This window comes from Tychonema sp. LEGE 07196, assembly GCF_963890365.1.
Lineage (GTDB): Bacteria > Cyanobacteriota > Cyanobacteriia > Cyanobacteriales > Microcoleaceae > Microcoleus.
Window position 1 is genome coordinate 115,343 of record NZ_CAWPRX010000213.1, and the last position, 47,951, is coordinate 163,293.

At 42.7% G+C, this 47,951-nt stretch carries 24 protein-coding genes and 1 pseudogene (1 of these 25 cut by a window edge); 12 read left to right on the plus strand and 13 right to left on the minus strand.

The window, feature by feature from the left end; translation table 11 throughout:
• The 3 genes in view from pglZ to AACV78_RS27235 are tightly spaced (at most 17 nt apart) and all read left to right on the plus strand, a layout consistent with a single transcriptional unit that may run on beyond the window.
• Positions 1-2,398: the 3' portion of a BREX-6 system phosphatase PglZ gene (gene pglZ, locus AACV78_RS27225; protein ID WP_194008284.1), read on the plus strand. It extends 467 nt beyond the left edge of the window; only the last 2,398 of its 2,865 coding nucleotides appear in the window; the start codon falls outside the window, past its left edge; its stop codon occupies positions 2,396-2,398.
• A gap of 17 nt (positions 2,399-2,415) precedes the next feature.
• On the plus strand, positions 2,416-3,735 hold the full coding sequence (brxD, locus tag AACV78_RS27230; protein ID WP_194008283.1) for a BREX system ATP-binding protein BrxD: 1,320 nt from the start codon (positions 2,416-2,418) through the stop codon (positions 3,733-3,735).
• A 2-nt stretch (positions 3,736-3,737) separates the two neighbouring features.
• Positions 3,738-5,861 (plus strand): DEAD/DEAH box helicase, encoded by a 2,124-nt coding sequence (locus tag AACV78_RS27235; protein WP_194008282.1) that lies wholly within the window; start codon positions 3,738-3,740, stop codon positions 5,859-5,861.
• 55 nt (positions 5,862-5,916) lie between these two features.
• On the opposite strand, the gene AACV78_RS27240 is transcribed toward AACV78_RS27235, so the two are convergent.
• Positions 5,917-12,300 (minus strand): HTH domain-containing protein, encoded by a 6,384-nt coding sequence (locus tag AACV78_RS27240; protein WP_194008281.1) that lies wholly within the window; start codon positions 12,298-12,300, stop codon positions 5,917-5,919.
• Positions 12,301-12,882: 582 nt separating this feature from the next.
• Positions 12,883-13,251, minus strand: a complete 369-nt coding sequence (locus AACV78_RS27245) for a hypothetical protein (protein ID WP_228042025.1) — start codon at positions 13,249-13,251, stop codon at positions 12,883-12,885.
• Between the two features lie 443 nt (positions 13,252-13,694).
• Between AACV78_RS27245 and AACV78_RS27250 the strand changes: the two genes are divergently transcribed.
• A complete protein-coding gene (locus tag AACV78_RS27250; RefSeq protein ID WP_194008280.1) occupies positions 13,695-13,859 on the plus strand; it encodes a hypothetical protein in 165 nt (54 codons plus the stop codon).
• Between the two features lie 25 nt (positions 13,860-13,884).
• On the opposite strand, the pseudogene AACV78_RS27255 reads toward AACV78_RS27250, so the two are convergent.
• Positions 13,885-14,610, minus strand: a pseudogene (locus tag AACV78_RS27255) (IS1 family transposase).
• A gap of 336 nt (positions 14,611-14,946) precedes the next feature.
• Between AACV78_RS27255 and AACV78_RS27260 the strand changes: the two are divergent.
• From AACV78_RS27260 to AACV78_RS27275, 4 genes are all read left to right on the plus strand, one after another.
• Positions 14,947-15,573 (plus strand): helix-turn-helix domain-containing protein, encoded by a 627-nt coding sequence (locus tag AACV78_RS27260; protein WP_194008279.1) that lies wholly within the window; start codon positions 14,947-14,949, stop codon positions 15,571-15,573.
• 10 nt (positions 15,574-15,583) lie between these two features.
• A complete protein-coding gene (locus AACV78_RS27265; protein ID WP_194008278.1) occupies positions 15,584-18,319 on the plus strand; it encodes an ABC transporter transmembrane domain-containing protein in 2,736 nt (911 codons plus the stop codon).
• 73 nt (positions 18,320-18,392) lie between these two features.
• Positions 18,393-20,099 carry a beta-barrel domain-containing protein gene (locus tag AACV78_RS27270; protein ID WP_194008277.1) on the plus strand — a complete coding sequence of 569 codons (1,707 nt, stop codon included), beginning with the start codon at positions 18,393-18,395 and terminating at the stop codon, positions 20,097-20,099.
• A gap of 54 nt (positions 20,100-20,153) precedes the next feature.
• Complete coding sequence (locus AACV78_RS27275) at positions 20,154-20,900, plus strand: peptidylprolyl isomerase (RefSeq protein ID WP_194008276.1); 747 nt, start codon at positions 20,154-20,156, stop codon at positions 20,898-20,900.
• A 229-nt stretch (positions 20,901-21,129) separates the two neighbouring features.
• Here AACV78_RS27275 and AACV78_RS27280 read toward each other — a convergent pair whose 3' ends face one another.
• The 6 genes from AACV78_RS27280 to AACV78_RS27305 all read right to left on the minus strand — a co-directional run bounded on the left by AACV78_RS27280 (position 21,130) and on the right by AACV78_RS27305 (position 26,714).
• Entirely contained in the window at positions 21,130-21,390 is a 261-nt protein-coding gene (locus tag AACV78_RS27280) for a hypothetical protein (RefSeq protein WP_194008302.1), read from the minus strand.
• A gap of 387 nt (positions 21,391-21,777) precedes the next feature.
• The gene (locus AACV78_RS27285) at positions 21,778-21,960 is read right to left on the minus strand and encodes a hypothetical protein (protein ID WP_194008275.1); all 183 of its coding nucleotides are present in this window, start codon (positions 21,958-21,960) and stop codon (positions 21,778-21,780) included.
• A 491-nt stretch (positions 21,961-22,451) separates the two neighbouring features.
• Positions 22,452-23,210 (minus strand): peptidylprolyl isomerase, encoded by a 759-nt coding sequence (locus AACV78_RS27290; protein ID WP_194008274.1) that lies wholly within the window; start codon positions 23,208-23,210, stop codon positions 22,452-22,454.
• Between the two features lie 173 nt (positions 23,211-23,383).
• Entirely contained in the window at positions 23,384-24,418 is a 1,035-nt protein-coding gene (locus AACV78_RS27295; protein WP_194008273.1) for an aldo/keto reductase, read from the minus strand.
• Positions 24,415-25,530 (minus strand): T3SS effector HopA1 family protein, encoded by a 1,116-nt coding sequence (locus tag AACV78_RS27300; protein ID WP_194008272.1) that lies wholly within the window; start codon positions 25,528-25,530, stop codon positions 24,415-24,417. The genes AACV78_RS27295 and AACV78_RS27300 overlap by 4 nt, the downstream gene beginning before the upstream one ends.
• A 26-nt stretch (positions 25,531-25,556) precedes the next feature.
• The gene (locus AACV78_RS27305; RefSeq protein ID WP_194008271.1) at positions 25,557-26,714 is read right to left on the minus strand and encodes a phosphotransferase; all 1,158 of its coding nucleotides are present in this window, start codon (positions 26,712-26,714) and stop codon (positions 25,557-25,559) included.
• 713 nt (positions 26,715-27,427) lie between these two features.
• Here AACV78_RS27305 and AACV78_RS27310 point away from each other — a divergent pair.
• The 4 genes from AACV78_RS27310 to AACV78_RS27325 all read left to right on the plus strand — a co-directional run bounded on the left by AACV78_RS27310 (position 27,428) and on the right by AACV78_RS27325 (position 33,726).
• Complete coding sequence (locus AACV78_RS27310; RefSeq protein WP_194008270.1) at positions 27,428-29,089, plus strand: sigma-70 family RNA polymerase sigma factor; 1,662 nt, start codon at positions 27,428-27,430, stop codon at positions 29,087-29,089.
• Between the two features lie 3 nt (positions 29,090-29,092).
• Positions 29,093-30,550, plus strand: coding sequence for a DUF1822 family protein (locus tag AACV78_RS27315; RefSeq protein WP_194008269.1), 1,458 nt, complete (start codon positions 29,093-29,095; stop codon positions 30,548-30,550).
• 31 nt (positions 30,551-30,581) lie between these two features.
• The gene (locus tag AACV78_RS27320; RefSeq protein ID WP_194008268.1) at positions 30,582-32,945 is read left to right on the plus strand and encodes a CHASE2 domain-containing protein; all 2,364 of its coding nucleotides are present in this window, start codon (positions 30,582-30,584) and stop codon (positions 32,943-32,945) included.
• 91 nt (positions 32,946-33,036) lie between these two features.
• The gene (locus AACV78_RS27325; RefSeq protein ID WP_194008267.1) at positions 33,037-33,726 is read left to right on the plus strand and encodes a DUF928 domain-containing protein; all 690 of its coding nucleotides are present in this window, start codon (positions 33,037-33,039) and stop codon (positions 33,724-33,726) included.
• 81 nt (positions 33,727-33,807) lie between these two features.
• Here the strand turns inward: AACV78_RS27325 and AACV78_RS27330 are convergent, their stop codons facing one another.
• From AACV78_RS27330 to AACV78_RS27345, 4 genes are all read right to left on the minus strand, one after another.
• Positions 33,808-36,777, minus strand: a complete 2,970-nt coding sequence (locus AACV78_RS27330; protein WP_194008266.1) for a CHAT domain-containing protein — start codon at positions 36,775-36,777, stop codon at positions 33,808-33,810.
• Positions 36,774-38,678 (minus strand): ShlB/FhaC/HecB family hemolysin secretion/activation protein, encoded by a 1,905-nt coding sequence (locus tag AACV78_RS27335; protein WP_194008265.1) that lies wholly within the window; start codon positions 38,676-38,678, stop codon positions 36,774-36,776. The genes AACV78_RS27330 and AACV78_RS27335 overlap by 4 nt, the downstream gene beginning before the upstream one ends.
• Positions 38,668-41,400, minus strand: coding sequence for a two-partner secretion domain-containing protein (locus tag AACV78_RS27340; protein WP_228042026.1), 2,733 nt, complete (start codon positions 41,398-41,400; stop codon positions 38,668-38,670). Before AACV78_RS27340 ends, AACV78_RS27335 begins: the two co-directional genes overlap by 11 nt.
• Before the next feature lie 269 nt (positions 41,401-41,669).
• The gene (locus AACV78_RS27345) at positions 41,670-47,942 is read right to left on the minus strand and encodes a S8 family serine peptidase (protein WP_339383805.1); all 6,273 of its coding nucleotides are present in this window, start codon (positions 47,940-47,942) and stop codon (positions 41,670-41,672) included.
• Between the last annotated feature and the right edge of the window lie 9 nt (positions 47,943-47,951).

Genomic DNA, 47,951 nt, shown 5'->3' on the forward strand with positions numbered 1-47,951 from the left:
AATTGCCGCCTACCTAAACAGCCTTAGCCTAGAATGGATTTTAGACGGTCTTTTAGGCGAAGAAAAAGTTTTACAATCAAAAATTTCTGATTCAAGCGCCCTTGATACCCTCGCCCAACATCTCTATCGTCACACAGGATTAGATCAAGCATTTTTGCAATTTTTTCAGGGCAATAAACTTTTATCTTTTATAGATTTAGGAGATGCTTTTGCAGCTTGGTTAATGTGTGTTGAATATGTCAACGACCTTAAGCGTTCTCCTTATTTAGATACACTCAAGCCTCTGACTCGATTATCTAACCCCCTACGAAAAGCTTGCGAACAATTAATTAATTACCTAAGACAACGCCACCCGGAAATTTATGCGATAAAAGCTACCATTGTCGAATCCCATTTAGAACCTGAACTTAATGCTATCCGCCCGGAAGATTTAGGAAAAATTGATACATTCCACCGCGAAGAAAGTATCATTTTAGAAAGTGCCGTGCGATCACTTCTGACCGGAGAATGGCAAAAAGCGATGCAGTGGTCAGACTCTCGCACGGAAACCCCCTCATTTTGGCTAGAACGCGATCGCACCCGCCGTTTAGAATGGTCGTTAATCCGAGATGCTGCAACCTTGGGGTGTGAGATTGACAAAAATGGGCGATCGCTCAAAGACATTTATACTCTTAGAGAAGCCCTAGAAATTTACACCCAATCTGCCTATGCAGTAGACAAAGCTCATCGCCATTTAGAACAACAACGATTAAAACTTTTAGAACCTACTTTACCACATTTCGCTCAACTTCTAGAAGCGGCTGATAAACTACGTTCTGAATATCGAAATTGGGCAGATACTTTAGCTCAAGACTTTGCTAATATTTGCACTAGAGAAAGCTTTTTACCCGACGATGACTTACAACAGCGTACCTTGTACGATCAAGTTGTTCACCCCCTAACCAAAACTAACAAAAAAGTCGCTTATTTCTTAATTGATGCTTTCCGCTATGAAATGGCAACCGAACTAATAGCAGAATTTGAAGACAGTGGCATTACTGTTAATCTAAAAGGACGTTATGCCGAACTGCCAACTATCACCGCCGTTGGTATGAACCTTCTCGCTCCTGTTCATCAATTCGGCAAATTATCCCTAGCAAATGGAGAAGGGTTTAAAGGATTTAAAACAGGCGAATACACCGTGCGGAAACCCGACGAAAGAGTCCGGGCAATGAGCGATAAAAGCATTGATAATGTTAGTGCAGGTCGGCGGAAAGTGCGGGGCGTAAGTTTAGCAGAAATTTGCGATCGTTCCACCACCAGCTTAAAAAAAAGTTACTCCGATGCCAATCTGATTGTTGTTCACAGTAAAGAAATTGACGATGCAGGCGAAGCAAATGTCGGTTTAGCCACCTTTGAAACTTGGCTGCAACAAATTAAATCAGCTTGGAATCTACTCAAAAGTATTGGCATAAATGAATTTGTTTTTACTGCCGATCACGGATTCCTTTTACAAGACCAAACCACCCAAGAAAAGCCCTACGGTAGTAAAAAAGATCCCAATCGCCGCTACATTTTAGCCGCAGATGCCCGCCTAGAAGAAGGGATGGTCGTCGTTCCTCTAAATGCTCTTCAATACGAAGGTCAAAACAATTACTTATTATTTCGTAAAGACACAGCAATATTTGCCACTGGCAACCCCGGTGCGACTTTTGTACATGGTGGAAATAGCCTGCAAGAGCGAGTTATTCCTGTCTTAACAGTATCCCATCGCTATCAATCTAATCTAGCGATGGTTAAGTACCTAATTGAAGCCAAACCCGAACGAGAAATCATGGGTCATAGTCGCATTCAAGTGCGGATAAAACCAGCGCCCGTAGCCCAAGGCGTTCTCAGTTTTGTGACTGCTAAAACCATTAACCTTGCCTTGCGCGTACCCGAACGACCGGATATTCAAATAATAATTAAAGATGCACCCGGAGCCGAGGTAAAAAATCAACAAATTGAAATTCCGGTTGGTGGAGATTGGATTGAGGTATTATTTGACTTGAAAGGACAGCGAGATGAGCGCGATCTGATTGAAGTTTTCCATCCAGATAATATTGAAGATGTAGACCCGCTCATCCCTCAAACTTATTTCAATGTATCCGGTTCTCTCCAAAACGCTTCTCCTCGTGTTACTGGGTCAAGTCGGGACACAAACTGGCAGGATAGTTTTGAAGATGAGGCAATTCGGAACGTATTTCTTCACCTCCAGCAACACAGCTCAATTACAGAAATAGAGCTAACTCAAATGCTTGGTTCAGCCAGACAGGTACGGCGCTTCTCCGTAGAATTTGAAGAACACCTTAAAAAAGTTCCTTTCTCCGTCATAATTGAAACAACCAGTAACGGCAAACGCTATGTCAAACAAAGTTAAAATAGAAGGCAATAACTATGGCAATCAGTGAACGAGATATTGAGCATATTTTCGAGCGTTTACGTTCTGGCGTTGTTCCCGAACGAGGCTTAGAAATTTTTGCAGTTGGCATTGACAAACAACGCACAGAAATTCATCGCCAACTCCAGTTAGCAGCAGATAGGGAAGGAGTTTTTAAGTTCCTACGTGGCGGCTACGGCTGCGGGAAAACCTTTATGTCCCGTCTCGCCATTCTCGATGCCCAAGTACAAGGATTTGCAACTAGCTTTGTAGTTGTGTCTGATAACGACTTGCAGTTTTACAAATTCGATGATGTTTACCGCAAAGTCGTGCAAGAGTTAGGCACTAGCTCCTGCGCCAGAAGTGCTTTAAGTGATATCATCGATCGCTGGATAGCCCGTGTAGAAGATGCCCTCATTGCCGGCGGTGCTAACGAAAACAGTGATGAATTTGATGACCAGGTACAGCAACGTATGGAAGAAGAACTCGCCTCTCTAACAGGTGGAAAAGCACCTGAAGACATGGCACGAGTTCTCCGCACCATTTTTAGCCTTAAACAAAAAGGTGAAATTGCCGAAGCCAGCGCCCTACTTTCGTGGCTTTCTGGTAGCGAAAATGTAGCAGCTAGCGCTAAGAAAGTTGCCGGCATTAAAGGTGATATTGGTAGCCGAGATGCCCTAGACTACCTACATGGTGTATTAGAAATCGTCAAAGCTTCAGGCTACAAAGGATTAGTTATTGTCATTGATGAAGTCGAAACAGTCTTGCGAATGCGCCATGATAGTAGAGGCAAATCTTTGAATGGAATTCGCCAAATTTGTGATGCAGCCGATCGCTATAAAGGGTTACTTTGGATATTCACTGGGACACCAGAGTTTTTCGATACTAAACGGGGAGTCGCTGGGCTAGAACCTTTGAGCGAGCGCATCCAATTTCTTATCTCTGGTGGCTTTGCCAACCCTCGTCAGCCCCAACTAGAGCTAAAACCATTTGATGCTAATCGTCTCAAAGAAGTCGCACTCAAGTTGCGAGAAATCTATCCCACTGCTAATCGAAACAGCCTGATTAATAAAATTACTTCAGACTTTATCGAACGATTAGTTGCCAAAGTCACTGCTGGTTTCAAAGGAGATGTCGGTGTTGTTCCCCGTCAATTCTTACGTCAGTTCGTCAACGTCCTGGATTTAGTGGCTGAAAATGAAGATTTCAACCCCATGACTGCTGAGGGTTTTGAAATCAAAGATTTGAATGAAGATGAGCAGAGAATTAACCAAGGTCATGCCTACTTTGATGAAGACCCCGCCGATGCTAAGGGCTACGCAGCCATAGAATTTTAATTATGACCTCTACCTTCGCTCGTTTCCCTCCCCGTCTGCAAGAAGCAATTGTCGCTCGTTTAGGCTGGTCTTCTTTGCGCCCTGTTCAGGAATTAGCAGGACACGCACTGTTAGATGGTAAAAATGCTATTATTTTGGCTCCCACTGCTGGCGGTAAAACGGAAGCTTGTATCTTTCCCTTACTAGCTAAGTTAATGGAACAGGAACCAGAGGGAGTTGGTTTAATTTATATTGCGCCCATCAAAGCATTACTAAATAATCAGGCAGAACGGTTAGGGCGTTATACCGAAATGGTTGGGTTGCGACGCTTCCTTTGGCATGGAGATATCAAAGATTCTGATAAACGCGCTTTTATCAAAGAACCAGCCGCAGTTTTGATGACTACTCCTGAATCTTTGGAAGTAATGCTTTTATCTGCCAAAGTTCCTGAAGCGAAACTTTTTAAGGACTTACGAGCTATAGTGATTGATGAAGTTCATGCCTTAGCCGGGACAGACCGAGGTGCTCACCTAATGTCTGTAATCGAGCGAATAGTACGTTACACCACCAATGATGTGCAACGCATTGGATTAAGTGCTACTGTAGGCAACCCTGCTGATATTCTGTACTGGCTTCAAGGAACCTCAAAACGCCCCAGCAGTGTCGTAGACCCTCCCAAAATTCCTTCTAAAAAGGATCTGCACGTTTATTTACGAGATACATTGGGAGCGATCGCCCAAAATGCCAGCCAAATCGCAGCCGGCAAAAAAAGCTTGTTTTTTTGTGAGAGTCGAGCATTAGCTGAGGATATTGCTGAACGGATGCTAAATCGGGGTACAGAGGTATTTGTTCACCACAGTTCTGTTTCCCTAGAAGAACGAACCGAAGCGGAAGAACGCTTCAACAGAGACACCAATGCCAGCATTATCTGTACTTCTACCCTAGAGTTGGGCATTGATATAGGCGACCTCGACCTTGTATTTCAAGCTAATGCCCCTTCTACTGTCTCATCATTTCTACAGCGTTTAGGGCGCACCGGACGGCGGGAAGGTCAGCGAGCTAATACAACCTTTTTCTGTGAAAATGTGGAGACGGTGCTGCACGCGATCGCTATTATCGAACTAGCAAGAAAAGGTTGGATAGAACCTATCCCCACTCAAACGCGAGCATGGCCCGTATTGGTGCATCAGTTACTTGCCTTAACCCTTCAGTTTGGTGCCATTAGCCCCGAACGTTGCTGGGAGCAGTTATCAGTTGTAACTGATTTTTCAGGCATTAGTCATTCAGAATTTGAAATTCTCATAAAACACATGATCCAGGAGGATTTTCTGTTTCATGCTGGAGGGCTACTATCAATGGGAGATAAAGCCGAGCGCGTATTTGGCCGTAGGAATTTCCTGGAACTTTATGCCGTCTTCAGCAGCCCGCTTCTCTACAAAGTACAAACGTCAGCAGGCTACACAATTGGTACTATAGAACAAGCATTCGTGGATAAGCTAGTAGCAGAAATTAGTTCTTTCCTTCTCAGCGGGAGGGCTTGGACGGTTATGCACATTAACCATCAAGAACGGACAATACGAGTCGTTCCCGCTCCTCGTGGAAAAAAACCAAGCTGGGGCGGTTTTGTTCCTCAACTTTTAGGCTTTGAACTTTGTCAGGAAATTGGTAGAATTCTTCGCGCAGAAAACAATATATCCTATATTGATGCCACAACACAAGCAGCACTGGACGAATACCGAACTGAGCTTAAACCTTTTCTAGCCAATTCTCAAATTAGCATCCAAACAGAAGGTGGCCGGATTCTTTGGTGGACTTTTGCTGGGGGACAAATTAACTACACCCTCAAGTATGGTCTTCAATTCCACCATGACTGGAAGATTGTCTCGGACAACTTTAAGATCAAGATAGAAGGTGATAGCCTTAGCTCTGGTACTTTAAGTTTAGCAATTGCTCAGATAAGTGATCCAACTTTTTGGACAACTCCCTCCACTCAACGCTTTATTCTGTCTCAATTACCAGAATATCGTTTGAGTAAATTCCAGCAAGCTTTACCAGATATCTATTCTATAGAAATGATTAGTAATTACTTACTAGATTTAGTAGGAGTCCTCCAATTTTTACAATTATTTTCTTTCTTCTGTGAGTGAACAAAAATTAACTTTTATCTTGCTTCCTCATAATTTATTTAGCCAATTCTATTTATTATTCATTGTTACGCAAAGCTCGAAGTAACAAAACTATTTTCCAGCCTCCGTGTAGCTGATTAGCAGGTAATTCTTGAACTACTCTAGAGAGGCGATTAGCACATACACTTGTAAAACGTGGCCAAGCAGAAACAATCCTTTCAAGTAAAATGTTTAAAGAATGGCTTGTTGTACGTGGATCGTTTGCCCTGGCAGCAAGGCTCAGCGCACTTTCAAGAATATGGTTCGCAATCTCATGACTTACTAGTTCTTGTTGTTCTTGAGTATTGATTAGTCCAGCGATTTCAACTAATTGCTGCTCTAACTTAGATCTAAGGTTTTCATCTCCACTATTTACTGCATGAGCCGAGGCAACCCTCAAGGCATAAAATAAAGTAGATGGTTCTGCTCGGTAAAGATCAACCATCTTAAGGTTGTTCAATAGGTTGCTAAGTTTTTCTGCTAAATCCTTGTAAATTGGCAAGTCTCCAATCAGAAAAAGAATCAACTGCCATTTCTCTCTAGAAACTGAGGGATTTAAAAAAGCATCATCTATTGCATTTTCTACTATTGCTTTCAAGTCCTCACAAATAATTTCTTTTCCTAATTTTTGACCAAAAATATAAACCAAATATTCACTACGGTTACCTCCTAAAAAAGATCCCAAGTTATCTTGAGCAAGGGTTGAGTAATCATTAATTAACTCTGGGGTAAGGTACTGCTGATCTTCAATAGTTATAACGGCAAATGCAATCATTTTTTCAGCTACTCTTACTGCTTTGAGAACCTCAGCATTATGCTCTGCTAAGATTGCTGCAAGTCCGTGAACAGCCAGCGCCATTCTGCTCAGCCGCCTCGGGTGGAGAACGTCATTCCAGAATTCAGGATTACGATCGAGAAAATCGGCATTAATTGGTCTATGCTTGGAATAGTTCTCTAGTCGTTGAGCAAATTCCTCTAATGGAATTGTGGGGTGATATAGTAAATTATATAGCTTGCTTGCCTGTGCCCAAATCATTGCTAGCCGCATTGAAGGCAACCACTTTTTAGCCTCGTGCCAATAACTAAATTCACCACTGAGGAGATTGAGAATTGCCTGAAATAACCGGAATTGAAGTTCACCGACCTCGCCATAAAGTTCGTCAAGGATATCTTGAACTAAGGCAGTTGAGTCCGGAGAAAGCAGGGCTAAATCGATCAGATGTAGCTTGCATACTGGAGAAATTAATCGGGAGGAAAGTCTCTTTAGCACAGCCCATCTCTCGCTTGATGGCAACTTTCTAAGTTCCTCTCTTACCTGTACAGGAAGTTTAACTGGAAGGCAAGAAAGGCGTTCTATGCAAATTTCAAGTCCTTCAGCAGCTAACAAGGATTCTGCTGCCCGACTTAGTTTTTCACGAAAACTCAAGCTTTCTGTTGCATACTGTTTGAGGTGAAAATGTCTGAGTAATCCCGCGCCTGATGGAGGAATTAAGTCATCAATTGTAATATTGTGATTCTGATGAAGCTTCTCCTCAAAAGATGAGTAGAAAACTGCTGCCGAGTGCTCACGCCATTCATTTGCTTGGTCAACGCGCTTGCGGGAATCTGTAGTAGATACGATTTCACTGACGACCCTTTCAAAGGTTGCATTATCACAGTCAAACCAGAAACGATGAGATCGCAAGACTTGCTCACGTACATTGGGATCGTTTGATGTCAGTAGCATCACATCATCATGCCATGAGTAGATAGGTAAGTCGGCTTGATTGATAAAACAAAATTGAATAGAAGAACCATCCTGAACAGCCCGAATTTTAAAAGTAACTTGCGGCTGTAAGGCTGCAAGATTTGCTTCTTCACCATTAACAGATGTGGCGATTGCGGCAAAAAAGTCTGATGCAGGAAATACAAGGGGAGCAGATAAATCTGGCAGCGTTAAATTGATAGATTCAACTATTTGAATTTGCAAATAAGCCATCAACTCAGGATGGGTTTTCATTTCCTCTTTTAAAATACTCGGAAGAACCCGATAAAACTCTTCCCATATTAACCTTATGACTTGCAAGGATTCGTCCCATTCTTGCTTCCACCCTTGGTGAAGAATAATATCTTTAATTAATCGTGCTACAGAAGTAACTATTTCTGGATTTCCTCTAAAACGATTTTCTGTAATCCGCTGTTCAAGCCAGTTAAAATACTGCTGACACCGACTGAGAGTCTCACGGTTATCATTATTTTCTATTTCTATTCTCCGCAACTGAATACCTCGAAGGTACAGTTGGCAAATGTCAGTGCTAATTAGATCGAGTCCATCACTGTTTGAATCAACGTTGGGCCATAGATGGCGGACACCAAAAGTACCAGTATATAAATTGGCTAAAATCCAATCAGAATAGGCAGCAGCAATCTCTTGGGAAAAATTGATATCTGCCCAAACATTGCTTATTGCACCTTCTGTTGCGGAAAAACACTCAAAAACGAACCTTATTTCACCTTCAGGACTAATCGATCCTTCAGACATTGGAGGACGTTGAAGTCTGTGTGAATCCAGCAAACACGAAGCGACATAACGGCGGATAGTAGCGAGATCTTCAGTTTCCAGAACTCTGCCATCTCTTACACTAGCTTGCTTCAGATGATAAAGGATTTCTTTAGTCGTGATGGGAATATACCGAATATTACCTGCACGTAGCTGCAAAATTTTTTCGTAGTATTTCGTTTCACTTAGATCGTCGCTAACCTGTAGCGCCTCTAAAATTTCCAGTACGCCGATAATTGGTGTTCTGCTATCTCGGTGTGGATATTGGCTGAAGAAGCGATCGTCAATCCAGAGCGCGTCACCTAGTTGAGGTGTATGGGTGAATAGGTGGTAGGCTGTTAATTCATTTGCACTCGAAGACTGCTGCAACTCAAGTTCTCTGTCATAGCCAGCATCCGGCAGTACGATCGCCTCGTATATTCCTCGCTCTAGTCCCGTTGAGACTCGCTCTCTAAGCTCTCCAAGCCATCTCAAAGACTTAGCCGAAGATTCGCTGTCATTGAGTGCCACCCGTGCATCACAAACACACTGATGCGTCACAAATACTCGAAAATAGCAACACACTCGTGTTAGCAAATCTGAGCCAGCTAAGAGAAGAGCCAGTTCAGAGTTCAAGCATATCAAGTCATTCCGAGTCGGTAACTTTGGTGGTAAATCTGCCGAACTCTCATCTCCCAGATTTTTCACCGCCGTTTCATAGGCACTCTTAGATAAAACTCCCTGTTCTTTCAGCGCCTCGACTAGCGCACGACAATTGATAAACCTTTGTCGATATGTCTCGTCTAACACAACGGGTTGTATCACACCATCAGCATCAAGCCGTTCTAATGGCAAGAACTCAACCACGAATCCATTATCAACACAAGCTTTCTCTAGGAGAATGGCTGATTGCTTACCTAATTTTTCGATTAGTTCATCAGATTTTATGTTCAAAGACTGAGGAATTTCGTGCAATTTTCCAGATTGGTTCAGTTGCAAGATTTGGCGATAACTATCTAGTTGAGAGGGCTGATGCGGTACAAAGTGCTCGCCTTCTTGCAAAAGGGCAGCCGGTAGCATCACTGAAACCCGAATTGGACTAAATCGCTGTTCCACTGCATCCAAAATCCCAAGGTGAGCAGCTAGCAATAAAGCTGATATGTCTAGATGCAAGCGCCACTGAGTGTTTGAGTCTGCGAACCCTTCTGGGAAGGGACGGGCACCATAACGCGCCAGCACTGCTGCCTGATAATGGGGATTAGGATTGTTCGCGTTCTCTCTAGGAAGGATGTGGAAAAAGTGAGTAAGCGCCAATTTTTGTATCTGGGCAATGAAGTGAATAGGAAGTTCTGCGTTATGGTATTTTTGATTGATTAAAGCTGCATTTTCTGCCCACTTCTGCTGTAGCTCCAGAAGTTCCTTAATTCTCACTGCCTGAAACGGACCTTCTCCTTTCATGGCAAGGATCTGCGCCTGACGCACAAAAGGTTCAATCTCCCGATCTAGTCCCAGTTTATATCCCAGGCTAATGACTTCTCCTAAAACCTCCGCTTCAATCGGTGCGGTCACTGCCTTCTGCCATAGCTGACGTGCTAACCCAGGGTCTTCTGAGAGCAGACATCTACCTGCCCAGAGCCAGGAAATTGGATGGACATCTTCTTGCCTTAATAGACGACAAGCAGTCATTGCTAGTCCTCGCAAGTCTCCCTGATTTAGGTAAAGGTTCATCAAGTTTACGAGATTTTCGACTGTTTCGTGCGATCGCACTAACTCTTGTGCATCAGCAACTGCCTCTGAGATCAACCCCAACTTTGCCTGACAATTGGCTCTCAAACGGCGCAGATAGGGAGGCAAATTACTACCTGGAAAAAACTTTTGATGATCATTCAATAGCTGAAAGCATTGCTCGAAGCGACCCGCTTGCCCAGCACATTGTGCTGCTAGACTGAGGGCATCAGGTGTTCCCACCGAATTCACCAAATCATCTGCTCTATCCGCAACATAAGCCCAGTCTTGTAAACTAGCTTGGAGCTGGCAAGCTTTGGCTAAATATTGACCGTTACGGCTTTCCTGCCAGCACGTCTCTAGATACTCAGCAAATGCCTGCCAGTTACCGTTCACCCGAGCCTGTTCTCGCAGAATTGCCGCCCGAATGCTGCGACGAACAGCAGGGTTGCTAAAAGTTTCGCTTTCTTGAAGCGCGGTTTCCACATCTCCATCTATCGCTAGGGTTTGTATATGCCAGATGAGCCAGACATCTTGATGCCCAGTCTGCTCAAACGTTTCCCTTGTACGATGTAGAAGTTCTAGGGCAGGCTGGGGAGTGTCCAAGTAAAGGTATATTCCGAGCAAAGCAACAATGCGAGCAAGATCCTTACTTCCTTCCTGCACCAATGCTTTTAAAGCTTTTTGACTCGTAGATAAATCAATGTCGTAGTTGCGAGCCGTTCTCCAAATGATTGCTTGTGGGTTAGTTGGATCTTCGGTAATTAGCGCGGAACATAAATCGTGAGCCTCTGACTGACGCTCTGGATCGTTCGCTAAGCAAGCCAGATGCCATATTTGCCAATATTTCCGTTGTTCCTCCCCTCGCTCAGTTTGAGAGACAAGTTGCTTATATTCCTTTGCTGCTTTGCGTAGGCGCTGCAAACTTTCGTCATCACGTTTGATGAGTGACCAATCAACAGGTTGAGGAAAGTCAATTAACTGTTTGGGAATGGCAGGTGAGAGTATACTAAAGTAATGAATAGTAGCCTCAGATGCTCTAATATTCTCCCAATTGGGTTTTTCATAACGAGCTTGTTGAATCTTTATCAAAGCACTAGCAATGTCCCCTTTGTCCAAAAGTGCTAATGCGTGTATGCGGTTAGTTTCAGCGTCTGGTTCTAAACCTTGAGGCAAGGTTTGCAGCTTGGTAATAACCTCCTCTGTACGTCCTAGTTCTAATAACAAGCTTAGTTCGAGATTGAAAATATCAATACTGGACGGGCTGCTAATCATTCTCAGGGCAGCTTCTGCACCTTGAGTGTGATAGCTAATCAAAGCTTGCAGGAAAGTATCATCTCCCTCTGGAAGAATGGCACGGGCTTGTTCTGCTAATTTTTTAGCTTTCTCAATATCATGTTCGACACTAAGGATATAGCTTGATAGGGATTGCAAAATCTTTGCTTGTAGGGGCTTCTCAAATACCTCCCAGTTTGGGTCATCCCGTAGGACTTTGAGACAGGCAAATGCACGCTGCAAATATCCTTGCCGATATAATTCCCGGAATGCGTCTAGCTGTTTAGCTTTTTCCTTCGACAACTCAGAGGATAAATGTCCAATCTTGGAACTAAGAACACCAAACGCCAATTGTGTTCCTTGAGAAATTTCTGGGGATTGTGGGTATTGCTGTAGTACAGTACCACAAATTTTTTCCGCCCACTCCTGCGACTTTAGGTAGCGATAAACAATTGCACGATGAGGACTTAATTTGTTGCGTAATATACTTGCTGACCAAACTTCATATTGAATGCCAGAGGTCACAAAACGTTGCTTTTGTGCCAGAATTTCTTGTTGTTGTTTCGTTTCAGTTAACTCACAGCCAACCAATAAGATGAAGCGCTTAACCTTATGAGATCGCCAGTAGTCAATATGTTTCAGAAAGTCATCAGACGCTTCCTTGATTTTGGGAGGTGGAAACTTTTTATAACACTTGCACTGAACTACTTCAATGTGAATACCATCATCACAATGAGCCAAAAGGTCAATCCCATGCTGTTCTTGTCCTCGTGTACCATAGACGTTGCAAGTAGCTATTCCCGGTTCTACGTCGAACACATCACAGCACATATCTTGGAAGTCGTACTCTCCCAATTCATAAAATGGGGGGGGGAAGTTGGGGTTAACTCTAGAAGATACCATCAATATTAAGAGATTCTGTGTATTTAACTGTAGAGTTCCTACTGGCTGAGGACTCTGCAACCGCCATGAGTCTTAGTGGACTCAGCATTGCCGTAGATTGGGTAGAGGGATAGCCAAATCAACACCGAAGGATTCAATTTTTCCTTGCTTTCTTCGACTTGTTACTCGTATTTTCACCGAAATCAATCGGTTGATCCGGATTGGAACTAGCAAGCTCGGACAAGATAAGCTTAACGAATTTACGTCGTTTTAGCCATGCATATTGACCTGTCTTGTAAATGATGTCATTTTACTAACTTATATCTCGTTGACCAGATGTTCATCGACGCAAGGTATAATTTCTTGCCCTTCTTTGTGGGTGGTGTGTAATTTCTTGACAAAAGAGCCCCTTCAATAATAACAGGCTACTCAACTGCGATCATCACTTAATGATACCAAATAACGCAGTTAATCGTTTTTAGGCGATCGCATGAACAAGCTATGGTCAATAAACCTGTCAATAAGCTTTAATCTTTGCCCTTGCTCTTATGGCACAATCATCTTTATACACAAGCGTTTCAGGGTGGTTGTCACCCTATCAGGTTAATTCCACCAGGAAATAACGATTACATCCTGAGCTTGTTGAGGACTGTCACCCCAAAGTGTAACCTCCAGTCTAGCTATAAACCGATTTTTGAGTTGCCAGCCGTACTCCTCATTTTTTTCATCACATACTTCAACCGAGTCAGCCCGCCACTTTTTGCCAAAGTCTAAAAACTGAGACACCGTTGTATCTCGGTTTTCTGTTAGCAAGTAAAGTGTGTCGGCGGGGTAGAAAATAAAATGAATGATGCTAGTTTCGGGCATGGGGCGATAATTTCCCATTGCTAACAGCGTATCGAGTATCTTATTAAAACTTAAACCGTTTTTATTGGGTGTAAAGATGGGCTCTGAGAAATGAAGCTTACCCATAACCCATTTTCCGCACCCTCAGTGGTTTGCGTTTCTTGGTGTTCATGTCAACGCTTCCATGCGTCAGCGGTGAGAGCCAAATCATACCTCAGTTCACCAACGCCGAAAAATTTAAGCAGAATTAGATTTTTGAAAATGTTTTATTGTACGATAGCTAAAATACCATAATAATTTAGATTATTGACAATGCAACTTATGTATCCTGAATGTATCATCCTATTCTCGTGAGTTTAACCCGAGCGAATTATCGTGGCCATAACTGAAAGCTTTTTTACGTCATTTCTCGCCAACAATTAGCTATCTGGGGTGATATTTTCCTTGGCATATGCACGTTATTGGGTCAAATATAAGCACTAAAAAACAGGTTAGCAACCTGCAGCTTCTGTACTTTATAAACCTGGAATAAGCTGTAAACCTTCTCTCTTGGCACTTATCTGAGTTTAATGCCTACTCAAGTTGCTCTGCTGGTTTATGGCGATCGCACCATGTCTCCCCAGTGCGGACAGGTTCGCCGCAAGCGGGGCAATGGTTCGGGAGTTCGGCGGAGTTTGGAAGCTCTCCAGTGCCGCCACAAACGGGGCATTCCACATCATATTGTTGGTGGGTAGTGAGAAATATGTAGTGATTAGATATTTATTGGCTCAAAACATAGTTGTAATGATGGAGAAAATACCAAATAGCACCAATATGGTTTTCTAACTTTTTAGAAAATGAAAGAGTCTTTCTTACGATCCGAGAAACACGTTGGCGCAAAGTATTATTAAATCTTTCAATGTGATTAGTTTTTCCACTGTCTTTACCAACTGGTTGATGGCGTAGCGAAGGAAAAATACAAGCATAAGCCTGCCAAAAATCTGTATAGCAAACAGCACATTGTCGATATACAGGAGGTAGAGAATTCCATAATTGTTTTGCTCCTTCTTGGCTACGATCGCCAATATAAACACCAATAATTTCTCTGGTTTCTCTATCCATTGCGGCGCCACACCCATTGCTTATTTTCTTTGCAATCTACAAATGACCACAGTTCATCACATTCAACATTCAATCTGACTTTTTTTTTAGGTTTAACCTTTACTGTGCGTGCGATTGAGGCATATTTATTATTTACGTAATCCTGTAACCATTTTTTAGAAACACCCGTGGTTCTAGCTATACCAGCCAAAGAAATTTTATCCAAAAGAAGTCGCTCGATTAAATCTTTTGTTTCCGAAGCTCATTACTTTGTTTGTCGGATTTTCGACTTTCTTGGCGACCGCAACTTTGACATTTGTATTTGGGTTTTTTATTATGAATTCTACCATTTTTAACTATGTGATTTGAACCACAATCAGGGCAGTCTGGTCGTAAAAATAGCAGATTACATGACTAAACTAATGTTGGCAGATATCAAGAATTCTAGCAATAGTTTAGTCATGATAGCATAAGTGTAACTAAATCTACATTCGAGCGCGTAAAGAAATATTAAAATCACAAAATTTGATTGTGTCATTTATAAAATTATCATATATATTCAATTACTGTAATTAAACTTCACTACATATTTATTACTACCCATGGAACTACCCTCTCCGGGGGCAAGTTCCGTTCTAACAGCCTGATGGTGGGGGTGGAACAGACAAAATAGGTGCATAACTGCATATTGAGATCCTTGTGTCTCCAAATAAGGTTTTAGAGTCCCATCAGTTTTCCAATATGTCACGCGATCCCTTTCAGTGCGACAGTGGCCCAGACGAGCTACCTGATAGTGAGTGCTATAAACCCTCGCGCCTTAACCAGCACCAGCTATTGACACCTTTTCAACGCAAACTCTTGCAAAAAAGTCTGGAAGGCAATTTACCCGAACTGTACCGCCAGCGCATCCAAATTATGTTGCTGGCTGCGGAGGGTAAAAGTCAAACCAAAATCTGTGAAATCTTGGGATGTTCTCAAGGGACGGCTCGCCATTGGATATTGATGGCACAGGCTGGCCAAGCGCACAACTGGAGTGACAGCCCAATTGGCCGGCCTAAAACCGTAAATGACCAGTACCTAGAACGGTTGAAAGAACTTACTAGCAATAGCCCCCGCGATTACGGTTACTCGTTCCGGCGCTGGACAGGACAATGGTTAAGCAAGCATCTCGCTAAAGAATTCGGCATTGAACTGAGCGATCGCCATATCAATCGCTTGCTCAAAGATATGGGACTGTCTACGCGACCCAAACCCGCTCCTGTGGAAGATACCACAACTCAAGGAGGCAACCGCCTTTCGATCCGCGATCTCACAGAAACCTCTGTTTCAGTTTCCCCCGATTTTTGGCCTTTCAATTCCATACATTGAGATTGCAACTATGCTTCAGAATCAACCAGATTTTTTGATTTCTAATGATTTACTGCAAAAAACATTAGGACAATCTTTTCTAGAAAAAGAACTGGCAGAAGTGCGTCGAAATATTCAAGTTATAGAGCCTCAGCCAGTAAGACAATTTTGGAATTCACAAAATGCTGAAGGTGGCATCTACATCATTATTGTAGGGAAAGTAAGATTAACTCATAGTCTGGATGATAGACCCCTTTCATTGAAAGCAGGCGAATCATTTGGCGAGCTAACCTTGTTTGCTGAAGAGTCCTTGGAACCTTACTCAGCAAAAGCTACCAAAGACTCATCAACACTGTGTTTTCTTCCCTGTGAGTACATTTCTCACCTGATTCGCAAATATCCCAAAATCCGAGATCATCTTCATTACCAGGCTGTTTTCCGAGATTCGCTGCTCAGAGGAACTGACAGTTCTATAGCGAACGAAAAAAAGACTGAAAGCGGGAATAGTTTTTCCAATCGCCAATTGCCTGTCGAGCCAAAAAAACAGAAAAAAATTAGTAAAGCTTACTTTCCCAGTCCCACATTGCAAGCGGGTCACTTGTGGCAGCGAATTATCCGCCGCTATCCATTTTTTGCACAGCAAAGTGCATCCGACTGTGGTGCTGCTTCCTTAGTAATGATAGCTCGCTATTGGGGTAAGCGCTTTAGCGTTAATCACCTGCGGGATATGGCTAATGTCGATCGCAATGGATCTTCTTTACGAGGTTTATCAGCAGCAGCAGAAAGTATCGGATTCTCTACTAGACCCGTGAATGCCAGTTTAGACCAATTGGCGAAACAAAATCTACCTGCGATCGCGCATTGGGAAGGCAAGCACTACGTTGTAGTCTACGAAATCACCCGCAAGCACGTCATCATAGCCGATCCAGCCATCGGTCAACGTACCCTTACCTATGCCCAATTTAAAGTTAGTTGGACTGGCAATGCTTTGTTATTGCAACCCACAGCTTTAATTAGAGATGCCAAAGAATACAGTACCCCATTTTGGCAGTTTTTTGAGTTAGCTAAACCGCACGCTCTTGTACTGTTTGAAGTTTTCATAGCTTCCGTATTTATCCAAATTTTTGGATTGATTACGCCACTATTCACTCAAATGATTTTGGACAACGTAGTGAAACGCCAAAGTCAGTTAACTTTAACCACATTTGGAGTAGGGTTACTAATTTTTAGTTTGTTCCGAGTAGCTATGACTGGACTGCGACAATATTTACTAGACCAAACAGCAAATAGAGTCGATTTAGCGCTGATTGTTGGGTTTATCCGACATACCTTTAGTTTGCCTCTCAACTTCTTTGAGTCGCGCTATGTAGGTGACATCATTTCCCGCGTTCAAGAAAATCATAAAATTCAACGTTTTTTGACTGGCGAAGCGTTGTCTATCTTGCTGGATTTACTGACGGTTTTTATCTACGTAGGACTAATGTCATGGTATAGTTGGAAAATGGCTTTGCTGGCCTTAGCAATTGTTCCACCATTTATCTTATTAGCATTAATTGCTACTCCTTTTTTGCAAAGAACTTCCAGGGATATCTTTAATGCTCTGGCAGGGGAAAGCAGTTATCTGATCGAAGCACTCACTGGTGTTCGTACTGTCAAATCTTTAGCGGTCGAACAAACTGTTCGTTGGCATTGGGAAGAATTACTGAATAAGTCAGTTAAAAGCAATTTTGCCGGGCAAGTGATTGGGAATAGACTTCAGGTATTCAGCGGTACTATCGAGGCTTTAGTGACAACAGGTTTGTTATGGTTTGGTGCGTCTTTAGTAATTCAAGGTGAACTTACACCAGGCCAATTAGTTGCTTTTAATATGCTGCTAGGTAATGTTATTCATCCCTTTCAGCGGTTGACTGTGCTGTGGAATGAATTGCAGGAAGTGGTAATAGCGATCGAACGCATCCATGATGTAATCGAAGCAGATCCAGAAGAAGATTTACAGCAAAAATCGCGGCAATCTTTACCCCCTATTAACGGTCACATTCGTTTTGATAAGGTTACTTTCCGCTATCATCCAGAAAGCGATATCAATGTTTTGGAAAACCTCACTTTTGAGGTTAAACCAGGACAAACTGTAGCCTTAGTGGGTCGTAGTGGTTCTGGGAAAACAACGATTTCTAAGCTGATTTTGGGGCTTTATCCTACTACGGATGGAAAGGTGTTAATTGATGGTCAAGATATAAACAGTATCTTGTTGCGATCGCTCCGTTCTCAAATAGGTGTAGTTGACCAAGATACCTTCTTATTTGGCAGTACAATTCGCGAAAATATTGCCATCGGACAACCATCAGCTACCCTAGAAGAAATTATTGAAGCAGCGCGACAAGCTGGGGCCGATTTGTTTATCAAAAAACTGCCGATGGGGTACGAAACCCAAATTGGGGAAGGTGGAGGAATGTTATCGGGAGGACAGAGACAAAGAATTGCGATCGCTCGTGCTTTATTAGGTAATCCCCAACTGTTAGTTTTTGATGAAGCCACCAGTCACCTCGATGCTGAATCCGAGCGAATTATTCAGAATAATCTCACCAATATTCGCAAAAATCGCACCACCATAATTATCGCTCATCGCCTCTCAACAGTGCGTAAGGCTGACTTAATTTTGGTATTGGATAAAGGCGTTTTGGTGGAAAAAGGAACTCACGAAGAGTTGATGGCTAAACGCGGGCAGTATTTCTATCTCAATCAGCAACAACTGGATGTTGCAGGGTGAAAGATAGCCCAACACAAAAGTTACCCAACTTTTCCTTACATGGTCTGAAAACCACTATTAACTCTTGTCAAATATGCCTAACTCATCAAACTCATTTTCTCCCTCCGAGCTTAACTCCCACGAATTAGAAACTTTATCGACTGAAAAAGAGTTTCCTAACTCTACAAATGACAAAGTTATTCATACTGATGATTGGTCTTATGCTACCAAGGAATTACTAGATACTTTGCCAAAAACTTGGACGCGAGGCTTACTGTATTTTTTGGTAATTTTTGTAGGTATCGTTTTACCTTGGTCAATGCTTTACAAGGTGGATGAAACAGGTTCTGCTAGAGGAAGGCTTGAACTTAAGGGAAATACCGTTAAGCGAGAAGCAGATATTCAAGGTAGCGTTGCAGTGGTTAAAGTGCGCGTCAAAGAAGGGGATGAGGTAAAAGCTAACCAGATTTTAGTAGAACTAGACTCTAAATCAATTCGTGATGAAATTCAACAAAATCAAATTAAATTAGAAGGACAAATAAATCGGCTTAGCCAGTTAGAAATCCAGAAAAATCAGTTTGGGATTGCTATTGCTGCTCAACAGCAACAAAGTAAAGTTCAAGAATTGGAAAAACAAACACAAGTCGCTCAAGCAGAGCAGAATTTTGATACCCTCAAAACTGCTTACAACTTTCAAAAAGAAGAGAAAATCGCACAATTGGCACAAGCACAGCAGAGTTTTGATGCTTTGAAGGCTACTTACAACTTCCAAAAAGAAGAAAAACTCGCCCAAGTTGCTCAAGTAAGGAAAAGCATTGAATCTAGCAAAGCTGCTTATAATTTAGCAGCAGTTCGTTTGGGAAAGGCTGAGGAAAAATTCCAACGCTATAAAACAGTTTTTGATGCCGGTGCGATTTCAAAAGACCGACTTGCAGAAATAGTACAATCGGTAGAAGAAAACTATCAACAACGCCGACAAGCGCAATCAGATATTTCCCAAACAGAATCTCGTTTAACAGAACAACAAGGTAGTTATGAGAAGATTATTCACCAAGCTGAGTCTGATATTAAACAAGCTGAACTGCGTCTAAAAGAGCAGCAGGGTAACTACCAGAGAATTATTCGCCAAGCTCAATCGGATATTGAGCAAGGTAAGCTGCGTTTGGAAGAACAAAAACGCAGTTATCAAAGCTTGGTTCAATCGGGAACAATAGCTGTCTCGAAAATAGAACAGCAGCTTACTGATTTGAATACGCAAATTGCGGGTGTTCAATCAGAAATCGAACAAACAAAAAATCAGATTAGTTCTCTTAAAGAGCAGCTCAAGAAATATTTGATTCGTTCAGATTTTGATGGTACTATTTTTTCACTTCCTATTACCCGAGAAGGTGCAGTAGTACAACCTAAACAATTGATTGCTGAGATCGCAAGAAAGGGTACTGGCCTGGTGTTCAAGGGACAGATTCTTACTTCCGAAAGCGAGTCTTTACGCTCAGGTAATCAAGCGAAAGATGCCAATCTGAAATTTGATGAATATCCTTTCCAGGATTACGAAGTTGTGAAAGGCAAATTGAGTTGGGTATCCCCCAATTCTAAGATTACGCAAACAGCGCAAGGAAATGTAACTACTTATGATGTGGAAATTGAGTTATCTCAGAGTTGTCTTCAACCAAAGAGTAAGTGTATTCCTTTCAAATCTGGTCAACCAGCTACGGCTGAAATAATTATCCGTCAGCGTCGCCTGATTGACTTTATTCTTGACCCGTTTAAGAAGTTACAAAAAGGCGATTTAAAGCTGTAATTTAGCGGGTAATCTACCCATTATTGAATCAATTTTACCTTTTAGGAGAGTGTCATGTCACAAGCTATTACTATTTCGGCTCAAGATATCCTTCAGCAAGTCAAGTTATCCTGCCAAATTCCTTCTATTGTGGAGCAAATTGTTACTCGGAAGGTAGTAATGGATGCAGCAGCGGAGGCGGGGATTAAAGTGGAGGCTGAAGAATTACAGCAAGCAGCAGATAATATTCGGTTAATCAGCCAACTGAAGACTGCTGATGAAACCTGGGAATGGTTGAAGAAAAATTGCCTATCTTTAGATGATTTTGAGGAAATGGTTTATACAAATGTGATGTCTGGAAAATTGGCGCAACATTTGTTTGCAGATAAGGTAGAGCCTTGGTTTGTGGAACATCAATTGGATTATGCTGGCGCGGTGATTTATGAAGTGGTTTTGGATGATGAAGATTTGGCGATGGAACTGTTTTATGCTTTGCAAGAGGGGGAGATGATTTTTCCTGAAGTTGCTCATCAATATATTCAGGATACTGAGTTGCGCCGTCGTGGGGGATATCGGGGAGTTGTGCGGCGCGGGGAGATGAAGGCGGAGATTTCTGCTGCTGTTTTTGCTGCTAAACCGCCACAGGTTTTGAAGCCAATTGTGGGTGCTAAGGGGGTATATTTGATTTTGGTTGAGGAAGTGATTAAACCGCAGTTGGATGAGAAACTGGGGTATCAAATTCTTTCTGATTTGTTTAGCGGTTGGGTGAAGCAGCAAGTTGAGGAAGTAGAAGTTGTGATCGACTTAGATTTAAGTATATAAACTGCCAAATTTATAATCCCACGTTTCATAAATGTAATAGCCCTCCGAGAGTGTCGGAGGGCTATCTATTCTTTCTACCTAGATAACAGCTTCTCATATGTTAGCTGATTCAGGTAGTTTTCAGAATCGTGGACTTCAAAACCAGTAGTGTGTTAGCGATTTTAATGATTTGCCTGAGAAATTGTCTGGGATTTCAACTTTATTACGCCAACCGTAATGGGTTTAAATTTTATGCCCAAAATACAGGAAAACCGGAAGGTGGTAACTTACGAAAGAACCAAGTGTAATAAATTCCACCAGTTAAATTCAGTTCTTCATCCTTTAGTTCTGTTAGGAAACTTTCAGGATCGTGAAATAGTTCAGTCCCCTTGGGAGAAATATTGGTGATTTTGATGATTGCCATTGGATAATTTATTTCTGAGAAATTGCCAAGTTTACTATCAAATGGATGTATAGATAATCTACCTCCATTTGATAGTAAAAGAAACATTTGAAATCCCGTTTTAGTAAACTTTTATGGGTTTAAAAAGTAGGGAAAAAACTTGTGAAACTACATACCCGCTAACAGCCCTAGTAACAAAAGAAACTGCTGGACTAAATCCCCCATGAGTTAAATCTAGCTCGTCATCCGTTAGCTCATTGAGATAGTTTTCAGAATCCTGAAAAAGATCTGATCCAGTAGGATGCAAGTCAGAAATTTTGATAGTCGCCATTGTGAAATGTCCTCCAAAGTAATGAAATGATATTTACAGCAGATTGCATGGTTATAAAGTACACTCTAAACTCCGGTTACTAGAAATTACCGGGAAGTCTCTGTACCTCAATTACCAGCAAAAGTGCTGTAATTGCTGGAAATCAAAAGTTTACACTCTTTAATTTACCGCCATGCCCAACTAAACTGAACCCAAACTCCATTCTGATTGATAGAGCCTTTGAGATACCAACCGCCACCTAGCAGCTCCTCCATTTCGCTCTCAGTTAGGTTATTAAGGTAACTTTCTGAATCTTGAAACAGTTCGGAACCGGCGGGACGCAGATCGGAGATTGTAATTGTAGCCATTGATGAATGTCCTCCAAAATTTATGGCTTTCTGACATCTAGACTTTTGATTGCCTAAATCCTATTTACTATTAAAATTCAATCAAATAGGATTTGCAATATAAACGAAACACTTGGGAAGACATAAAATTATCAATAAGAAGTTATCCTTTTATTTACACGATCCTAGATATTTATGGTAAAAGGTGCCGTAAGTAGGGTTCCAAACAAATTATAGGGGCATTAATAAAGTTAAAAGTAAAACAATTTTGTCTAAAAACACTGGATGCTGAGACGTTTTTGTATTCTATCGTCCCAACAAATAAAAGTCCTACCCCTGAATTTAATCAGAGGTAGGCATCGCGCTTAAAAAGCTATTCTTTATTAATCTGTCGCGCATCTAATTTTTTGACCTGTTTTTGGCTTATCGTGGGGTGCAGGCTCCAAATTACACAAGTTAAACGCGCGACTGCTTAGCTACCCAGTTGAGAATTTCAAACCTCGATCGTCTCATTAACGCATTTCATCACCAATATCAGAATTGCTTCTCGCGTTTAACCAAGTCTGAAACAGCGATTCTAAAACCTGTTCCCTGACTTCACCCAATTCAGCAGAAAACCGCTTTTCAATTCTCAGAATGTGATAACCTAACTTCGTCTGAATTGGCCCAACCACTTCACCTTCCTTCGCCTCAGCAACAGCCTTGGCAATCTCCGGTAGCAATTCCGCCAAAAATCGAATCCCCACAAAGCCAGCATTTTGTTGCGATCGCTTCCCCTTCGAGTGTTCCAAAGCTAACGCACAGAAAGAAGCATTTTCTACCCTTAACGATTGGGCAATTTTCAAAGCTTCTGTCAAGTCGCGAACTAAAATCTGAGACAAAGCCACCCGCCGATAATCATCCCGGTTGGTCATATAATGATTATCTACCACTTCTCCAAAAAGATGCTCTTTCAACTTCTGAGTCAGTAACGATACTCGAATTCCTTGCGACCAATCTTCAGGGCTAATTCGCTGTTTTCCCAACCAAGCCAAGGTTTCAGATGCGCCCAGCAACTTGTGTTCCAAGCGAAAAGCATCCCCCGCCGCTTGCAATTCCTCATCAGAAATACTGATGCCAAGCTGTTGGCAAACTGCCAAAATTAGGGTATCTCGTTCAGCCAGTGCTGCCATTTCAGCAAATTTGTAAGAATGGCGCAGGTAGGCAACAACAGCTTCATCACTTGCAGGTAAAATTTCTGGCAACACCAATTTTTCTAAAGTTTCTTGCATGGTTTTATCCTGTGTATTTGATTGACAAAATTGACAAAATGGTAATTAGGAAGGAGAAACCAGATTTATTTTGTTTAGAGAGCTTCGATATTTTGTTGCTCCAACCCAAATAAAACAGGCGTCTGGGATTAGTGAATTGGTGTTATGAGGTAGCCGATCGCCACTAAGCGCAACTAAGCGCAGTACAGCAATCGTTCCGGTAGCACTTCCTGTACCTTCAAACGGTTGCGGTGCAAATCGCCATAAACATTGAGATAATCCAATTCAGCAGGGGTTAATTGACCTTTTTGGATACCTGCGATCGCAGCATCTATCTCTTCCCGGCTTTGCCAACCTGCCAAACAGACATCCACGCAGTTTTGGCTCAAAGAATAGCGATACAAATCCGGCACAGAAGGTTGCCAACATCCCGCAGGCAAACCAGCCGGAATATCCCAAAGCGCACCGGAATGAGAACCTGTAGACTTAAAAGTAACTATCCCCGGTCGTTCTGCATCTTGCGTATCCAACTGATTGAAAATCTGACTTTGAGCGGAACGGTGGGCGACATTATGCCTCACCATCACCACATCTAACAGCGGACTATCCAACCACTGCCGAGCCAAAGTGATATCGTGGAACGACGCACCAATATAACGCACAGCACCCATTTTTTTGAGGCGTTCGGAAGTCCCAAACATTCTTTCGATCGTGCGCTGATAAACCGAATTTTTGCCTCTCAAATCAGGAGAAAGCTGCAAACAATCTTGTAAAGCTTGTCCGTCATTAGTGCCGAACCAACCCCAAAACAAAACATCAATATAGTCAATTCCCAGTTCCACAAACTGATCCAACAATGCTGCCATCGCTGCTTCTGGACTTTTGATATAAGTCACCGTCGCCAGCACCACTTTCTCCCGCACTGACGAACGGCGATCGCATAATTTTCGCAGCGCATCAGCCATCGAACTGTAGATATAGTGGTGCAAGTCGCTGGAATAGAAAAAGTAGTTAATTCCTCGATCGAAAGCGTAAAGAGTATCATCGCTAGAAATACCGCCCCCGCCTCCTAATCCCAGACAACTAACAGTTAAATCGGTGCGTCCCAGCTTGCGGTAAAACGGCAAATCAGACGGTGGGAAATTATCAACTACAGAAGCGATCGTATTTGAAGGAGCGATCGCATTTGAAGAAGCGATCGATGGTAAAGCGAGATCGGTTATTTTCATAGTTCTAAAGCTGTATAAATATCTTCAGAATTCGCATTGAGATAGGCACGCTGCCAGTCAATCCCCACTAGCGAGAAGTGCTTAAAAATAGCATTGATTCGCGCTTCTGGTAACTCATCTCCTTTGTGCCAAGCTTCTAATAAGCCATTGGCCACAATTTGGCAGCGGTTCATCCCGAAGCTTTCTTGGGCTGCAAATTTGTAGTCTGGTTCTTCTGCTAGCCCTAAACCAGGCGCTAGCGGTTTGGTAAATAAGGGAATTTCTTTTTTGAAATGTGCTTTATCCTCTGCATATACTGTTTGTAAAACTAGCCTGACTGCTTCATAACTACTTTTTTCAAAGTAGAGAACTCCTGAGTCATAACGCCCGTAATCACCGGGGTTGTATAACACTTTAAAAGTAAAGGGAAGTAAGATAGCATTGAGCCGGTGCGTCAGCTTGCCCATAACTGCAACTGCACCTTCAGGAGTTAAGTTAAAGTAAACGCGCACTGTTTCCAAAGGTTTGTCTGTATCGTAACTTTGCGGCCCGGCGTTCCCAACTGCCATGTAAAATCCGTTTTGAACGAAATTTTTGGGCATCCGAATAGTGACACAATCGCCAATGCCAGCATTTTTTTGATGTGATTGAAGGTGGTATTCTCGATCGATATGTAAAGTTAACCCGCCTTTATTAACAGCTAAACTACCGTCAGTTTCTTGCCTGACTGCAACCCAATCAGGCTCGAAGTAGCCTTCTCCATCATTATTTTCGTGCAATCGATCGTAAAAGGCTAAATCTACTCCGAGAATGGTGTTATTTTCTAAATTTTGATACAGGGATTTGGCATCTGAATTTGCATCTGGTGCAAGGGCATTTTTCAGGGAACCATTATAATGGATACCGTACAGGAAACTGCGAAGTTGCAAGTTGATATATAGATTTTGAACTTCTGCTGGCATTCCTTTAAAGCGGTTGACTACCTCCGCAGGAAGTTCTAACGGTTTGTAATCGGGGTGAAGAATACAGAAATCAGGCTGAATTTGTACTTTGATGATGTCTTGCAGGGTATCTAACAACCTGCTTTCAATAGAATTTGAGTGTTGAATTGGAGGAGAATCAATTAGTTGCATATCGAGTTGCATCGCGAGGGAATATTTTAAGCGGCTTGGTTGAGTTGAGTGTGGCTAGTAGCAGCACTGCCGAAAACAGTTGGCATTGATTGTTCGGGACGGCACAGCAAACTTTTGGCAACTTGGAGCATACAAATTCCGGTATTGCCAAAAGATTTTTGATATTGGATTGTGGCTTGAATTTGTTGAATTAATGCCAACCCAGCAAATTGCACGACTCGCTTTAAGAAATCGGGGCGGTGTTCTACTATTTCTGGGAAGGTATCACAATAAGCTACCGTCATAGCATTAATTGAAGGCTGAATCTGTTCGAGAGGAGTTGCGGCTAATCGCAACGATTCTTCGATCGTGAGTGTCTGACTGATGACTAAACTACTCAACCAAACCAGCAGGTAGCTGGCGATTAAAGTTCCTAAATCAAAGGCGGGATCTCCCCAAGCAGAACGTTCCCAATCAATTAGTCGGACAATGTTTCGATCGGATTGTTGCCAATCTTGGTGAATGAGGATGTTATTGAGTTTTAGATCGTTGTGAGTCAAGCAACAAGGGTTATAAGCTGTAGAAAGCTCTGTTATTGCTTGCGCGAGGCTTTCGTAACGTTGGTAGAGAACGAAGAACTTTAAACCGTCTGCGGGAACTAAACCGAAGATTTCGGGGGTGATTCGTTCTAAACTGCGAATTAAGTTAGGCACCAAACATTTTACTTCATTGTCAGTATCTCGATCGAAGAATTCTTGATAATTTTTACGGTTGAAGGTTGAGCGATGGATGGTAGCGATAATAGTGCCGATCGAGGATGCGATCGCGATCGGGAAAACATTCTCTTTTGCATAGAAATCAGCTAAATCGCGGCAGTCATCTAGGTAGTTGAAAACCAGGATGGAATTTTCCGCATCAAAATGCGACACTACTGGCAATAACGAACGCAAGCTGTCCCGTTCGGGGAATAGCTGTAAAAACTCTTGAATTCGCCATTCGTTGAGAAATTCGCCAGCAGCTTTGCCATCAGAGGCATAGCGTTCCTGCTTGACAAGGTATTTATAACCGTTGGAAAGAGTTACTAACAGGTTAAAGTTTTTAGCGGCAACGGAATCTACATGAAAGAGGTCTGGCTCTGTATCGGTACAGAGCTCTACATCTCTTAAATACTTGGCAACGTTATGGGAACTTAAAAGAAGTGCCATTGTTCAAAAATATGCAAATCAATTTGTGCGATCGGGAAATTTCGTAATTGTCAATATCTTAGACAATCGGAGTAAGTTTATCTCTTAAGTTGAGGCGAGTTTTTAGCTAAAACATTCAAAATTATGTCTGCTAATTTATGCAAATTGTTCAAAAGCTGCTCAATTGAATAAGTAAGGGCGATCGAGCTAGCTAACAGCCAGAGGCGATCGCATTTGAGGACTGAATTTTAGAACTGGAGGGCGATCGCAGTCGATTGTGGGACAATGCAATGACAGAGGCAACCAGCCAGATATTCTGGGACTGCCTGTGAGGTCTAGCGCCCCACTTTTGGAGGAATGCGCCCAGAAGCTGGACTGTTGTAACTCCAACTCAAGCAGTTATGTCTCAAGAGTTAGACACCAGCCCCACTTTCAGCCTCAGCACGGGGGCAAGCAACAGATGCACTGCTACTGCCTTGCTCAGAGACAATGCTGCATCCCCAACTCAGAGCTACCCGCATAAATGTCGGCTGACGACACCAATAAGTTAGTAGCACACTTTAGAGGACGCTCTTCCAGCCACTATGCTTCAGTCGCCCAATTTCCCCCATGACTCCGAGTCAAAAACCTCTGAGCCTCTGTACTGGCCAACAGCTTCCTCTCCAGCGAGGCTGCTGTAAACTCAAAACTTCTGGCTCAATTCCTCCTTTATTGTTCTTCGATAACAAACTAAGATGACCAACCCTTCTCACCAGGGAAATATTCCCCGACTGCCGGAACGTCAAAATTACACCGACGAATTTTGCACCTATCTCATGCTGAATACCAGCAAAAATGCCCAGATTATTGAGTGGCACAACCAGAATCATCTCAGAACCAATTTTAAGTTGTATCAACAACGACACCCAGAATTCGCACAGTTATGTTCCCAGCCAAATCACCGCCAAAATCTAGCACTATTTTGGAGAAAAATAGCAATTAATACGGCATCAATTTCTCAAGAATGGGAACCCAGAAATCGCAAGAGACTAGCCTTAGAACACTTGGCCAGTTACTTTGAAAAAAACTGCTATTATGCAGCTAAAGAAGTCTCGAAAAACTCCCAGGAGCAGCTTTGGGACGAGTATCTCTGCTCTGCTCGCATTTTTATCTACAATCCTGACAATCTGTGCCGCGTGTTACAATCCTATGATTGCGATCGTCAGGCTTCTTTAGATACCTACATTCAAGCTGCCTTGAGCCAAGATATCCGAGATAAAATGTCTGTAGGTAAGTTTTCGCCGTGGCGAATGCTAGTTAAAAAATCCGATAAACTGCTTCGGGAAGCCCTAGAAACTTCTGCGATTCCAGAACCAACAATTACCCAATGTATCTTTGCACGCAAATGTTTTAAACAAGTTTATAGCTTAAACAAAGTTTATAATCCTGCGGTCAGGAAAAGAGGGGATAAATGGCACGAGGCTGATACTGAAGACTTTCGGCAGACCGCTGAATCTTACAATGCAGAAAAGGTCCTCTTGAATGCACCTCACGAAGTCTCCGCTGGCTCAAATATCAATCAAGAGCAAGTGCAAGCTTGGATGAAATTATGTATTCAAGCATTACAAAATTACCAAAATCCCATTAACCATAACATCAACATCCCCTGGGAATCACTTGAGGAAAAAGGCGGTGAAAACTTATCTCAGTCAAATACCGAAGAATCTTTCGATATAGAAGCAGATGAAAATACTGAGAAAAATGGCAGAAAAAGCCAGCAAGTTCACTCTGCTTTTCGCAAACAGATAGAAGAATTTAAACCAGATCAACACAAAACTCTCCTGCTTTATTATGGTTGCGGCATCAAGCAAACACAACTAGAAATTAAAATAGGAATCAGTCAATCTGCCATTTCTCGTCGCCTGAATACTATTAAAACAAAACTCATCAAAACTATGGCTGAAATGTCACAGCCGGAAGTATGGTCCGAAAAATATGTATTGCAATGGCTGCATAAAAACTTCCGCGCTCCCCTGCATTCAGATTTAATTCACGCAGCTTTAGTTGAAGCTGTCAAAAAACTTGAATCTCAAGAGGAAACTGTTTTCCATCTCTACTATGGTCAGCAGTTAAACGTAGAAAGGATTGCGATTATGCTGGGCATAAATAACTTAGAGTTGAATGCCATACTTTCTCGATCTCAGCAGAACTTACAATCCAATTTAATTGCGGAACTTGAAATTTGGCAGCGGGATTGTGTGGACAACTGGTTATTGCGCTTTTATCAATCTCAAGTTCGAGCTGTCTGTCGCAGTCGGAATCTCTCTCTTCAGGCTGAAGATGCCTCCCAAACAGTGGATGTTATCGTTGACGAATGCTTGCAAATTCTAATGGCTAACAACAAAAAAGGAGAATAAAAAATGTTTGAATTCACAAAAATCCAACCCTTTGAGTCTCAAATTTCTGATAGGCTGCGCTTGACTATTGACGAAGTAGACCTAGAGACTGCTTGGCAACAAAATCAACATCACTCTAATCCTATTTCTCGCTACAATGGTTATCTCAATGGCGCTTGTTTAAATGCTTTATTTAACTGGCTTTCTGAATGGCTGGAACCAGAGAACCCTCAACCTTTAGTCTGGCACGGTCAGGATCTTGCTAGTATTTGGGAAGTAGTCAACGGCACAGCTATTCAGATTGGTGATAGCAGACTGGTGTTTATTCCCAGTGACGAGTCAGATGTAGAAGAAATTTGTGTGCCGCAGGAATGGGTTGATATTCCTAGTTGGGCTGGTGATTATTATGTGGCTGTGCAGGTGAATTTGGATGGGGATGATGACGATCGCTGTTGGCTGGAAGTCTGCGGGTTTGCGACTCATCAGCAACTGAAGCATCAAGGCAGATACAGTGCGGGCGATCGCACTTATTCTTTAGCCATAGATGAGTTGACCGCATCTCTGACTGTCATGCAAATTACTCTAGGATTAAACTTGCAAGCAGAAGTTGCTCCCGTGCTTAATTTATCAGAGATGGAGGCGGCGAAATTATTACAGCTTTTGAGCGATTCCTCGCTATATTCTCCCCGACTGAAAGTATCCTTTGAACAGTGGGCCGCTTTCTTGGCAAATGACAAATATCGGCAATTATTGTATCACAATCGTGTAGCAAATTTTGTGCCAGTTGTCGCGAGTCCAACTCCAGCACTTTTACTTCAGCGCATGAAGAATTATCTCCAAGATGGCTGGAAGACAGGTGAGCAAATGTTTACAGAGATGTTGGGAAATGTAGACCAGAGTTTAGTTAATGGGAGGGTAGGAGCTTTGTCCTATAGGGACGGTAACTTTAAGAGTCACAATACCATTCCCACATTGATTGAAATTTCACAGAATAAGCGCAATCCCCAGAATCAATTGCAGGCGATTAAATTATTAGGTGGCCTCGAACCAGGAAATAAAGAAGCGATCGCCACCCTGACTCACCTGCTGGAAACGACTGAAAATGACGCCTTGCGCCGCGAAGCATCCGTGAGTTTGGGGAAAATTGATCCGAGTAATGAGAGTGCGGGTGTCGGCATTGGTAAGACTATTAATTTAGGGATGCGCCTTGATAGCGATCAACTTCGGCTTGTGCTGACTCTCACCCCCGAAGAAACTGATAAAATCAAGGTTCATCTGCTATTACGTCCTGAGCGATCGCCAATTCTGCCACCAAATCTGCAACTTACTATCCTAGATGAAGATGACGAAGTTTTCTTTGAAGAACAAACGGATGCTGCTGACAATCTAATTGAATATGAATTTACGGCGGCGATCGACGATTATTTCCAGGTTAAAATAGCAGTGAACGGAGTGAGCCTCAAAGAACCTTTTACTATTTAAATCAACCATCATTACCAGCCGACCAAAACCTATGATCAAGTCAATCGTCTTAGATATCAAAACAGAGAGCAAACAGCCTTATTCTGTCAGTCTTCAAGTTGATAGTATATCCTATTCTATTTCTGGGTCGTTGCCACCAGCTACAGATGTGCTGAAAGCATCTGAAAATTTACGCTTAGCTCGCGAAAAAGCAGGTTGTGGTTCTTACCGCAAATTAGAACAGAGCAAAAAGGGGCAAATTACCAAAATTTCCGTTAAAGATTCAGCTAAGTCTGTGGAAACAAGTATGAATACTTGGTTGAATTCAGGAGATAAAAGATTTCAGCCTGTCCGGGATAAGCTCTTACAAGTCTTGAGCGCTGAGGGAGAAAATGTCAGATTAATCATTCAAACAGATGATATCGCTCTTTGGGAATTCCCTTGGCATTTGTGGGATGTTTTACATGATGCTGAAATCGAGCCAATTCTGAGCAAAGTCAACCATAAAGAACCCCATAAATACCAAGGCAAGAAAAATCAAAACAAGGTCAGAATTCTGGTTATCATGGGAGAAGATACAGGGATCAATATTAAGGCAGATTTGAAGCTTTTGACCGAAAAGCTTCACCAAATATCTGCCTACATTAAACCTCTGATAGCTACTTCCAACAGCGAGCTCAATGATGAGTTATGGCGACAGCATTGGGATATTTTATTCTTTGCTGGTCATAGTTCGAGCAATGCTGATTACACCGAGGGTAAACTTGCCCTCAGTGAAGCCGAAAGCATAACAATTAAAAACTTAAAGTATGGTTTAGAAAATGCTATTCAGCATGGTTTAAAATTAGCGATTTTCAATTCTTGTGACGGCATGGGATTAGTGCAGGAACTCGCTTCTCTACAAATTCCAGCAGTTATCGCCATGCGAGAGCGAGTCCCTGATGAAGTAGCTCAAAAGTTTTTGGAGTATTTGTTGGAGGCATTTGCTGTAGAAAATAAGCCTTTGGATAAATCAGTTGGGAAAGCGCGGAAAAAACTGGATCGATTTGAGGTTAACTATCCTGGTGCTAGCTGGTTGCCGATGATTTATGAGTCTCCGGGTGTTGAGGCTCTAACTTGGATTGAGTTGTTGAGGGGAAATGAGGAAGAGCGCAAACGCTTTTCTATTTGGCGCAATCTTCAGACTGCGTTGATGGCAAGTGCGATCGCCACCGGTGCGATCATGGGAGTGCGATCGCTACAATTCCTCGAACCTCTGGAATTACCTGCTTACGATTATTTAATGCGACAGCGCCAAGCTGAGGCGATCGATCCCCGTATCACAGTAGTTGAAATCAATCAACAAGAAGTTGATAAGTATGGTGGCTATCCGATCAAAGAATCCGCTTTAGCAGAAATCGTCAAAAAAGTAGAAAAATATAAACCAGCAGCCTTTGGGCTCGATATATCTCGCAATCAACCTAGAATCAAGGATGATATGGATATCACAGCCCGTAAAGATTGGATCGAAATTTTTAAAAGAAATAAAAACTTTTATACCGTTTGTTCCTACCAATCGTCCGCGGCAGATTATGCTCCGCTTCCTGAGTTTTCCCCGAAACAATTAACCGGTCAAGTAGGATTTGTAGATATTTTTGATAATAACATTCAAGACAATAAACATCAGACAGTCCGTCGCCAAGTCTTATCCTATGAACCCAATTATTTGCCTAAATCTTCTAAATGTATTACACCCTACAGCTTCAGTTTTTTATTAGCATTTTCATTATTATCATCCCAGAAAATTGAACCATTACAAGTTAATCAAACTACAAAAAATTGGGAATTGGGCGGAGTAACTTTTAATCGTTTAGCCTCACACACAGGAGGTTATCAAAGCCTCGATGGCAAGAGTAGCCAAATTCTCCTCAACTACCGCGCCAATCCTAGACCAGCAAAAATAGTTTCACTGACAGATATTTTAGAGGGAAAAGTCAGCGAAAATGCAATCAAAGATCGGGTAGTCATCGTCGGCTATACTGCGGAAGTAGCTAGAGATGATTTTGATACTCCCTATGGCCAAATGCCAGGAGTATGGATTCATACCCACATGACAAGTCAAATTCTTAGCGCCGTGATGGATAACCCAAAACGACCTTTGTTAGGGGTGCTACCACAGTGGGGTAATCTGCAATGGGGCGATGCAGTATTTGTTTGGCTATGGGCGTTTACTGGCGGAGTGTTGGTGATATATGTTCGCCCCCGGCTGCACTTGACAATAGTCACTTGTGTTGCTAGCGTGCTGTTATATTACATTTGTCTTGAGATGCTTAACCAGGGCAGATGGATGCCTTTAGTTCCCTCAGCCTTAGCTTTAGTAGCGACTGGCAGTGGATTAGTCATCCATAAAATATCTCAAAATCGACAGCCGGAATAAGCATTTTAGACAAAAACACAACAACTAAATCCAAATGCCTCGGCTATATTTCCAACTAGCTTTTGCTATCATTATTGCGCTGGCAATTATCATGATTTCTCCTATCTCTTTACAAACCTACAGTGCAATTTTTTTGAGCCAATCCCCCCCACCACCTCCTCAAACACCGCCACCGCCACCGCCACGAGATAATCAACCAAGAACCGGAACCGGACTTGACCCCACTAATCCCAACTGTAAAAAGACAAGTAAGTCAATTACCGCTCTTGTACCTATTAAGAATCCGGTCTTCACGACTTCTGAATATCCAACTTTTTTGTTCTATATTCCCTACAATCCTGAAGATATAAACTCAGTCGAGTTTTCTCTGCAAACAGCAGATGGGAAAAAGAGAATTTATAAAGCTGCGGTCACTTTGCCAAAAACACCAGGAATTATTAGTGTTAGCCTGCAAAAATCTCCAAACTATGCTCTTGAACTGAATAAGTATTACCTTTGGTACTTCAAATTAAATTGTGAACCTTATACGCGATCTACGACTGACTTGTCGGTGAATGGGTTTGTCGCGCGAGTACCACTCACATCTGAACGCCAACAGCAAATCAATACAGCAACACCTGATATTTGGTATGATTCCGTCGCCAGTTTAGCTCAGCGTTTGCTGGCAAATCCTCAAGATGAAAAATTAAAAATTCAATGGATTAAGTTATTAGAATCTGCTGGATATAGAGCTCTGGCTGAAGAACCTTTAGTTGGTGCTGTGCAACTATTGGAAAAATAACTCACTAGGCTTGAGTTAATGGGGTTGTCTTACTTTTTTATAGGTTTTGTCTTCTGGATTGTCTTCTTTAATCCTATGGAGTTACAGCCAATTGCCAACGATAATATAAGGTGCCCAAAAATAGGGTTCTTTTCCTGTTTCAAAGTACGCTTTTTGAGCAATATGAAGTGCTTTCGCCCTTGTCATTCCCGGTTTACGCAACTCTTCATAGAATCGCACTATAATTTTTGTGTTGGCGGCATCTTCTGCTACCCACAAACTTGAAACGGTACTGCGGGCACCTGCCCGTATAGCTACCCCCGATAGTCCTAAGACTGCTCTATCATCCCCTTTTGCTGTTTTGCAAGCACTGAGTACCAGTAACTCGATCGCTCGAACATCCTTTTTATTACCCCTCTTAATCAATTTATCCAAATCTTGACTTTTGAGCAAGCTTCCAAAAGCAACAATAAAAGTTTTTTCGGGATCGGAGCTAAACTGACCATGTGTTTTGATATGCAGAATAGGGATATTAGCCAAGGCCAACTCTTGTTGAAGGTTGGTTAGAGTAAACTCTTCATTCAAAAATCTTTTGCTGGTTGCTACAATTTTTCCGATTCCATCCAATTCTTCTAGTAATTTTTCGATTTTTGCAAAATCTTGACCTTCTAGTGTCTGGGGTTGATCTACACCTCCTAGCAAAACTTTTAACTTGCTTGATTTTACTTGATTCCAAGGTTTAGGTTCGAGAAGCTGTAAACCCGGAACTAGAGCAAGAGCATAATTTTTTTCCATTAGATACTTATCTGAGCGCTTATCGTAAAGAGCTCCCATTGGGATCACCTGCAGGGGCCTGTCTAAGATAAATACTAATGTTTCTACATTTTTAGCATTTTCAACCAATGATTCTACTGGTTCTATCAACCATTTGTACAGTTTTTCTGATTCTGCTACGACTTCGGGAGTGCTACTTTTGTCAACTAAATATTTTTGTAGATTTTGGATTGTTTTTTTTACGAGTGTCTCCGGCTGGTAGGTTTGCCGATATTCTAAGGATGTTTTGCCTGGTAATTTCAGGATAATTGCTAAACGATCTTTTAAAATAATTGCATGGATAACTGCCGCCGTTGGATCGTATTTGTCAGCAATTCGATCTATCTCTTCTGACTTATTCACCACGACGCAAGCATCGCGAAAAAAGTTATCCAATTCAGCAACCTGAAGTGCTTCAATTACACTGCGAGCTTGTTTCAAATTCTCTTGACTAGGCTGATTATCCTGCAACAACAAGTCAACTAATTCGCGATAAACAGGTTCTACCCGATCGCGAAAATCGAATTGTCCATCCCGACTAATTGGCACTAGATCGTTGCGTAGCGACTGTAACGTATTAAATGCAGCCGTATAAGCTGCGATCGCACCGTCCACATCCTTCGCCCCATTCCAACGAATCCGCCCCAATTGCGACTGCCACTCATAGGCAAGATCCGGCGCATTTAACTGAACATTCTGCGACAACAACAAAGCTTGTTCCGTGCACTGTTGAGCCTCTAGCCACTGCTGATTTTTTTCATACACGGTACCCAAATTGCCCAAAGCATAGGCTGTTGCCCTAAAATCGCCCAAATCCCTAGCCAATGCGATCGCCTTTGCACCCAATTTGCCAACTTCTCCCCATCCCCAAGACACAGACTCAATATTTCCCAGTACACTTGCAGCCACAATTGCAGAATTTGGCAAACAGTAATTCAATATTTTATCTGAATTTACGTTAGACGAATTTGAAACATTATTAGGAGTTTTTAGTTGATTCTTGAACTTAACTAAACTATTCATCAAGCTAACTTCCGCATAAACTAGCTTGTGACTTGGCGGCAACTTATTTAATTCAGACAAAATTTCTAACCGCAATTGTTGGATTTCCTTTGGATTTGCCGCCAATCCAATTTTAAAATCAACTAAAAGACTTAATAAATTCAGTTGTGCCTGGACTTTTACAAAAGAATTCTTTGCAGCCACTTTCGCCGATTTTTTATAGGAATCTATAGCAGTTTGGTAGTATTTTTCAGACTGATCCAACTCGGACAAGAATTTGTTTCTATTTCCTATAGACTTGTAAGTATCACCTAAACTTAGTAAGATTAAAGCCTGTTCTTGAGGATATGCTTGTTGAGTAACAACTCGATCTACTTCTTCCAGCAACTCTTTTGACTCTTTCAAATAGCCAAGCTGTCTCAACACATCACCAAGGAGACGCGCCCCCGTAATTTGGATATTTTTAAAAGTCGAATTTGATGGCTTTTTGACACTTTCTTTGATTGTTACTAATTTTTCAGTAATTAACTGCTGACAATCCTGACTTGGAATGGTGAAGTTTTCTAGATTGTTTGATTCTACAACTGGGATAATTGCTTGGCAAGCTTGCTGATATAAACCTAATGCTTGCAGGGTTTTAATTTGAGCAATTAGGCTGCGTTTCCATCCTAAATTATCCTTTAATTTCACATAAATATTCGTTGCTTGCTTCCCTGTTTGCAAAGCAAGAGTGATTTGTCCCTGTTCCCATTGCCCATTAGATTGAATATCGAGGATTTGAGCGATCACCTTTAATTCCCCTGGCGACTTTACCCCAGTTTCCTCCGGTAACAAACTCCGACTCAGGCCGATCGCACTATTAGCCTCTTTCCAATCCCCCAACTGTTGATATGTCAACGAAAGATTACTCAGGGCGATCGCCTGATTCAACCAATCCCCCCCCACCTCAAAACCCGCAACAGCTTGCCGCCAATGCTTCGCAGCCTCTGGGAAATCCCCTGCGGCATAACTGGTTCTAGCCAAATCTTCCCAGGCTTGGGGTGATCGCGACTGATTGCCAATCCCTAATTTTCCAGAAATTACTGAAAATTCATCCCCTTTTTCCCAACTAATTAGAGAATGTGATACCCCACTTTTTTCCAAATTCAATCCCGATTGAGCCTTGACATTGGCAGCAAACAATGATAACAATACTGCCACAAATAAGATAGTAAATAGCCTCAGACTTCGCCCCCACGTCAGACTTGCTGGTTTCAAAAAGAGAACCTGGATAGAACGGAAAAATGTAAACCTTTTTCTTGCCATGTTGTCCCCCTCGAATTCACATCAACTAAAGGAATACCCCAATAAAAATTGGCCGACATACTATCACCCAATTCCCACCGCAAACCCGTACCAACCGAGAGCAATAATTGACGCTCTAAGCTATCTCTACCTGAACTATTCCAAACAGTACCAGCATCAACAAAAGGAGTAATTTGTAAAACCCCTAACCCTCGATCGGACCTACCAAAAATCGGAAACCTAAGCTCCGCCGATGCTGAAATTCCATTATCAGCCAACAGAATATCCTGCCGATAACCTCTGACACTATTCCCACCTCCAATCCCAAATTGTTCTAGAGGTAAAAGTGTCCTATTCGCCAATTGTATATCAGTTTTTGCCAATACAAAAGTGTCTCTTTTCAAGCGGCGAATCCATTGTCCCTGACCCCGCCAGGCCAAAAATCGGCTATCAGGAGCCTCGCTATTAACAGTAGCATTAAACGCTCCTAATCCCAAACTAAATTGAGAGCGCAAAGCCAATAATTCATCATTGTTCCGCACAGTCCAATCTTGAAAAAACCTGATTGCTGATATTCCCGTGCGCCCTTTGGCATCCGCACCCGCAGACAGGGGAAAATCTTCCCCTAAAATGGAAGTGCCACTTTCTCGCCTAGTTGCTGTCACTCCTACGGCTAATTCTTGTCGGGGATTTCTCAATATAGGTTGGCGCAAAGTTAGATCAAAGTATTGGGCTGCTGCTCTTATATCAACTTTTTCAAAAGGTTCTTCAATGACACGATTGGCAGTAACACCGGCTGACAAATTAATTGTGCCATTGTTAGGATTTAAGGGCAGTGTATAGCTGAGGTCAAAAGCATTGCTGCCGTCCGTATTGGTGTAAGCTAGACTTAAACCATCTCCTTTTCCTAATAAGTTGGCTTCGGTTAGTTGTAATTGACGGCGGAAACTGCCGATGCTGGGAGCCCGTCGATTATCTAGTAGCAATGCAGCACTAAAGGTTTTTCCCTCCTCGAATTTAACTTCTAGGGCACTTCTGTATAACTGGGAACCGGGTATTAATTCAGCAGAAATACTTTTAATTAAGGGATCGAGTTGGAGCAACCGCAGGGCATCTAAGAGACGAGATGTTTGTAGGGGCTGGGAGGCGATCGCCAAACGGCTGCATATATAATTGAAATTGAGTCGCTGTTTTCCCGTCCGCCTCCTGACTCGAATTGATTCTAAGCCACCTTCGACTATTTTAATGATAACTTCCCCAGCAGCGCCTCGGTTTTGTAACCTTTGATTTGGTTCTTCGCTAGTGGTGGGAAGGTAGGCAAAAGAATTTATATATCCTTTCTCATTATAGAATTTTGTTACTTCTGAAATAATTTGCTGCAATTGGGCAAATGTGATTCGGTTAGTATTGCTATCTAATTTGAGGATTTTCTTGATAATTTCTTGTTCTAGGGTTTTTTGACTGAAAACTGTATTGCCAATGAAGCGGAAGTTAGTAACGGAGATTGCTTCGATTACTTCATTGGTTTTGTTATCTTCTGGTGTTTGGGTTGTGGGAGATTGGGGTTCGACCGATCGCGCGATCGGACATTCATAAACCTCACTGGTATCGGAATTAGGTTCAGTTTCCCCTTGTTGTAAGCTAGGAGATGGTTCAGGCTGGGGTAGGTTTGGCTCGGAAGGGGCTGTTTGCGGTGCTAAAGGTTCTGAGAGGCTAGGAGTTTGAGTTTCGATCGGTGTTTGTGCTGTGAAGTCTACTGGAAATAAGGGAACGGTTTGTGCTTTCAGTGGCAAAAGCGTCCAATTACTAGCTAATACTCCCACAGCTATTTGTAGGAGGAAATCGCCCTTTTTTTTATTTCCTTTATTGGCCATAGCAACCACCGATAGGTTGAACGGGGCTTTGGGGGGTAACAGTAGCAGGATTAGCAGTAAAAATCACTTCTCCTTTGCTGTTAATTGCCCAACCTTGAGCCGATAGGACGGGTCGGTTAGGGGCTCCGACTTGTTGGGGTGGAGCAGTTCTGGTTCGTTGTTGTACAGGGGCTACAGCATCGGCTAAACCGACAGCGGTGGAGCCATTACCGGGAGTTTCTGCTGGATTTGCTGGCAAGCCGCGGCCAATTCTGGTGAAGGTTTTGTCGGTTCCTGACTGTCGTTGATTTGGGCAAATTTGGGCGATCGCATCTGGATTCGCGATCGTCCTTGGTAATTGAATCACGCCTTGGGTGGGGTCAATATCCGGTGTGTTGAGGAGAACTTGGCCGTCCAGTTCAGGGCCTCGCAAGGACGTGGCGGTGATGTCGCTGGTGAGGTTGGATGCGGGATCTGTTGCGCGGCGCGATCGGGCACCGAAGATTCCTTCTGGGGCAGTAATTTCAACACGGCCAGCTTCGCGGTTGACTGCATTGGCGGTGATGTCACTATTAGTGCCAGCAATTAAGGCTCTGGTATCAATCCTGATATTGCCACCTATGGCATCGCCAGTGGCTGTAACCGTAATATTGCTGTTGTTACGCATTTGTAAGAAGTTGGGAACTTGGAGGTTGATATTGCCGGAGTCACCGGATCTAGTTTCTGCGGTAATGGTTCCTCTGTCTAGTCGGATGTCACTGGCTGTTACCTCCAGGTTGCCGGCAGAGCCCATACCTCTACTCCCATCCACAGCAACACTTGCCCCATCCCTTACCCTCAGCAGTCCCGTATTTATCATTACACTCCCTGCTTCTCCGCTGCCCGTTGTTACTGCGGTCAAACGGCTGGGCAAGCGCCCGTCCGCGCTGACTAAGGGAGAAACCTCTGCTGGCACAATGCCGGAAGTTCCAGTCACTTCAATAGACTCTGAGGCATTGACTGCAAGAGAACCTCCCTTTCCACCTGCAAAAGTATCTGCTGATATCGCGGCTCCATCCCGAACCATTAACTGCTTCGTTGTTACTGTTAGGTTATCTGCATTACCAGCATCAGAGTCCGTTGCTCTCCCTGTGGACTGGGTGAACAAACCGCTGGGAGTTCCATCTATACCTGTGCCAGCGAGTTCGACAGATTCTCGGGCGTTTACAGTTAAAGTCCCTGCTTGCCCACTGCCTTGAGTTGTCGCTAGTACCTGACCGCCATTTTGAGCTATTAAGCGTTCTGTTGCGATACTGATATTGCCACCGCGTCCATTACTTGAAGTGAGAGCCGATACTCCAGCCTGATCTTGAATAATCAACTGCTCGGACGCTTGAATGAGTATATTGCCTGCATTCCCCGTGCCATTGGTGCTAGATGAAATTTCACCTCCATCTCGCAAAATTAACTCTCTGGTGGAAATGGTTAAGTCTTGTGAATTGCCAGAAGAACCAGGTTCAGCCTGAGTTAACAAGGCACTAGGACTTTCACCGTTTGCCGATCGGCCAATTACTTCTACAGACTGGGAAGCCGTGACAGTTAATATTCCTCCTGAACCCTCAGAGAAAGTATTTGAGCCTATCTGTGCCCCCTCTCGCAGAATTAATCGACCAGTGGCGATCGTCAAATCTCCTGCATTTCCCGTTGCTGGCAAAGTTTGCCCTTCTTGTATATCAACTTGAGCAAAAAAACCGCTGGGCACGCCATCAGGATTAGTTCCACTCAGTTCTATGGAATCTGTCGCTGTGACGGATAAATTGCCCCCTCGACCAGAACCGTAGGTTGTTGTATCTACATAACCGCCACCTTCAGCGATGAACTGTGCTGCTTGGATAGAGACTGTACCTCCGTCTTGGCTTCCGAAAGTCTGAGAGATAATTCCTGAGTCCTCCGTCAGCACCACCCGCCGTCCCTGTACTTGAATAGTGCCGCCACCTTCACCGCTAGCATCTATATCACTAGCGTTTACAGCCGCGCCCTGTGATAGTTGAATATCTTGGAAGTTCTGGACACCTGCATATCCCAAAGCGAAACCTGAGTCATTGAAAGTCAAGCTAACTAAACTGTTAGCACCGACACTGCCAAGTTCAATTCTGCCTCCCGGTGCTGTCAAAAAGCCACCGGGAAGCACTACGTCGCCGCCCACTAGCGCTAAAATTTGACCAGGTGAAACTTCTAAACCTACGGGCTGCTCATTTCCTTGGCCGCTGTCTTCAAAAGCAGAAACCGCCACAGATTGATTGACAATTTTACCGGGATTCGAGCCAAATTGCAAGCTAGTGGGAATGCTGATAGTTAGCAGAGGATTTGCTTGGGGATTGGTGGCACTGAATGAGGTGCCGTCAGCGAAATTGATGCTATTGGCTGTAGTGCCTAGAAACGAGCCACCGATATTCAGGCTGGCATTCGGGCCAAAAATAATGCCGTTGGGGTTGAGGAGAAATAGGTTAGCGTTGCCGTTGGCTTGAATTAAACCATCAATGTTAGAAATTGACCCGCCTGTGACGCGAGTGAAGATACTTTGAATCGTATCAGCGTTGTTGAAAAACGCTCTGCCACCGGTGGGGACGGAAAATTCTCGAAAACTATGGAACAGGTTGCGATCGGCTTCTGTGCCGCCTTCAATGGTTAAGGTGTTGCCGTCAGGGGTGACTGTGGAATTGTTGGGTAGAGTGGCATCGGGGACAATTTGGGCCGTTACCAAAGTTGGAAAGCCACAAAGGTAAAATAGAATACAGAATATTTTTGCTTTTGTTTTATGGCTCACGAGGAAGGAAGATATAAAAGGGTTATGAGTCAAAATGTTGAGCTAATCTTACAAGATAATGAGCTGAGGATGTAACCATCACCCGATTAATTGTAGGAAAATGGCACGGCGCCGTACCCTGACTGTCGGTAACGGGTAAAATCAACCGGATTGGATGATGAAATTGCCCGATCGTGCGATCGGATATAACCGTGGTTGCATATTATTTAACCAATCTTATATTTAATTAGAACAGCATCAGTAGAACCTGCATAGGGTTGACCTTCCAAAGAACCACTAACACTACCAGTTATATAGATGTTATCAGCATTATCAATGACTAGCTTGTATGTATCATCGTTACCAGCGGTACCTAGCTGTTGGCTCCACGAAACAACTCCGCTGCTATCCAACTTGGTTACAAAAATATCATAATTTCCTGCATTGGTACTACCTTCTAAAGAACCTTTAGTCATGCCAGCAACATATATATTCCCATTTTTATCTAAGCTGATTCCGAGGGTATTTTCATCGCCAACCGTTCCAAACTGATTAGCCCAAAGCTGAGTGCCGTTGGTATCATACTTAACTAAAAAGTTATCTGATCCACCGCTATTGTTATTACCATTTAAGTTGCCTCTAGTATTCCCAGTGACATAAAGATTGCCATCATTGCCAATAGTTACTCCATAGGCTGAATCCGAGGCTGCTGTACCAAATTGACGAATCCAAACCTGATTACCATTAGTGTCATATTTAGTAATGAAGGCATCTCTTCCATTTTCAATTGTTTCATCAGTATGTCCTACAATGTAGCTATTGCCCGCATTATCAGTAGTTACTGCGCGCGCATTTTGGTCTTGCGGTGTGCCAAAATCTTTAACCCAAACCTGATTGCCATTAGTGTCATATTTAGCGATGAAGGCATCTTGATGAGGTACGTTTGACCATGCTTTTGTAGGATCGAAGGAACCCCAAGTATTACCCGCAACATAGATGTTACCTGCATTATCACTACCCACTCCCGTAGCGTAGTCGGCCAAATCCGCAAAGGTATCTTGACTACTGAATACTTTCTGCCAGATTTCATTACCATTACTGTCATACTTATAGATATAAGCATCACGATCCGAATCAGAAGAGCTATTAGTGTATCCAACAATATAAACATTATTGGCTGCGTCAATCTTTACTCCTGACGCAAAATCCGTTGCCGGATTATCTAAAAATTTCTGCCAAAGTTTGTTGCCATTACTATCATACTTGGTGAATAAAGTATCCCAATTACCGGTAGTTGTATCGCCATCCCCAGTGAAACCAACCATATAAATATTTCCTGCACTATCAGTAGCAATATCCCTACCAATCTCTTGAAGGGAAGTACCAAACTGGCGTACCCACTCAAGCTTGGGATCTGAATTTTCTTTGACTTCAAGGATCTGAGAAAACTCCGAAGTGTTATTCTCAGGATCAGTGGCAGTAGCAGTAATAAATTGACCTAGGGGCACAACTAACGGTAAATTAATGGCGACAGTCGCATTACCACTGCTATCTGTCGTCACATTCTGGAATCCAAGGAACTTCCCTCCTTCTCCATAACCACCACTGCCAAAACCAGAGTCATCTAAACCCGTGTTAGAAAAGAATTCTATTCTGAGTGTAGTATTGGGAGTGCTATTTATCTTTCCTTTAATAGTGGTATTCCCATTACTAGAAATAGCGGAAGTCAATTCAGGGAAATTCTGTAAGTTGTTAATGCCTGTGTCGCCATCTCCTAAATCATTCACAGTCAATCCATTATCTCCAAAACCGATGCCCAAGAGATCATTGCCGGAGATGGAATTAGATAAAATAGCATTGCCAGTTGAAACATCGCCGTTAATAAAGACACCATTTTTACCGTTACCGAATATCAAGTTGCCTGCCTCAATCGTTGTCCCGCCAACTATGTTATTACTGGCGTTCAAAATAGCAACACCATTATTTGTATTGCCCAAATCTTTCGTGCCAGTAACATCGCTACCGATATAGTTGCCTTGAATCAGGTTGTTATTAGCATTTGACTCGTTAATGTAAATGCCAACATTATCATTGCCCGATATGATATTGCGTGCTTTAACAGTTTTGCCACCAATAATATTATTAGGTGTCCAAACTGAAATGCCACTATAGCGGTTGCCCAAATCTTGAGTACCAGTTACATCAGTACCAAGGAAGTTGCCTTCAATGATGTTGCCACCATTATCAATCAATCGGATAGCATCAACACCAAAACGATTGATGGTTAATCCTCTGACTGTACTGTTGCCAGCAGAAATATATAAACCATCCACTGATACATTACTGCCATCTAATTCAATCACGGGTCGATTTGAAAATCCCGGCTGAGTTGTTCCATCAATAATCGCTGAATCGGTAATCTGTGGCAGTGGTGATAGTGGTCGAATGGTAAAAGCGTTGGTGCTGGTGTTGTAGCCGGGATCGGTAGGAGGAATCTTGAAAATAACTGTATCCTTGCCAGGAGTGCTATTAGCCCAAGTCAAAACCGCCCGTAAACTACCTGGCCCGCTGTCTTTTGTATTGGTAACAACATTGGGAGACTCGTCTAGTTCTAATCCATAAAGATTGAGCTTCCAACTCTTCCAATCTCCTTTCAATTCGTTGCCATTTTTATCAACAACCTGCAACTTCCATTCACCCTTTGATAACTCGCCCCAGTGTCGGATAGAGATAAACTTCCACTGATCAGAATCTGGTTCTATTTTATCGCTATTGTTGGAATTGGGGATTTCAGGTATGGTATTTGCTAACACCGATTCAGTACCATCTGGCGAAATTAGTTTCACCGTGAAGTCGCCCCAGTCTGGATGATTGGCGTCAAAAATTACTTCTGCTTTTTCAACAATAATATTCTGAGAAATCGTAGTCTTCGCTTCTATTCCCGCTGTGCTGCCATCAGGAATAGTTTGAATCACATTCTGCAAGTCAGAAGTCACTAAAACTTGATTTCCGACTGGTGTCCAATTAACAGCAGCATTCACTGCAGCGGCGGCATCAATCGCCCCAAAGCCATATTCATAACTCACCCAAAGTCCTGCTTTATTCTGCTCCCATTTTGGTTTCCCTTCCGCATCCTTGCCATTGGGATCATTTTTCTGAGCCGTCTTAGCCAGAATGTGTTCCTTATCGCGCATGGTTAGTTTAGGGTTAGCCTCTAGCATCAAAGCAATAACTCCAGAAACTAAAGGCGCCGACGCAGAAGTTCCACCAAAATCGTTAGCATAGCGAGACCCACTTTCAAAAATATCTGTTGTTGTAATCCCTTGTGAGTTATTGGGATCGCCATTGTCGGAGGAGGCTGAAATGAAAATTGCTGAGCCGGGTGTACTATATGTGGCGTGATTCCCTGCTTTGTCGATCGCTCCTACGGCGATCGCATTACGGGAACTCGCAAAACTATTATAATTGACATTCCCGTAGGAATTTCCTTCATTGCCGCCAGCAAATACATAAGTATTCCCCAGCCCATTTCGACCTTTGGCAACTCCACTTTCAAGCGCTTTCAAGGCTAAGGGTTGCCGACTCATGTATTCAGGACCCCAACTGTTATTAAAAATATCGATCGACTGGTTACGGTTCGATTGTCCTGGTTGTATCTGAGTATCAAACAAAGCATCAGCTACCTGCTTCCCGAGTGGATCAACCTTGTAATTAAGCGGATCGGTGTTACCAAATAGTCGTATTCCTGCTAATTTCGCTTCAGGAGCTACGCCAACTATACCTTTGCCGTTTTCACTGGCTACTGCAATTCCAGCTACTGCCGTTCCGTGAGGATTAGCAGTATTAATTTGTAAGGTCCAGCGTTTCAAAAGTTCTTGGCTAAGCTGGCGCATTTCGTCCGCATCATACTCATCTGGGTTGGGATTTTTAATTTCTAATTCCCAATTTCCACCCGCATAACTCCCATAAAATTGACCTTGATTCAGGTTGAAGCTTTGGGAGCTATTTCCAGTTAAATCAAGCTTGACCTTTTGTGCAAACTTCAAATCATCCCTACCAGGCCACCATAACCTTGCCCCAAAAGAAGCACGTCGATATAAAACATTGAATTCAGATTGGTCGGGACTTGACAGGAATACCTGTAACTCTTCTGGTTTGGGTAAATTAGGTGGTAGAGATTGACTGAAATCGAAGTTAGCTTGAACCTCTTTTACCATTCCTGTTAAATTTACAGGAAGAGAGAAGTTGATGCTATTCCAACTATTAACTTTGGGTTGGGAAAGATCAGCTATAAAGCTAGTTCTGGATGTGGGAGAGGGATCGCTATCTTTATCAGTAAAATCCCAACTTACATTAGGACTGTACCGACTTGTTAAATCTGGGTGCCTGTATTCCAAACCATCATCAACAATAGCAATAGTCGCGCCTCTCCCCCGCACTGCTTGAGAAGTTGCAGGATTAATTACATCCCAAGCTGCGGGGACATTTGCATTATTTAAATTCCACTGTTCGTTGTACAAAGTGTCCTGCGGTTGGTACAACAAATTTAATTGGACAGGCACCTGCGGGTAAGCATATTCTACTCCTGGCAGTGTTGTTAGCTGATTCGCCACATCTTTAACATCTATTCCTTCGGGAAATTTCCAGATAAATGTGTTAGGAATGTGGCCCGTTTCTCCCTGGTCGATCGCACCCATACTAGCGGCTAACTGCTGTGAAGACTGTCCAGGCGTTACCCAAACAACCCATTCCTTTGTTTCAGCTAAAGCTTCAGGTGGGTAGCTGTCGAGATTTGCAGCACCGACGATCGCCAATCTGACTTCATCAGACAACCCCTCTGGACCCGGATCGCTAATTAAAGCAAATTTTTCACTCGCTACTGGACTAGCACTACCTGCTTTGTCATAAGCGATCGCCGACAATTGATAACGACCCGGTTCTAAACTGCTCAAATTATCACTAAAGTTGAATCGGCCAAACCCATCGCTGTCACTGATAAACTCAGTAACATCTTTAGCGATTTCAATTTTCTCACCACTTTCTTTTTGAAACCAGAAATCGATTTTAGCAATATCGCTGACTCCTTCAGTATCAAAAACCTTAGCGCCACTAAAGCTAATTTTTTCACCCTTGGTATATAGAGGTAAAATTCTAAATTGTAAATCGCCTGGTGCACTATTGATCAACAAATTGCGTACCACTTCATTGCTGGCTGCGCCTGCTTGATCGTAGGCGATCGCCTTCAACTGGTATTTACCTGCAGCCAATCCATCCAAAGTATAATTAAAAGTTGCCCAACGATTGTCTAAACTGTCTGACGTAAAAGTAGTAGCGTCCCTAATATCTGTCCATTCTCCCCCCTCTTTTTGCAACCAGAAATCTACTTTTGCTAAGTTATTGGCTCCATTTGTATCAAAAATTTTGGCATTTGTTAACTGAATTGCCTCGTTTGGTTGATAAGTAGTTAGTAGGCTAAATTGCAAATTTTCTGGAGATTGGTTAATCGGAGTCGGAATTGGTGTTGGCGTTGGCGTTGGAGTAGGTGTTGGAGTAACTGTAGCCTCCTTGACAGTAAAGCTTTTGAGTATCGTTTCGCTGGTAGCGCCTTCTAGGTCGTAGGCGATCGCTTTTACCTCGTACTTCCCTACACTTAAATCCGACAAAAAATAGCTAAAAGTTCCCCACCCTTGGCTATCAGCAATGAAACTTTCAACATTGCCAACGTTGAGCCATTCTCCGCCTTCCTTTTTTTGAAAAATTTCGACATTTTTAAGATTAGAAACACCGTTTGCATCGTAAACTTTACCACCCGTAAAGCTAATTTTTTCTCCTAATGTGTAAGTCGTTAAAACCTCAAATTGTAAGTCTTGTGGTGCTGTATTTGTGGGAGTGGGCGTTGGAGTGGGAGTGGGAGTGGGTATTGGAGTGGGTGTTGGCGTTGGTGTAACTGTAGTTTCTTTGACAGTAAAGCTCTTGATTACCGTGTTGCTGGTATCGCCTGCTGCATCGTAGGCGATCGCCTTTACCTCATAATTTCCGGCACTTAACTCTGACAGAGAGTAGCTAAAATTTGCCCACCCTTGACTGTCTGCCGTGAAAGTTTCCGCATTACCAACCTCCACCCATTCTCCGCTTTCCTTCCTTTGAGAGAATTCTACTTTGGCGAGGTCATCAACACCGTCGGCATCGTAAACTTTACCACCAGTAAAGCTGATTTCCTCTCCCGCTGTATAAGCAGTTAAAACATCAAATTGCAAGTTTTTTGGGGCTGTATTTACTACTGGAGTTGGAGTTGGTGTTGGAGTTGGTGTTGGAGTTGGTGTAACTGTATCTTCTTTGACAGTGAAGCTTTTGAGTATCGTCTCGCTGGTATCACCTGCTACATCGTAGGCGATCGCCTTTACCTCATAATTTCCGGCACTTAACTCTGACAGAGAGTAGCTAAAATTTGCCCACCCTTGACTGTCTGCCGTGAAAGTTTCCGCATTACCAACCTCCACCCATTCTCC

Coding starts and splice junctions, on each gene's coding strand:
- brxD (WP_194008283.1), top strand. CDS start 2,416: ATGGCAATCAGTGAACGAGATATTGAGCATATTTTCGAGCGTTTACGT.
- AACV78_RS27235 (WP_194008282.1), top strand. CDS start 3,738: ATGACCTCTACCTTCGCTCGTTTCCCTCCCCGTCTGCAAGAAGCAATT.
- AACV78_RS27240 (WP_194008281.1), bottom strand. CDS start 12,300: ATGGTATCTTCTAGAGTTAACCCCAACTTCCCCCCCCCATTTTATGAA.
- AACV78_RS27245 (WP_228042025.1), bottom strand. CDS start 13,251: ATGGGTAAGCTTCATTTCTCAGAGCCCATCTTTACACCCAATAAAAAC.
- AACV78_RS27250 (WP_194008280.1), top strand. CDS start 13,695: ATGCCTACTCAAGTTGCTCTGCTGGTTTATGGCGATCGCACCATGTCT.
- AACV78_RS27260 (WP_194008279.1), top strand. CDS start 14,947: ATGTCACGCGATCCCTTTCAGTGCGACAGTGGCCCAGACGAGCTACCT.
- AACV78_RS27265 (WP_194008278.1), top strand. CDS start 15,584: ATGCTTCAGAATCAACCAGATTTTTTGATTTCTAATGATTTACTGCAA.
- AACV78_RS27270 (WP_194008277.1), top strand. CDS start 18,393: ATGCCTAACTCATCAAACTCATTTTCTCCCTCCGAGCTTAACTCCCAC.
- AACV78_RS27275 (WP_194008276.1), top strand. CDS start 20,154: ATGTCACAAGCTATTACTATTTCGGCTCAAGATATCCTTCAGCAAGTC.
- AACV78_RS27280 (WP_194008302.1), bottom strand. CDS start 21,390: ATGTTTCTTTTACTATCAAATGGAGGTAGATTATCTATACATCCATTT.
- AACV78_RS27285 (WP_194008275.1), bottom strand. CDS start 21,960: ATGGCTACAATTACAATCTCCGATCTGCGTCCCGCCGGTTCCGAACTG.
- AACV78_RS27290 (WP_194008274.1), bottom strand. CDS start 23,210: ATGCAAGAAACTTTAGAAAAATTGGTGTTGCCAGAAATTTTACCTGCA.
- AACV78_RS27295 (WP_194008273.1), bottom strand. CDS start 24,418: ATGAAAATAACCGATCTCGCTTTACCATCGATCGCTTCTTCAAATGCG.
- AACV78_RS27300 (WP_194008272.1), bottom strand. CDS start 25,530: ATGCAACTAATTGATTCTCCTCCAATTCAACACTCAAATTCTATTGAA.
- AACV78_RS27305 (WP_194008271.1), bottom strand. CDS start 26,714: ATGGCACTTCTTTTAAGTTCCCATAACGTTGCCAAGTATTTAAGAGAT.
- AACV78_RS27310 (WP_194008270.1), top strand. CDS start 27,428: ATGACCAACCCTTCTCACCAGGGAAATATTCCCCGACTGCCGGAACGT.
- AACV78_RS27315 (WP_194008269.1), top strand. CDS start 29,093: ATGTTTGAATTCACAAAAATCCAACCCTTTGAGTCTCAAATTTCTGAT.
- AACV78_RS27320 (WP_194008268.1), top strand. CDS start 30,582: ATGATCAAGTCAATCGTCTTAGATATCAAAACAGAGAGCAAACAGCCT.
- AACV78_RS27325 (WP_194008267.1), top strand. CDS start 33,037: ATGATTTCTCCTATCTCTTTACAAACCTACAGTGCAATTTTTTTGAGC.
- AACV78_RS27335 (WP_194008265.1), bottom strand. CDS start 38,678: ATGGCCAATAAAGGAAATAAAAAAAAGGGCGATTTCCTCCTACAAATA.